Source organism: Polynucleobacter sp. AP-Sving-400A-A2, assembly GCF_018688155.1.
Lineage (GTDB): Bacteria > Pseudomonadota > Gammaproteobacteria > Burkholderiales > Burkholderiaceae > Polynucleobacter.
This window is the reverse complement of sequence record NZ_CP061312.1, coordinates 1,370,128-1,426,313: the sequence shown is the minus strand read 5'-3', so window position 1 is coordinate 1,426,313 and position 56,186 is coordinate 1,370,128. Positions and strand designations below refer to the sequence as shown.

Below are 56,186 nucleotides of genomic sequence, written 5' to 3'. Positions count from 1 at the left end.
TTTCGTTTCTTTGGCTTAGAGCAACAATTCAACCTGGATTTGTCTGCATTAGATCAAGCCTATTTGGCGATCCAAAAAGAAGTACATCCTGATCGCCATGCTCGCGGTAGCGATACCGAGCAAAGATTGGCTATGCAAATGGCTACCTTAGCAAACACTGCGTTTCATACTTTGAAAAATCCAATTCAGCGTGGGCTTTACCTTTGCCAGCTCCACAAAGTGGATGCACGTCTCGAGACTAATACGGCTATGCCAGCCGCTTTTCTGATGAAGCAGATGGAATGGCGTGAAAGTCTCGAAGATCAAGATGAGGATCTCAGTGCTCTCGAAGCTCTAGCTGAAGAGGTTGATCAAGCTAAACGAGATATTTTGGTAGAAATTACACAGGCTATCGATGGAGCTCAGAACTATGAGCGCGCAGCTGAGTTACTCAGAGGCTTGCTTTTTATTGATAAGTTTGCGCTAGAGCTAGATGATGCCATCTCAGCTTTAGTATAGCTTTACACTCTAGACCCCATGGCCTTATTACAAATCTCCGAACCTGGTAAATCACTTGCTCCGCATCAGCGTCGGATTGCGGTAGGTATTGATTTAGGCACTACTAACTCTTTAGTCGCAATTGTGCGGGATGCCTTGCCTAAGGTTCTCCCTGATTCAGAAGGGCGCGAGTTACTTCCTTCGGTGGTGCGATATCTCCCAAATGGTAGAACTCAAGCGGGCTTCGAGGCTGCCGAAAGTATTGTCTCGGACCCCAAAAATACGATCGTGTCTGTTAAACGTTTCATGGGTCGGGGTATCGTTGATGTAGAGAATATCGAAAGCACTCCCTACGACTTTGTTGATGAGCCCGGGATGTTAAAGATCAAAACAGTGGCAGGTGACAAGAGTCCGATTGAAGTTTCTGCAGAAATTCTGGCACGCTTGCGCCAGTTAGCGGAAGACTCAGTAAATGACGACATCGTTGGTGCAGTGATCACTGTGCCTGCTTATTTTGATGATGCTCAGCGTCAGGCAACTAAAGATGCTGCGAAGCTAGCTGGCATTGAAGTTTTACGTCTGCTCAATGAGCCTACTGCTGCTGCCATTGCTTATGGTTTAGATAATGCCTCCGAGGGAATCTATGCGGTTTACGATTTGGGCGGCGGTACTTTTGATATCTCCATTTTGCGTATGAGCAGAGGGGTATTTGAAGTACTCTCCACAGGCGGCGACTCTGCATTGGGTGGCGATGATTTCGACCATCGTCTCTATTGTTGGGTAATCGAGCAAGCTAAGCTTTCACCGCTGTCGATTCAAGATCACCGTAAGCTCTTACTCTCTTGTAGACATGCTAAAGAGCAATTAAGTCATAACCCATTAGCTCGCGTTCATGAAACTCTTGCAGATGGAACTGTGATTAATGTGGGCATTAGCCAAGCCCAGTTTTTTGAAATCACGCAAAACTTAATCAATAAGACTTTGGTTGCTGTAAAGAAGGCTTTGCGCGATGCAGGCCTTAAGGCTGATGAAGTCAAAGGTGTTGTGATGGTTGGTGGTGCAACTCGCATGCCTCATGTACAACGTGCGGTTGGTGAACTCTTCGGCACTAAACCCTTAAACAATCTCAATCCAGACCAAGTTGTCGCTTTAGGCGCAGCAATGCAGGCTGACTTACTTGCTGGCAATCAAAGTAAGGATGATGAGTGGCTCCTATTGGATGTCATTCCACTGTCGCTTGGTATTGAAACTATGGGTGGCTTGGTGGAAAAAATTATTCCTCGCAACACACCTATACCGGTAGCGCGTGCTCAGGATTTCACGACCTTTAAAGATGGCCAAACTGCCTTAGCGATTCAGGTGGTTCAGGGCGAGAGAGAGTTGGCACAAGACTGTCGCTCTTTAGGCAAGTTTGAATTGCGTGGCATACCACCAATGGCTGCTGGAGCTGCTCGCATTCGGGTGACCTATCAAGTGGATGCAGATGGATTGCTTTCTGTAAGTGCCATGGAGCAAGGTTCAGGCGTACAAGCCTCAATTGATATCAAACCATCATATGGTTTGACTGATGCCGAAATTGCACGCATGCTGCAAGATGGTTTTGCCTCAGCCAAAATAGATCTCCTCTCAAGATCTTTACGTGAAGAGCAAGTGAATGCCCAACGTTTATTAGATGCTGTACAAACTGCTTTAGATTCTGATCGTGAATTATTGAATTCTCAAGAACAGGCTGAGGTTGATCAAGAAATGGGCGCCTTGCAAAAGATACTCGTGGAAGAAACTGATAGCGCCATTCTCAGAAAAGCAGTCGATCATGCCGCCAAGGCCACCGACGAGTTTGCCCAAAAGCGCATGAATGCCAGTATTAAGAGGGCATTGGCTGGTAAGAATGTTGCAGAAATTTAAGAAAAGAAAATTACCCAAATGACTCAGATCGTTGTTCTACCCCATAGCGAGTATTGCCCTGAAGGTGCCGTGCTTGAAGTGACTCCAGGCACCTCCGTTTGTGAAGCTTTGCTAGAAAATAATATTCCGATTGAACATGCCTGCGATATGGTCTGCGCTTGTACTACCTGTCACGTAATCGTGAAAGAGGGTTATCAGAGTCTGAATGAGCCTGATGAGAATGAAGAAGATTTGTTAGACCGTGCATGGGGCCTCAATCCCCAGTCTCGCTTATCTTGTCAGGCTATTGTGGCGCGCCAGGACCTAGTCATTGAGATCCCAAAATACTCCATTAACCACGCTAAAGAAAATCACTAATTTCTGGCTCGGTATTACACTCTAGAAATACAAGAGGATTAATGAGTGTATGAATATTCAGAATAAAGCAGGATATTTGATTGGGCTTACAGCGCTCTTGAGTGCTTGTTCAAATAATAGTGATCCCTATCAAAATATAGACTATCCACAATCCTATACCCAAAGTGGTGGCTATAACAGTTCACCGCAGTTGATTTCATCAGAGCAATTACAGTCTTTACTTTCTCCGATTGCTTTATATCCAGACCCCTTACTTTCTTTAATGCTATTGGCATCCACTTACCCACTAGAGGTGGCTGAAGCCTATAACTGGCGTAATAGTAATTCCAAGCTGAGTGGCACCGCATTAGAGGATGCTCTCAAAGCACAATCGTGGAACGATAGCGTGAAGTCACTAATCTCATTCCCGCAAGCATTCAATATGATGGGTAGTAAGTTACAGTGGACTCAAAATCTGGGAAATGCTTATAAGCTGCAACCAGCAGATACGATGAAGGCGGTACAGGTTTTACGCAAGCGTGCCGTTCAAGCTGGAACCCTGAAAACAAATCAGCAAATTACAGTGAGCACTGACGCTAATTCAAACGTATTAATTAGTCCCGCAAATACTCAAGTTGTCTATGTGCCGAGCTATAACCCCACCGTTGTTTATGGAGCGTGGCCTTATCCAGATTACCCACCATATCCTGCTTATAACCCCGCCTGGGGAATGATGTCATTTGGTCTCGGGATGGCAGTAGGTGGTGCATTTTGGTCCACGCCTAGCTGGTCTGATGGCACGATTAATGTGAACAATACAAATTCTCCCGGAAGAACGAATAGGGGGCTGATTGGCCCTAGTAGCATTCAGAACCAACAGCGCCTTCTAAATGACTGGAAAAATAATGCGACCCCGCAAGATCGACAAGCGGCAAGAACGGCGGGGCAGCGCGCAGATAGCGCCTTTCAGAAAAATGCCACGCCACAAGAGCGCGCTCAAGCTGACCGTCTAAATCAAGAGGCAAAAAATGATTACCAGCAGGATCGTAGCAATCCAAATACCTATCGTGAGGCTGCCCAAGAAAATGCGATGCGAGAGCAAGCGCGTGCTGATCGAATGAATGATGATCGATTCGGTGGGCGTGGCGGTTTTGGTGCTGGCCGCATGGGTGGATTTAGGCGCTAATTTATAAAGAAGATACTATGAAACTATTTTGGAAAATCTTACTCGTCATTAGTGCAGTTTTACTGTTGCAGGTCAATACTTTTGCTCAGTCTGAACTTCCAAAGAATGATGCCTCTACTGCTGCATTGGTTGAGCTATGCAAAAACCTCAACGACGCGGATGCGCAGAACTTTTGCTTTGGCTTTGGTGAGGGTGTTTATCAGACCTATCTTGCTAAGCGCAATTCAAAACAAAAGCCGAGTATTTGTTTCTCATCGGAAGCTGGTACAAGAGAAGTCATTCTCCAGGAGTTCTTGGCTTGGAATCAAAACAATCCCCAATTCAATCAAGAGCGTGCAGCTAAGACGCTGATCCGATTCTTTGAGGCAAAGTACTCCTGTAAATAGCGGGCGCTAAGCTACCTACGCCCATTGCACCAATATGAGGCATTACGCACATTAATTAAGCAATGCCTGATTAGATGAGGTTTTCAATTGAATACGATGAGGTTGTTGTTCATTCTTAGGTAGTACCTCCATGAATTTTTTTCAACCACCCTACGGGGTGGTTTTTCTTTGACTTATTTTTTTATATTTTGGAGCAGTGGCTGTCGATCCGCGTATTACTAGATGGACTCCCGTCCTAATCTTTTTTGGTAAATTTTCGACACCATTTATTTGTGAAATTAAATGATTAGCTGCCTGAGCCCACATACTAATTGCATCAATGTGTATAGTTGTTAAGCTTGGTAGTATGTGCCTGGATATTTCTAGATCATCAAAGCCGATAATCGATAGGTCCTTGGGAACTTTAATATTTTGGTTTTGAGCCTCCAGCAGTGCGCCCAGGGCAAGTACGTCCTGTCCGCATATGATAGCGGTAATTTTGGGATCGGATAGTAGCAGCTTTTTCAATCCCAACCTTGCTTCCTGAAGTTCGTAGTGACATTCCACGATCACCTCAGATTTAAGGCGAATTTTTTTCTGAGCTAGTAATTCTAGGGCTCCCAAAACGCGATCTTTTGCACGATCGTTATCTGCGGTGATGCCAGTCAGGATGCCGAAATGTTTATGTCCCATCTCCAGAAGGTGTTGAACGCCTAGCTTGATAGCCTCTTTATTATCAAACCCTGATGCAAACCCATTAAAAGGAGTTGAGAGCGAGCCAACATGAATATAAGGAATATTCCGAGTTTTTAATAGCTTGAGGGCATCTCTTTCCTGGCTAGTCCCAAAAAGAACCACTCCTTCGACTCCTCGCGCTAGGAGGTTTTTTATCTGGGTTGATTCAATGACGGGGTCGTAATTAGTGCTGGAAACCAAAAGCTGATAACCGGCTTGATTTAATTGTTTCTGAAACTCTGCAAGGCCTTGAGAAAAAATAGCATTATCAAGAGTAGGCACTATCGCGCCGATTGTCCCTGAGCGCTTCAGCATCAGTGCGCGCGCTCCAGCATTGGGGATGTAACCCAATCTTTTAATAACGCCGTTAATTTTTTCCTTAAGCGCGGTACTGACCGTTTCTGGACGATTTAAGGCTCGCGATACAGTTGCAGTGGAAACTTTTGCTGCGGCTGCAACATCATGGATTGTGACCGTGCTCATAGATTTTTTATCATTAGTTCGGGTAAATACTTAAACAAGTATGTAGACGGATTTTATATTGCTGGTAAATTAAAGGAAGTTGTGAAAGCGCTTACATTTTAAAGATTCTATAAGGAATTAGAAATTTTTAGCAGAATTTTTTCCCTCTTTTTATTTTTTGGTCTTTTGCTTTTCGTTTGGTTTGGGCTGACCGAATGGACGGGTGCTATATCGAGCGCGAGATTTCCTACGCCAACCGAGACCTGGAATTCATTCAAGATTATTGCGTTACATGGATACGGCAACGGCAACTTGTATCAGCATGTTTTACAAAGCATGCTCTTAGTTACCACGGGATTTCTGGTGTCCTCTTCTTTGGGAATCCTGCTGGGAATTTTGATGGGGGCCAATAAAAAAGTTGAAGCTTTTGTAAACCCTATCTTTTTAACCTTAAGACCTATTCCTCCTCTGGCATGGATACCATTGGCAATTGTTTGGCTGGGATTGGGTAATTCAGCTAAGGTCATGGTGATCTTTGTGGCTGCTTTTGTGCCGGCTGTTATTAATAGTTTTACCGGGGTGAGGTCGATTGAAGTTCCGCAACGTGAAGCAGCGGCTATGCTGGGGATTAGCCGCTTTGCTTATTACCGTGAGGTTTTGATTCCTGGGGCTTTGCCACTTATTTTTACGGGATTAAGACTCTCACTACAAGCCTCATGGACTACCTTAGTTGCTGCAGAATTAGTGGGGGCGACACTAGGGTTGGGATCAATCTTAAATCAGGCAGCACAAGACATTAATCCCGCCATGATTTTAGTTGGCATGATTAGCGTCGCCATTTCTGGATGGTTGATGACGCAGATTTTGGCTAAGGCTGAGCGCACTGCAATGCCATGGAGAGCATGATGGCGCACCAAGAGCGTTTAAGCCGAGGCGCATTTATATTTTGGACTGGACTGGGTGTGGCTAGTTTTATTGGGTTTTGGTATCTCTCAGCAATGCTAGGTCTTGTACCTAAACAATTTCTGCCAATGCCACACGAGGTTCTTTTTAAATTTATTCAGCTAACGAAAGAGCCATTTTCTGGATACACGCTATTTACGCACATCACCTCTAGTTTTCAACGATTCCTGTATGGCTTTGTATTGGCGGTTGTCATTGGTGTACCACTTGGTCCATTGATGGCTTTATCTAGATTTGCGAATCAATTAATTACCCCGTTTTTTGAAAGTATTCGTTTTGTGGCGCCAATTGCCTGGGTTCCATTTGCAGCACTTTGGTTTGGAACTGGTATTGGTGGCCCTGTCTTAGTTATTTTTATGGGGGCATTTCCACCAGTATTAATTAATACCTACCGAGGCGCTATCCACGTCGATAAAAAATATCTTGAAGCTGCAAAAATGCTTGGAGCAGGCAAATTACGCCTTATGACCGAGGTTTTATTTCCCGCTGCCATTCCATCCATTATTGCTGGGCTGAGGATTTCCGCGGGGCTGGGCTGGCAATCCTTGGTGGGTGCTGAATTGATCGTGGCATCTAGCGGGGTTGGCTACATGATGGTTAAGGGTCAGGCAAGTATCCAGACAGATATTGTGATGAGCGGCATGATCGCAATTGGCCTGATCGGTTTATTCATTGATGTACTTTTAAGGCAAGCCGAAAAGTTTGCTGTTCACTATAAAGAAATTTAATTTATGGCAGATATTGTTTTTGATTCCGTAGAGAGAAGCTTCAAGCAGGGCGGTAAAGAGTTTTTAGCCGTGGGCGGTATTGACTTGGTAGTGAAAGACAAGGAGTTCGTGGCGATTGTTGGACCATCTGGTTGCGGTAAAACTACTTGCATGCGTATGGTGGCTGGCTTAGAGATGCCGACTAAGGGGCGTGTTCTGGTTGGCGGCAAAGAAGTAAAAGGTCCAGGTCCCGATCGCGCGGTTGTTTTTCAGCAATTTGCCTTATTTCCCTGGAAGACAGTTCAAGAGAATATTGAGTTTGGCTTGAAGTCGATGAGTATGGGTGCTGAAGAAAAGCGCGATAAGACAGCCCGATTAATTTCCTTAATGGGTTTAGAGGGTTATGAGAAGGCTTATCCCCATCAATTATCTGGTGGCATGCAACAACGCGTCGCCATTGCACGCGCTTATGTGCTCGAGCCAGAGGTGCTTTTGATGGATGAACCGTTCGGTGCATTGGATGCGCAAACACGAGTAGTGATGCAGGAAGAGCTCGTAAGACTTGCTCGTAAAAATCCTAAGACGGTTTTATTTATTACGCATGCAGTTGAAGAGGCGGTATATCTCGCGGATCGTGTAGTGGTGATGTCGCGAAGGCCTGGTCTGATTCGGGATGTAATTGAAATTAAGCCTATTCGTGAACAAGAGGGCTGGGATACCCATACACGCATTGAAGATGTGATGGATTTAAGTTCGTTTGTGCAGTTACGTAGTCAGATTTGGAAGTTGTTACGGGAGCAAAACCTAGGCGTTGATCATTAATTTATTTTGGTAAATAACGAGGGAGACAAAAATGCAATTTAAAAAAACATTAGCAAGTATCTTGGGGGCAACTGTCCTAACGGCAGTCAGCATTAGTCATGTGCAGGCGCAAGCAAAGCCTGCCTTAACGGAAATTAAGGTGAGTTATCAGCCTGCGCTTTATTGGGCGCTGCCATTTTATGTTGCTACTGAGAAAAATTGGTGGGCTGAACTAGGTCTCAAGCCTGAATTCAGTACATTTCCAGCCGGAGTGCCTCAAATTGCTGCTTCCGCCTCAAAGTCTTGGGATGTAGGGGGTACTGGATCAGTGCCGGCGGTATTGGGCTATGTGCGCTTCGGAATTAAGACTATTGGACTTTCTAATGACGAGTCCATGGGTAATGCTTTATTAGCAACTCCAAAAGCTGCTGAAGCCTTTGCTGCGAATCCGCAGTCACTCAAAGGACAGACGATTGTTCTTACAGGCAACTCGACTGGTGATTATGCTGTCCAATCTTGCTTGAAGAAGTATGGTTTATCTAAAACCGATGTCACCATTAAAAATATGGGCCAGGGCGAGATTATTTCTGCGATGTCATCAGGTAACGCAGATTTTGGTGGCGTATGGGCACCTAATATCTATACCTTAGAAGAAAAGGCTGGTGCTAAGGTAATTTGTAGCGGCAAAGACGGCGGGGCAATCGTACCCGGAGCCTTGATTGTGCGTGGTGATTATGCAAAAGAAAATCCACAAAATGTGGCTAAATTCTTGGCAATTTATTTGCGTACCTGGAAGTGGATGAATGCTAATAAGCCACAAGCTATTGCCATGATGAAAAAGTTTTATGAGCAGGGTGGCGTAACGATTTCTGAAGCATCAATGAAGAAAGAGTTCGATACTCGTCCAACTTTTGATCTTGCTGGTGAATTGAAGATTATGGACAGCTCTAAAGGGCCCTCACAAGTTGACGGTTGGTTTAATTCCATAGCCGCATTTATGCAATCTACTGGAGCCATTCAAACTATTCCGCCAGCTAATGAATATATTACTGACGAGTTTATGAAAATGGTCAACGCAGACAAGAAACTCCGAGAGTTTGCAAATAACAGTAAGTAGTAGTTAGTTGGTAAATCTAAAAAATGGGGGAAACCTCATTTTTTAGAAAACAATCTGTAAGCGCTTACAAAATGAAGGTTAAAAAATGTCTACAAACTATTTAAAAAAAGCTGCGAAGACGCCAGAAACTGAAACATCCACTGCGCAGCAAGTAGTGACTGAAATGCTGGCGAATATTGAGAAGAGTGGTGAGATAGCCGTTAAAGAATATGCCTCCAAGCTCGATAAATGGTCTGGTGAAATAGTGATGTCTGATGAAGCTATCAATGCAGCTCTGTCACAAGTCCCTGATCACGTTAAGAAAGATATTGATTTTGCGGTGAAGCAGGTTTACGACTTCGCGATTGCTCAAAAAAATAGTATTCAAAATTTTTCAACAACCTTGCATCCTGGTGTGACAGCTGGTCAAGTGGTGTTGCCGGTAAATGTGGTTGGATGCTATGCGCCTTCTGGTCGATATGCCCATATCGCATCAGCCTATATGACGGTTGCTACTGCAAAAGCTGCTGGTGTAAAAAATATTATTGCCTGCTCCAGTCCATTTCGTGGAGGGGGAATGCACCCCTATGTGCTTTATGCCTTTAAGGCCGCCGGTGCCGATGTGATTATGACTTTAGGGGGCGTTCAGGCAATTGCTACTATGGCTTACGGGCTATTCACTGGAAAGCCTGCTGACGTTGTTGTAGGCCCTGGGAATAAATTTGTTGCAGAGGCCAAGCGTACGCTTTTCGGAAAAGTGGGTATTGATGTTTTTGCTGGCCCATCTGAGATAGGCATTATTGCTGACGAAACAGCTGATCCTAAGATTGTTGCCAGCGATCTAGTGGGGCAAGCAGAGCATGGTCATGAATCCCCTGCTTGGCTATTTACAACTTCAGAAAAGCTAGCGCATGAAGTGATGCAATTGGTACCGAAAATGATTGATTTATTGCCGCCTACCGCAAAGGATGCGGCAGCTTGTGCTTGGCGTGACTATGGTGAGGTGATCGTCTGTAGTTCGCGCGAAGAGGTGGCTCTGGTGTCGGATAAATATGCCAGCGAGCATTTGGAGGTGCATGCAAAAGATTTGGATTGGTGGTTAAGTAATTTGACCTGCTATGGATCGCTATTTTTGGGTGAAGAGACCACGGTCGCATTTGGAGATAAGACTAGCGGACCAAATCATGTTCTACCTACTAAAGGTGCCGCTAGATACTCGGGTGGATTATCGGTCCATAAGTTTATGAAAACCCTCACCTGGCAGAAGATGACTCGTGAAGGTAGCAAGGAGATGGCTCTAGTGACCGCTAGGATCAGTCGTTTAGAGGGCATGGAGGCACATGCCCGGACTGCCGACGATCGTTTGGAAAAGTATTTCCCGAATGAAAAGTTTGATCTTGGGACTCCGGTGGAAGTATGAGTTTGAAGATTAATCAACTATTTAGTTTACAGGGAAAAACTGTCCTCATTACAGGTGGTAGTAGTGGATTGGGTGAGGGTATGGCTCTAGCGCTTGGCCTCGCTGGTGCCAAGATCGCCATCGCAGCTCGTAGAGAGGGGCAGTTGCTTGCAGCTGCCCAGCGTCTTGGTAAGCAAGGTGTTGAGGTGACTTGCTTTACAGCTGACCTCAGTGTGCTTGAGGAATCAACCGAGTTGTCCCGGAAGGCATTGGATAAGTTAGAAAAGATTGATATTTTGGTGAACGCTGCTGGTATGAATTTGCGCGAGCCATTTGCAGCGGTCTCTCCGAAAAGTTGGCAAGAGCAATTGAATGTCCACCTAGGTGCCCCGTTTTTTTTGACGCAGGCCTTAGCTCCTCAAATGAAGACCCAGCAGTGGGGGCGCATTATTAATATTGCCTCTCTCCAAAGCTTTAGAGCATTTGGAAACAGTGCTCCCTATGGCGCAGGCAAGGGTGGAATAGTGCAGTTGACTCGTGCGATTGCGCAGGAGTGGTCAAAATTTGGCATTACTTGTAATGCTATTGGCCCCGGTTTTTTCCCAACCGCATTGACTGCGCCAGTCTTTGGTGATCCTGAGTTAGTCAAAATGCACGCAAGTAAAACGGCTATTGGTCGCAATGGAGAGATTAAAGATGTCGATGGCTTGGCAATATTTTTAGCCAGCGACGCATCCTCATACATCACTGGTCAAACTATCATGCTGGATGGTGGTTACACCGCATCCTAAGGAGAGAGCTATGAAAGCCTTGGTTTATACGCAACCTAATGAGATGCAAATCTTAGATCGACCACATCCCATCTTGGTTGATGGAGAAGTTATTTTAAAAATTGAGTCGGTTGGAATTTGCGGTAGTGATATGCATGCTTTTCATGGGCATGACCCCAGAAGAAATCCAGGCCTTGTGTTGGGGCACGAATTTGCTGGAACAGTAGCAGAGGCTAGCACCCCATTATTTTCTACTGGTCAAAGAGTGACGGGAAATCCGCTAATTACCTGTGGATCTTGTGAGTATTGTTTGCAGGGTAGAAATAATTTATGCGCCAACCGCACGATGGTTGGGATGACTAGGCCTGGAGCATTTGCGGAGTATATGAGTATTCCCGCAAGTTCCTTGATTGCCATCCCAGAAAGTCTTTCTGTAGATGCAGCAGCCCTTACTGAGCCAGCTGCAACAGCGGTTCATGCGATTAATTTATCGATGCGCGCACTTGAGCGACCGATTCAGGAGTGTCGCGTCTTGATCATCGGTGGTGGAGCGATTGGAATGTTGGCAGCCTTGCTTCTGAGGCACTATGGGGTTGGTGATTTGACTGTTGCCGAAGTAAATCCATTGCGAAGAAAAGCGGTTGAACTCCACGCTGCTTGTAAAACCTACAATCCAGTTGAAGAGAAGGTAACTGAGAATGCCTATGAATTTGTAATGGATTGCGTTGGTGCTGCTGTGACTAGCAATACTGCCATGGCTGCTATCAAGCCTGGGGGCGTAATCATGCATGTCGGCCTACAGGATTGGTCAAGCGAAATTGATATGCGTAAATTAACTCTTGCAGAAATTACGCTACTAGGAACTTATACCTACTCAACAGTTGATTTGCAGGCCACGGTTAACTTATTGGCTCGTAATGCTTTTGGTGATTTGTCTTGGGTGGAAAAGCGATCTTTAGATGATGGTCCTCAAGCATTCATGGATTTACATGCCGGCAAGACTGCTGCTGCAAAGGTTCTATTGAAGCCCTTCTAATGGCATTGCTGATTGCTTTAAATCATTATCAAGGGATTGCCCATGCAATTTGATTTTCATTCCACTCGCTCCATATTGGTTCAGCGGGGAGGCTCCACCGAGCTGGCAAGAATCACTCGTGATCAGGGCGCTAGTAAAGTCTTGATTGTTACAGATCCCGGTGTTCTTGCTGCGGGATTACTTGAAAAAGCGCTGCCTCAGTTTGAGACACTGCATATTCCGGTGCATATTTTTTCAGAAGTTCAGGCTGATCCATCAGTTTCAATAATTGAGGCGGCAGTCAAGGCGGCGCAAGACTATCAGGTTGATTGCATTGTGGGCTTTGGCGGTGGAAGTTCGATGGATGTGGCAAAACTAGTTGCACTGCTATCACTGGGCCATGAGAAATTAGCTGATATCTACGGTATCGGCAATGCTAAGGGGCCAAGGCTACCTTTGATATTGGTACCTACCACCGCAGGCACCGGATCAGAGGTGACTAAAAGTTCGGTGGTGACAGTGAGTGAGAGTGAAAAGAAGGGCGTCCTGTCTCCGCATCTATTGCCGGACCTTGCGCTTTTAGATGCTGAATTAACATTGGGTCTTCCTGCGCATGTCACTGCAGCAACTGGAATTGATGCGATGGTGCATGCAATTGAGGCATTTACAACGAAGCATTTAAAAAATCCCATAGCCGATTGCCTCGCAAAAGAAGCGCTGCAATTGCTGTCGAAAAACCTGCATCGTGCAGTCTTCACTGGGGGAGATATTGAAGCTCGGGAAAATATGCTGCTCGGAGCATGTTTAGGTGGAATGGCATTTACCAATGCACCAGTCGCTGGAGTACATGCTTTGGCTTATCCAATAGGGGCAAGATTTCATGTGCCCCATGGACTCTCGAATTCTCTAGTGCTGTCCCCAGTGATGCGCTTCAATTTAAAGGTGGCGCATGCGATGTATGCCGAGCTTGGGCAGATTATCAAGCCTGGTTTGCAAGGCTCAACCATGCAACAAGCCGAGCAATTGGTAGATTACCTGGGCTCTCTGGCTGGAGAATTGGGGCTACCTACGCGCTTAAGAGATGTTGGGATTGCTGAAAAGGACATAGATCAATTGGCTAAAGATGCTATGTTGCAAACCCGTCTTTTGATGAATAGTCCGCGGGAAATTCAACTGGCAGATGCTGCTGCTCTGTATAAAGAAGCACTATAGATAAGCAAGTTCTCAATTAATGGATCGTAGAAAATCTCAGAAATATCTATTATTTTCTAGAGAATCTTTCCAGGATTCATAATTCCCTGTGGGTCAAGAGCTCTTTTTATACTTCTCATCAATTCCAGTTCTATAGAACTTTTTCTTGTTATTAGCTCATTTCGTTTTAATTGCCCAATTCCATGTTCAGCTGAAAATGAGCCAGAATATTTATATACTTCGTCATGAACTAATTGATTGATATCTTTTCGTCTTATTTCAAGATCTTTAGAAAGTTCGGGGGCAATGGGAGCAATGTTGTAGTGTAGATTGCCATCACCAATATGTCCAAAAATGACTGTTTGCAAATGAGGCCAAAATTTTCTCAATTTCACTTCTGTAGATGCAACAAATTTTGCTAGTTCTGATATTGGTAACGAAATATCATGCTTCACGATTGTCCCCAGGATAAACTGCGCCTCTGGTATGCCTTCCCTTATTCTCCAGAGATCTTTTGACTGCTGGAGAGATTTAGATAAAACAGCATCGTTAATTAGCCCTATACCAAAGGCTTTCTCAAGCAAAGTCTCAAGCTGGGCATACGATTTTTCTTCATCCTCCATACTAGATAATTCAATTAGTACCGTCCAATGGGATTGATCATTAATTAGTCTGGATAATTTTTCTATTCCAGTAGATACAAGAGTGAGCGCTGAAGATGAAATAATCTCAAATGCAGTTAAATCTACATTGCAATGCTGGTTGATTAATTCAATGAGCTTGATACTGGATTGGACATCTTTAAGTGCAACTAGGGCGGTAGCTTTTGAGCGAGGCAATGAAAATAGCTTTAGTGTTGCAGCGGTAATGATTCCAAGCGTCCCTTCAGAGCCAACATAGATATCTTTCAAAGAATACCCCGTATTATCTTTTCTCAGTCCGCGTAATCCATTGAATATTTCCCCGGATGGTGTAACTACCTCAAGACCCAGGGTAAGGTCGCGCATATTCCCATAACGAAGAACTTGAACTCCTCCTGCGTTAGTGGATAAGTTTCCGCCAATAGTGCAACTCCCCTCGGATGCTAGACTTAAAGGAAATAACTTTCCTGATTGTTTTGCAGCCTCCTGGGCACTAGCTAGCAGCACTCCAGAATCAAGAGTAATCGTAGAGTTTTCAAGATTAACTTCATGGATTTGATTGAGTCTAGTTGTGACAATCACAACTGATGGGTGCTCATCCATAGGAGTTGCGCCTCCACAAAGACCAGTGTTTCCACCTTGCGGCACAATTGGTATTCTATTTTGATTACATAATGAAACTAAGGAGGCGACCTCACCAACATTTTTTGGCTTCAATACAGCAATCGCATTCCCTGAGAACCGTTTGCTCCAGTCCGTTAAGTGGGATTGTTTATCGGCGTTTGAGTTGGATACAAAGTCTGATCCAATGATTCCACTGCATTGCTCCAGGAAATTATTGTACTTAGTCAGATCAGCTCCTTTTGATATTAGGTGCCGCTAGCCCTTCGATCATGATATTGAGGCAAGACGGTAACTTGCTCGCAATTGCTCGTTTTACCGCGGGCAGTATCGCATCCGAGTTTGTGACCAGCTCACCGTAACCACCAAAAGCTTGGCAAACTTTTTCATAACTAGATGGCAGTAGTTCGCACCCAATAGTCCTTTCTTTGCCGTAATCCTTTAGTTGGATCTGATATTCAGCATTCCACCGAGCATCATTACCAACCAAAAGGACAAAATCCAAGTTATAACGAACGGCCGTATCAATCTCAGCGCTATGAAAGCCAAAAGTACCATCCCCCATTACTGCAATGATGGGCACGTTTGGTTTTGCAACTCTTGCGGCTAATGCAAAAGGTAAGCCGGCTCCAATGGAGCCAGCGATACCATTAAGAACACGATTCGGCGCCCTCAAGCATGCCTGTGCCCATTGCCCAATCTCTCCCCCATCGCTAACCAGTATGGAATCGGGGTGACTATCCAATATTTCTTGGAGTGGTAAAAATATTTGTGCTGGATGAATTCCACCCTCGCGTGGTTCTAAATCTTTCCAGGCAGCAGGGCGATATGTAATGGCTGACCCTACTTCTTTTAACCAGTCATCCAGGCTTAAATTTTTTAAAGGCTTAGCAGCAATTAGTGCGCTAATGGCGATAGGGGTATCGCATATGAATGCGGACTTCAAGCGATCGCCCACTGCATTTTTTAGGCGCTCAATTTCTTTTTCTTCGGGGTCGATTTGTAAAAAGGTACATGCTTGATTAATGTCAGGACTATTACCAAACTTCAAAGTAAAGTCGAGCTTTTTGCCAAGCAAGAGAATGCAATCGGCCTGCGATAGAACCTCAGAAAAGGCGCCAAGACTTGGGTCACCTATACCTCTAGGACTTTCCATGCCAATAACAGGAATATTTAATACTTCCTGAAGGTGAAGTAATTTTTTTCTTCCAGATTTTGAAAGCATCATTGGCCCAACAAGTATGAGCGGCTTCTTTGCGGCCATTAAGAGCGATAAGGTCGATGAAATATCTGATAATTTAGCGGGCTTATGCTCTTCTAAAAAGTCCTCGCTTGAGGGCATCGAGATATTTGGCGCAGAAGTGGATTCTAGGATATCGCTAGGTAGGCTGAGATGAGTGGGGCCAGGCCTTCCTGATTTTGCTATTCGTATTGCTTTTGCCGTATCGAAAGCAATATCCTCAACGTTTTGACATGTCCAAGATGCTTTTGTTAGGGGTGCGGCAATATCTGCTTGAGCCATCTCTTGAAAAGCGCCCATACCCAGCTGATTTAAAGGTGCATGGCCGGAGATAAGGACGACCGGCGATTCGGCCATTGACGCAGTATAAAGGGCTGAGACTGCATTTGCATGTCCTGGACCGCCTGTAACCAAAGCAATACCAACTTCGCCAGTCAGTCTCGCCCATGCATCTGCCATATGGACAGCCGCAGCCTCATGCCGAGTATGTATCAGTTCAATTTTGGAATCAAATATTGCGTTATACGCTGGCATGATGTGATTTCCAGAAAGTGTGAACACTTTAGTGACACCAGCAAGCTCAAGTGCTTTGATAAAGTTATCGGCACCATTGGTAATTTTTGTAGCCATAAAATTAAATCCCTAAATTTTTTTCAGTGTAGATATTAGTCAGTGCAGGATACGATATTTTGTCAATTGCATTTCATCAAAAACAGTTTACGTTGTATTGCTTAAACTAATTCATTCCTGAATGTTTAGGTGACACAGAATGTGCATGGTCCTGGGTAAAAATGAGTGATAACCCTTAATCATTCAACATCATCTATAGAGTTTGGTTATATGAGGATTTTAAAAAGAAAATAAATTGATCTGAAAAGGTGAATTTAAGATTTATTTTCCATATCTTTTCGGATAGACTAGTTTTCATTCAAGCGCAATCAAGATCTAAATGAATGTATATAAATGAGGGAATGAATATGCATGCAGAACACATCGAAAATAAAGTAGACGGTACTCCGCGCATGATTGAGGGGGCTGGCGCATGGCTGGGTGGGGTTATTCAAAATGATCCCAGCTGGATTGTGCATTGGGACTCTGAACAAATTGCTGAGCTTGAGGCTGCCGCCGATCACTTTCTTAGCTCAGGTAATGCTTTGGAAGATATTAGCCCTGAGTCATTCCCATTGAAAAAGCTCGCTCCCTTTATTGCTGGAGCATTAAATGAACTTCTTGCTGGACGTGGATTTCTGATGTTACGAGGACTTCCAGTTAGTAGCTGGTCAATAGAAAAGGCTGCTGCTGTTTATATGGGGCTTGGCCGTCATATGGGTAGCTTAAGAAGTAGTAATGGCAAAGGTCATCTTTTGGGACATGTGCGCGATCAAGGTGTCAAGGTTGAAGCTGGCGTACGTTTTTATCAAACCAATAGAAAGCTTGATTACCATACCGACTCAGCTGATATTGTTGGCTTACTCTGCCTACAAAAAGCCAAGATCGGCGGTGAGTCTTTCATTGCAAGCTCAATGACGCTCTATAACAAGATGGTCGAACGCAGGCCTGATTTAATTTCTGCCATGTTTGCCTCATATCCAACTGATCGCAGAGGAGAGGTTCCTGAAGGCCGGGATCCCTGGTTTGAGATCCCCATCTTTAATTGGCATGAAGGACATTTGTCTTGCGTTTACTTGAGGCACTACATTGAAGAGGCGCAGCGACTCTATCCGCAAGCTCCAAGGCTAACTCCTGAGCAAATTGAAGTAATGGATGAAATTGACTCTATTTTGCAAGAGCCGGGATTTGCGCTGCAAATGGCTTTTGAGCCGGGTGATATTCAACTCTTACATAACCATCAAATTCTTCATTCGAGAAACGATTTTGAGAATTGGCCTGATCCTAAGCTCCAACGCCATCTGCTACGCCTTTGGATTGCGCCTCCATCAGGAAGACCATTGCCAGCCTATTTTTCTTCTCGCTGGGGGGGTGTCATGCCGGGGGATAGGGGTGGAATATTAGTTCCTGGAACCAAGCTTTCTGTTGAGTTAACTGTGTAGTGAATTAATGCACTTACTGGTTAAAACCCTTACTTTTGTTTTTTATCAATAGTCTTTAGCATTAAGTTATACGTCCATGGAATGCCATGTCTTAAATATCAGGGAGGTAGCATGTTGCGGTTAGTTAAAAAACGATTTGTTCCGGCATTATTTTTGATGGCGTTGGCGATTAAAATTGCAACAGCCCAAAATTATCCAAATAGACCTATTACGCTTGTCGCACCTTATGGGGTTGGTGGTGATAGCGACTTTTCCGCTAGAAATTTAGCTCCTATCGCTAGCAAGCTATTGGGTCAAAATGTGATTGTGCAAAACATTGCTGGCGCATCGGGTACGATTGGCTCGCAAAAGGTTCGTACATCCCCGCCCGATGGCTACACTTTATTAGTTTCTAGAGCGGGTTCTCAGGCGATTGTGCCGGCACTTGAGAGTAGCACTCCTTACAAATGGAATGACTTCACGTTCATTTCCTTGCTTGACTTCAATCCTTTGGTTTGCGTTGTGAAGCCTGACGCACCATATAAAAATATGAAGGAATTGATAGCGGTAATTAAGGCAAATCCAACGAAACTTAATTATTCCACCGCAGGTGCAGGTACAACACAACATTTGGCCGTCGAAGTGCTCTTGCGTGATGTTGGTTTGCCATCTACAGCTGCAACCATGATTCCCTATAAGAGTGCTGGACTTGCCACTACTGCATTATTAAGCGGAGAAGTAGATTTTTTATGCAATAACTTAACAACGATTACTGGGCAGTTGAAAGGAAATGCAATGCGGCCTCTAGTAACATCTTCATCCTCGCGCTTAAAGGATTTTCCAAATATCCCCACTGCAAAAGAGGAGGGTATGGGTAGTCTTGAAAAGGTGATGGGATGGAGCGGCCTATACGGACCTCCTGGGCTGGCCCCTGAAGTGGTTGAAAAGTGGCAGACTATCCTCAAAGAGGTAGCAAAAAATCCTACATGGATCAATGGCAATGATATGGTTGGCGCACTCTCAGCTATTCGCACGCAGGCAGAAACTGAAGCCTTTGCAAAAGAACAATATGATCTCTATAGCAAATTGGGTTCTGAGTTGAATCTTAAAAAATAGAGTTTTGATCTTACTTCATGGAAAAGTCCGGCAATGTCGGACTTTTTTCGTCTTCAATACATCCAATTGACTGCCTCAAATTAGGAGGTTATTTATTGATTAAGATGGATAAAAAATGTTGTTTAATAATTTGAGTGACATTTTGGCGGCTATGCTTTTTTCGTTCTAGCAAGCCAACCTTACGAAAAATAGTCTTTCCTGCTAATTCTGAAATATGCAATTTTTTGTCAGTCTCCCAGGCAATATTAGCTAGCCTCGGAACAATTGCGAAGCCCAGTCCTTGTCTGACTAGCTCAATGATCGCCTCCACTGAATTAAGTTCCATGCTTTCCTTAATCACCATTTTGTTTGCGCGAATGGTTTGATCTACAAGGTGGCCCGTCCAGGTGTTTCTCTCAAATCGAATGAATGGCAGATCGTTCGATGTGTTTTCGGCGACAAAGTTTTTTCTACTTTTGGTTATTGGATAAATCAGCACCATAGGTTCTGAATATAACTCCGTCCACTGCACATTTTGAGGTAAGGCATAGGGTGACTCAGTCACTATTGCTGCATCTAGACTGCCTTCAATCACTTGTTCTAAGAAGTTGTTTGAGAGACCTGCAATAAGCTTGATTTCTAGTCCTGGGTAGCTTTGCTTGAGCTCATTTAATGTATTTCCAAAGGCGCCCATTAAGGTTGAGACTAGCGCGCCTAGAACAATGGTGCCACTGAGTTCGGATTTAAAGTCCGATCCTAGGGCCTCGTAGCGTGCAATGATTTCTTGAATTGGCTCAACTAAGGATCTGCCATGGTGATTGAGGGTCATAGAGCGTTTGGTTCTATCAAATAGCTCCACTCCAATATCTGCCTCTAGTTGCTGCAATTGCTGTCCTGCGGCAGCAGCGGTAAGGCCTATTTCACGTGCAGCCGCCGCCACGCTCTTATGGCGAGAAATAGCTAAAAAATTCTTGAGTACTTTGATGCTAGACATGAAATTTAATATAAAGTATTTATTTATCTCAAAGAAAATTATATTCGATTTATTTTTTACTATCTATCGATATAATTAACCACATGTCTAATACAGATCTCAAAGTCAAAGTCTGGCGCGGCGCTCAAGAGGGTGAGTTTGTTGAGTATTTGGTGCCTCGAAATTCAAATCAAACGGTACTGGATGTCGTTACCTTTATTCAGCGTAAGCTAGATCCAACCCTGAGCTACCGATTCGCCTGTCGGGTGGGTATGTGTGGTTCTTGCGCTATGACAGTGAACGGTGTTGCTCGCTGGACCTGCCGTACTCACGTTTCCCAGATTGTTGAAGGGGACTCCCTGGAAATCGCCCCTCTGAACAATCTACCAGTTATTAAAGACCTTGCTACTGATATGCGAGAGTTCTTTGATAAGTGGAAGGGTGCTGTTGGTTTCTTCAAAGGCGATAAAACTCGTCACGATGACTTTGCAAGAGTGGAGCCGCAGTCACCTGAACGTCAATTAGCCAATGCTGGAATCGAATGCATTGGTTGTGCAGTGTGCTATTCCTCTTGTGAAGTTGTTCAGAACCGCCCCAACTACCTAGGCCCAGCCGCACTGAATCGCGCTTGGACCTTAACAAATGATGTTCGCGATGTGCAGCAATTAGATCGCCTACGTGCCGTTGCTGGTGATGAAGGTTGCCATGCATGCCATACGCAGGGATCCTGTACTGAGCGTTGTCCTAAGAAGCTAGAACCTACAGCCAGTATTTCTGGATTAAAAAAGTTAGTAGCAAGAGCTGCTGTACGAGGAAGTAAGTGGGGTAAGTTATGAGCGAAGCTGTATTTCAGGCAAAGCTCTGGTATGCCCAAAGAATCAGCGCCATGGTTTTGGGTCTTTGTGTCACCATTCACCTCATCATTATTTTCTACGCAATACGCGGCGGCTTAACTGCTGAGGAAATTCTGGGTCGCACCCAAGGCAATATTGCTTTCGCTATTTTTTATGAGATTTTTGTTTTAGCCTGCTTTGTGCATGCGCCGATTGGTTTGGCTAATATTCTCGAAGAAACGTTTTCTAAGGGATTCATCTCTAAGGCCTTATCTTCGCTCCTAGCAGTCCTCATACTCGTTTTAGGAAGCACAGCAGTGATTGGTGTCTACACCGGAGGTGCGTTATGAGCTCTAGGCCAAAGCTTGATTTACGCGCGAAGTCTCATCTCTCTTATTTTGCATACGCATGCCATCGATTCTCCGGTTTACTGCTGGCTTGCTTCATTCCCTTACATTTCTTAATGCTCTCTCAGTCATTGCGTGGCGCTAGCGAGTTTGAGCGCTATCTAGGCTTAACGGACTTTTGGGTTTTTAAATTCGGTGAATGGGCGCTGGTTATTTTGTTAGCGATCCATTTGGTGGGCGGAATTCGACTCATCATGATTGAGTTCGGTCCATGGCGCGGGCTACGTAAGGCTTGGACCCAGGTGGCTATCTTGTTTGGTATTGCTTGCGGCCTTCTATTTTTGTATTTGGCAAATTGATTGGGTAATTTATGCAGTTACAAATGAAAGTAGTTGAAGAGGCTTGCAAGGAGCTCTATATTCGTGCTTTAAAGGTGCTGCCAGATGATGTTAAAGCCGGTATTGAGCGCTTAAATCAGGGTGAATCAGATGCACGTGCACAGGTGGTTCTCAAAACCATGATCACCAATATTGCTGTTGCAGAGCGCGAAGACAATCTACTTTGCCAAGATACTGGTTTACCCATTTACAAGGTCAAGATTGGCCGTAATGTGCAGCTAGATGGCATGGAGCTCAAGGCGGCGATTCGCAAAGGTTGCGAGCGTGCAACTACGGAATACCCATTGAGATCTTCTGTAGTGCATCCAATCACGCGTAAGAATAATCACACATCCTGCGGTATTGATATGCCAGCAATCAGCATCGATTTTTGTGATGAGGACGAGACGCTTGAAATCGAGATGGTTCCAAAAGGCAGTGGTTCAGAAAATAATTCTTTTTTGAAGATGGCTATTCCTGCTGATGGAATTAATGGCGTTAAAGCTTTTGTTATCGAGAGCGTTGTTTCTGCTGGAGGCAAGACTTGTCCGCCAACCATTGTTGGTGTTGGTATCGGCGGCACCTCTGAGCAATGTGTTGCGATGGCTAAGCGTGCCGCTACAAGAGCATTAGGTAGCATCTGTAGTGATGAAGAGGGTGCCAAGTTAGAGCAAGAATTAACTACCGCTGTGAATAAATTAGGCATTGGCCCGCAAGGCCTGGGTGGTGACGGTACAGCATTTGCCGTTCATGTAGAGCTTGCTCACACTCACATCACCTTAAATCCAGTGGCCGTCAATATGCAGTGCCACTCAGCGCGTAGAGCGCGAGCAACCTTCACGCCTGATGGTGTGACTTACGGATTCTAGGAAAAAGATGGCCCATTACAACCTTCCCACTCCTGTTAGCGAATCAGATATTCGAAAACTGCGCATTAATGACACAGTGACTTTGCAAAATACTTTATTCGGTATTCGGGATGCTACGCAAATTCATATGTTTGATAAGGGCCGAAAAACTCGCTTTGATCTGCATGGTCATGCGGTGATTCATACGGCTCCTAATGTGCGCAAGGTAGCGGTGAGTGAAGAATTCCCGGCCGGGTATCAAGCAATCTGTATTGGTACAACCACATCAGATCGGATGGAGCGCTTTACTCGTCCATTAATGACTGAGAATGGTGTACGAATGATTGTAGGCAAGGGCGGTATGCGCGAAGAATCTGCAGCAGCTTTTCAGGAAATTGGCGGCGTGTACCTAGCAATTATTGGGGGTACAGCAGCGCTAGAGACAACGTGGATTGAGCAAATTGAAGACGTGGATATGGATGATCTCAATCCGGAGTCTCTCTGGCGTTTCAAGATTAAAGACTTTGGCCCTTTGTTAGTGGCTATGGATAGTCATGGTGGCAGTATTTATCAAGAAGTGAAAAGTGATGTTGCGCGCAATAAAGAGGCCGTATTAAAGAGCTTAGGAATTTCCTCATGAATATCGCCACACTTGAGACAGACATTCTCATTCTAGGTTCTGGCGGCGCAGGACTGTTTGCAGCCTTGCATGCACACCAAACTAACCCAGATCTGCATATCACTATTGCCGTAAAGGGGCTGCTGGGTAAATGCGGTTGTACTCGCATGGTGCAAGGTGGTTATAACGTAGCACTGGCAGAGGGCGACTCTGTTGAACGTCATTTTATGGACACAATCGAAGGTGGCAAGTGGTTGTCGGACCAAGAGTTGGCATGGACACTTGTAAATAAGGCGGTTGAACGTATTCGTGAACTTGAGAATGAGCTCGGCTGTTTCTTTGATCGCAATCCGGATGGCACAGTTCATCAAAAAGCATTCGCTGGACAAACTTTTGACCGCACAGTCCACAAGGGCGATTTAACTGGAATTGAAATTATCAGTCGACTGGCTGAGCAGGTATGGGCTAGGGGAATTCATCGTCTTGAGGAGCATAGGGCGGTCGAGTTAATTCATAGTGCTGATGGAAAGTCACTTGCTGGCGTATTAATGCTTAATATGACGACTGGTCAGTTCACACTGGTACGAGCTAAAGCGGTTCTGTTAGCTACAGGTGGCGGACCCACCATGTACAAGTACCACACACCTTCGGGTGATAAGAGTTGTGACGGCCTGGCTATGGCACTGCGTGCGGGTCTTACTTTGCGCGACATGGAGATGGTGCAATTTCACCCAACTGGACTTCTTGCTGGCTCAGACACTCGCATGACAGGCACGGTTTTAGAGGAGGGTTTACGTGGCGCTGGTGGCTACCTCTTGAATGGCAATCAAGAGCGCTTTATGGGTAACTATGATCCGCGCAATGAACGCGCCACTCGAGACATTGTTTCTAGATCGATTAATTCTGAAATAAGAGCCGGTAGAGCAACTCCTAATGGCGGTGTCTATATTCAAATGAGTCACCTTGGCCCCGAAAATGTGCGTAAGCAATTTAAAGGTATGGTCGAGCGATGTGCAGATAGTGGCTTTGACTTGGCAGGAGATCTAGTAGAGGTAGTTCCAACTGCACATTACATGATGGGGGGATTAATCTTCAAGGCGGACTGCAGTACCGAGTTACCAGGTTTATTTGCAGCAGGTGAAGATACTGGAGGGGTGCATGGAGCCAATCGACTAGGTGGTAATGGTGTTGCAAACTCAACGGTCTATGGTGGTATAGCTGGCGAGGAAATGGCACATTGGGTGATGTCCCAAACTTTACAAGAGTGCAATATGGATGAGGTGCGCACGAGTATTGCAGCGCACGAGGCTCCCTTAGAGCGACCAGCAGGTGATATCGAATCGATTCGAGATGCTCTTGCAGAGTGCATGTGGGATGACGTAGGTATATCCAGAACTAAGGACAGCTTATTACGTGCCCGTACTAAGTTAGATCAGTTAGGTCAGCAGTTAGACCAAATGGGAGTGGGTGATATCCAAAGGCAGTACAGTGTTACATGGCAGGATTGGATGAACCTGAATAATCTCATTTTGGTGAGCAAGTCTGTCACAGAGGCCGCTCTTTCTCGTGAAAACTCAAGAGGGGCACACTATCGCGAGGATTTTCCCGATGCAGGATCTTTGGAAGAGTCTTATTTCACGGCAGTCCATCTGCAGTCTCGATGTTTAAAAATTGAAAATAGACCCGTTCAATTTACGATGATTAAGCCTGGCGAGACTATTTTGGTAGAGGCCTAATATTTTTGAATTGATTGAGCCGGCCTCACTTGCGCTAGCAGCTGTAATAGTTCTTTGCGGATTCTTCATCTTTGGAATTTCTGGATTCGGCTCGTCAATAGTATCTGTACCTTTATTGGTTCAGATGTATCCACTAAAGGTTGTAGTACCAATGATGGTCATCATTGATATCTGTGCCTCACTTTATGTCGGCAGGAAGTCATCTAGCGATGCAAATATTCAAGAATTGAAATGGCTATTCCCCTTTAGCTTAATTGGAATGGTATTGGGTATCTTTTTATTGATAAGAGCGCCAAGCGAACCCTTGCTCTTAATCCTTGGGCTATTTGCAGCTATTAACGGTTTTCGTGTTTTGGTTCAGAGAAATGTCGAGTCTCGAGATCCAATTAACAGGTGGTGGGCAGTACCATTTGGATTCTTTGGCGGTGTATTTACAGCCCTTTTTGCTACAGGCGGACCGGTGTACGTTTCTTACCTCGGTTTAAGAATTAATAATCCCAAGGTACTTCGTGCGACTATGGCATTCGCTATTTTTATGCTGACATTTTTGCGGCTGACCTTAATGCTAGTTACGGGACTCATCCTGAGCTGGGAGGTCATCGGCCTTGCTATTTGTTTAATGCCTGTGACTTTCTTGGGAATTTGGGCGGGGTCCCATGTTCACACCAAGCTTAGCAACGCTTCTATGCGTATTGCCTATGGGTCAATATTGGTGTTTGCTGGCTCGATGTTATTAATTAGGCAGATTACATAAAAATAATTTATTGGAAAAGAAAAAAGCGAGGATAAATCTTCGCTTTTTACATTCAGCTTGCAATCATTACTGGGCACTAATATTGCGACCCTTAATCACCTTTTCCCAGTTAGCTAACTCAGCTTTAATCTGAGCATCAAAGTCTTTCTGAGAATTCACCACCGGGGATAAGCCGTTTAGCTCTAAACTTTTTTGCATGGCTTCTGACTTCACGGCCTTAACAGTAGCGTCATAGATTTTGTCCGTAATGACTTTTGGAGTATTGGCCGGTGCCACTAAGCCAAACCAACCAGTACTTTCAAAGCCAGGGATGCCACTTTCGGCAACCGTTGGAACATCGGGAAGTTGCTTTACGCGTTTAGCGCTAGTTACAGCAATCGGCTTAATCTGCCCAGCTTTTGCAAAACCCGTTGCAGCAGTGAGGTTGCCAACCATAAAGTCTATTTGTCCTGACACTAAATCATTGATAGCAGCAGATTCACCCTTATAAGGCACATGGGTCGCCGGGATATTGGCGGAATAGGTTAAGTTTTCAGCTGCCATATGAACCTGGCTACCAATACCTGCCGATCCAAAATTCAGATCCTTAGTTTTTGCATAGGTAATAAATTCATTTAAATTCTTGACTGGGATTTTGGTACTCACAGATAGCAACATTGGGCCACTAGCCACATTGGTGATGTTCACAAAATCTTTACTGTAATTAACTGGCAATTTTTTATACAAACTAGGATTTACGGTCAGCATACTTCCAGAGGCAAGCATGATGGTGTAGCCATCTGCGGGCGATTGCGCTACAAATTCAGCGGCGATATTTCCACCAGCACCGCCCTTATTTTCGACAATGACGTTTTGTCCTAAATCTTTTGTTAACTGCTGAGCTAGCAGTCGACCAAGAATATCGGTGGTACCGCCGGCTGCAAAAGGAATAATTAATTTAATCGGCTTTGTTGGCCAGGATTGCGCTGTTGCTAATTGAGGTAATGCAAGGGTAAGCGCTCCTGCAAGTAAAACTAAACGTCTACTGAACTTATATTTTTTATTCTCAAACATCGATGACCTCCAGTGGTAATTTGATCTTTATATCTTAGCTACTTCGCTATGTAAAAAATATACTCAACTGCTATTTAATAGTTATATGCTTATTCATTGTTGTTGTCTCCCCCATAGTTCCTGCAGCACTTCAAGGCATTCCCTGCTCTGCATTACAAATTGGGCATTGCAAGATATCTAAATCATCTATATGATTCAGATATGTCAGTTATTTTGTTCCCTAAAGCTAGATCTAGTCAAGCCCTGAAAACCCTGCTTTTGAGCGACCTTATTCGTGGAGAGTATTCATGAATCTGAGCTATCCAGAGATTCTTGCCTTGGCAAGCTCAGGCCTTCAGGCTGCTGGGATCAATTCAAAAGCGGCTTATGAGACTGCACAGTTTCTGGCGCTGGCGGAATTGGATGGGCTAGCCTCGCATGGTTTGGCGAGAGTTCCGCAATATGCTGCGCATGCGAAAAATGGCCGAATTGAGCTTGATCCCAAGTTAAGGGTCCGTCCATTTAAATTAGCAGCCGCTTTGGTCGATGCACGTGATGGCCTTGCATTTCCTGCACTTCGTTTTGCAACTGACCTATCAGTGAACCTAGCCTCCAAAAATGGCCTTGGTTTAGTAGCTATAACTAATAGCCATCATTTTGGTGTTGCAGGGCATTATGTTGAGGCTGCAGCCCGAGCAGGTTATGTCTCTCTTCTGTTTGGAAATACGCCAGCTGCTATGCCTATGGTTGGTGGTACAAAAGCAATCTTTGGAACCAACCCATTGGCTGCAGCTTTTCCTACCCCCAGCGGCGACCCTTTAGTTATAGACATGTCACTTTCTGCAGTAGCCCGCGGAAAACTCTTGGTTGCAGCAAAAAATGGTCAAGCGATTCCAGAAGGATGGGCATTGACTGCAGATGGCAAGCCAACTACTGATCCACAAGAAGGCTTAAAGGGTTTAATGCTTCCTTTGGGTGGCGATAAAGGGGCCTTACTAGCCCTCATCGTTGAATTGCTAGTAGTCGGACTTTCAGGCAGCCGCTTTTCTTATGAAGCGGATTCCTTTTTTGACCCTAAAGGCAATCGTCCGCGTATTGGTCAACTGATATTGACTATTGATACAGGTTTGGCAGGTAAGTCTGTTTTTGCCAGTCGCATCCAAGACTTTATCGATGTCTTAAGTGCCGATGCAGGAACTCGTCTTCCTGGACAACGTCGTTTTCAGCAGCGTGCTACAGGATTTAGTAATGGCGTCACAGTTTCAGATGTGGTTGTGGAAGAAATTCAGACTGGTATCCGCCAGTCATGGACTGAGTAGTTTTTTATAAACGAGATTATTGAGGAGATAGTAATGATCCACTTTGTCGTGCATGAGCCAGCAGATGGCGTAGGTGTAGTAGTAGTTGAGGGCGTCAAGGCCGGAACCGACTTAATTGGTTGGGTAATGGATGGCGACCTTACTTTGAATATCAAGTCTGAAAGTGATATTCCTATTGGTCACAAAATTTCATTGAACGATTTCAAGCCAGGTGACACGGTAATGAAATACGGCGTTGATATTGGCAAGGTAGTAGCCCCAATCAAAAAGGGCGAACACCTTCACGTCCAAAACGTAAAAACTAAGCGCTGGTAATCCGGCACCTTACCTACCTATTCATTGAGAGAGATAAAAAAATGACTAATTTGAAAGACGCGACCTTTTTAGGTTATCGCCGTGAAAACGGCCGCATGGGTATTCGTAATCACGTATTGATTTTGCCTTTGGACGACCTATCCAATGCAGCCTGTGAAGCAGTGGCAAACAATATCAAAGGAACGATGGCGATTCCTCACTCCTATGGTCGTTTACAGTTCGGAGCTGACTTGGATTTACACTTTCGCACCTTAATTGGTACAGGTTCTAATCCAAACGTAGCTGCTGTAGTGGTGATTGGTATTGAGCCACAGTGGACAAAAATTATCGTTGATGGCATCAAGGCATCTGGCAAGCCAGTTGAAGGCTTCTGGATTGAAGGCAATGGCGATACAGCAACTATTGCTTCCGCTAGTAAGGCTGCCTACAGCATGATGAAACATGCATCAAAGCAAAAACGTGTTTCCGCTCCATTGTCTGAGCTATGGGTTTCTACAAAATGCGGTGAATCCGATACGACTTCTGGTTGTGGTGCAAATCCAACCGTAGGTGATGCTTTTGATAAGTTGTATGCAATTGGTTCCACCATGGTTTTTGGTGAAACTACTGAATTGACTGGTGGCGAGCATTTAGTTGAAGCGCGTTGCCGTACTCCTGAGGTTAAGAAAAAGTTCCGCGAGATGTTTGATCGCTACCAGGATGTGATTGAGCGTCATAAGACAAGCGATCTATCTGACTCTCAGCCAACCAAGGGCAACATTGCAGGTGGTTTAACAACTATCGAAGAGAAGGCTTTGGGCAATATCCAAAAAATTGGTAAAAAATGTATTGTGGATAGCGTGCTGGATAAGGGTGAAGAGCCAAAGATTCCTGGACTGCATTTCATGGACTCATCATCAGCTGCCGCTGAAATGGTTACCTTGTGCGCAGCTGCAGGTTTTACAGCCCACTTCTTCCCAACAGGTCAGGGTAATGTGATCGGTAATGCAATTCTTCCAGTCATTAAGATTTGCGCTAATCCAAAGACTGTTCGTACTATGGGTGAGCATATCGATGTTGATGTGTCTGGCTTATTGCGTCGCGAAGAGAACATGGATCAGGCGGGAGATAAGCTATTGGATTGCTTGAAGCGTACAGCTGATGGTGAATTGACTGCTTCTGAAATTCTTGGTCACCGTGAGTTTGTATTGACTCGTTTATACGAATCAGCATAAGACTGCAGCATGAGAAACCTGACCGCTTACGAGGAAGTCAAGCAAAAGATCACCGAAGATCTGGTCAGGGGTCGATATCCTATGGGGCAGGCGTTGCCTGCCGAAAAGGATTTATCAAAAGAGTTAGATGTATCTATAGGTACCCTGCGCAAAGCGGTGGACGAGTTGGTTGCTGAAGGTATCGTAGTCCGACGCCAGGGCAGGGGCACCTATGTTGTTGAGCATGATCTCAAAAGACTTCTATATTATTTTTTCCACATTGTTAAACACGATGCTGAGAAAAAGGTTTACCCCAAAGTTGAGCTAGTCTCCTTAAATAGCGCTACTGCCAATAAGGAAGAGGCGAGTAAGCTGGCAATAAAAGAGGGTGCACCCGTTTGGAGAATTACCAATCGCCTGTCATTGGAAGGGCAGTGCGTGATGATTGATCAGATTACGCTAGATAAACAGCGGTTTAAGGAATTAACCCGTGCCGACTTTATTGAGCGCGAGGGCAGCATTTATCAAATGTATCAAATGGAATACGGCCAGACCGTTGTGCGAAGTAGTGAGCGTTTACGTGCCGGCTTAGCGGGGAAGCAACATGCTGAGTGGCTTGGATTAAGTCCAGAGTCTCCCGTACTAGTGATCAGAAGAGTGGCGCTGGGCATTCAGGATGAGCCTCTAGAGTGGCGTGTTTCCACGTTAAATACTACTCAACATGAGTATTTCAGTGAGTTGGTAGCTTAGTTTGATGTTGACCACCATTCGGAAAAATACTCCAGGACTGTTGGTTTGCTTGCTCATTGCCATGTCCACCAGTTTTCTTTCTGAGAATTATGGTGGCCCACAGTTGTTGTACGCATTACTGATTGGCTTGTCGCTCCATTTTCTCTATCTCAATGAGGCAGTAAAGCCGGGAATTGATTTTTGCGCCAAAACGGTTTTGCGTTTGGGTGTCGCATTTCTGGGTATTCGGATTACATTTGCTGATATTGGCGCAATTGGTTTGAATACCGGATTAATGGTGATGTTTGCAGTTGCTGCTACGGTAGCCCTGGGATTCTTTTTAGCTAAGCTCTTAAAGCTATCCCCAGACTTTGGATTGATTGCGGGTGGATCCGTTGGTATTTGCGGAGCTTCAGCAGCCTTAGCGGTAGCTTCAGTTCTGCCAAAAACAAAAGAGAATGAGCGTTTTACTCTGCTTGTAGTGGTAGGGGTAACCGTCCTCTCCACCATTGCCATGGTGGTGTATCCCTTCGCATTGCAGTTGATCAATATCACCGCCTTACCTGCAGGCATCTTTCTAGGGGCTACTATTCATGATGTTGCGCAGGTAGTGGCTGCGGGTATGTTGTTTGGCCCTGAGGCAGGTGATGTAGCTACTGTAGTTAAGCTTTTCCGTGTCGCTCTTTTATTACCTGTCGTTTTATTTATCTCTATTTTCTTTGGTGCTGAAAAATCATCTCAACGCTTAGGATGGGGCAGCTTACGCCTGATACCAACATTCCTATTGGGATTTGTGGCTTTATCGGTTGTTGCATCCATGCAGATCTTGCCAAGCTCGATAACTCATTCGATAGGTGGTATTTCCCGGTGGATGCTAGTGATTGCTATTGCTGCTGCTGGGTTAAAAACCAATTTTCAAGATCTGGCCAAATTGGGTTGGCAGCCTGTTGTGATGTTAGTTGTTGAGACAATATTTATTGCTGCAATCGGATTAATCTTCATTAGTAGCTCTCTGTAAGGAAGATTTTTAAGCGTAAGAGTCCTCAAACTCTTCCATCTTGATAGTAGTCATCAAGAACAGAATCCTGCGTTGGAAGTTTTTTCGTTCAGTCACATTCTCATGTGGCAAGCGATCATGCTCACGTAGTAACTGCGTAATGATAGGGTTGTAGTGCACTTGGACGGGGGACATCTCAATTCCTTGGTAAATATCTTCTGAGATCTAATTTACCAAGGTGTCTATATATCCACAAGAAACATATAGCGATAACTAAATTACTTTTGGATATATAGGCTTTTTACTTTTCTACGAATGCGCGCTCAAATACGTAGTCACCTAATTGACCAAGGCTAGGAGATACCTTAAAGCCTTTGGAATCGAGCATCTCCGCAGTTTCTTTTAGCATGGATGGGCTACCACAGATCATGGCGCGATCTACTGCTGGGTCTAATGGAGGCAAACCAATATCTTTAAAGAGTTGGCCTGATTCAATCGCGGTAGTTAAACGACCCGTGTGCTTAAAAGCTTCGCGCGTCACGGTTGGGTAATAAATTAACTTCTCGCGAATGATTTCACCAATATATTCGTTTTGAGTGAGTTCATCTTTAATGTACTCACCATAGGCCAGCTCACTTACCAAACGAACACCATGAATCAACACTACTTTTTCAAACTTCTCATAGGTATCCGGATCACGAATAATGCTCATGAAGGGTGCCAGTCCTGTGCCGGTACTAAATAAGTAGAGGTGCTTACCTGGATTTAAGTCGTCGATGACTAGGGTACCTACGGATTTCTCGCTGACCAAAATCGGGTCGCCCACCTGAATCTTCTGAAGACGGGAGGTGAGGGGGCCATCTTGAACCTTGATACTTAAAAACTCTAAATGCTCTTCATAGTTAGGGCTCGCCACACTGTAGGCGCGAACCAATGGCTTCCCTTCAACTTCTAGGCCAATCATCAAAAAATGACCGCTACGAAAGCGTAGACCTTTGTTTCTGGTGGTCGTGAAACTAAATAGGGTGTCATTCCAGTGATGAACAGTGAGGACGGTTTCAGTGTTGTAGGCAGCCATAAATACGAATTATTTGGGTGTAAATCCTAATTATCCTCATTCTGAGGATAGTTCCATAGATAAAAAAGTATTTAGCATATAAATAGGGAGTCTTTTACTTATATCGGCTGGCCCCCTATGATCCTTTTATGCCCAATCGAGAGAATCCTATGTCCGCCAAGCCTGCAGTTCAAAAGCCCTTATTTGTAACCATCATCCAGATATTTTTGGGTTTGGCTCTACTGAGCTTGTCCACCCACTTGGCCCTAGAAAGCGCCCTATATCTTGATGCCCTTAATCAGAACGGCCTGAATCAATATCATGCTTTTGGAGTGCTGGTTTGCCTGAGTTTCATTTCGGGCGTTTTCTTGATTGCACAACATGTATTGACCCAAGACGAGGGCAGCGTTGATGAGCACTTTAATCAGGCCTTACTGTACTAAATCAAGCTAGACTGTGATCTTATCTTATTAAGGCCATACCATGAGTTCACTGCCACACAAATCGATCTTTGAAAGAGGTGCATGGTATGTGGTGGTTCAAGGAATTCTGATTGGCCTCATCTTGTTTGGTCCCCAAGGCCCTCTTTTAATTAGCTCAGAACCAACTGCTTCCATTCTGCAATCCTGTGGCATTGCCATCGGCTTGCTAGCTTGCTTGATCATGGCCATTGCCGTCATTAATCTGGGTAAAAATCTTACCCCCTTGCCTTGCCCAAAAGACAATGCTGTTCTGATTAAAAATGGCTTATATCAATTTGTAAGGCACCCGATCTACTTTGGAGTACTCTTGGCAGCACTGGCTTGGCTACTCATTTCCCCCGGGATTTATATATTGCTCTATGCCATTGGCCTATTTTTCTTATTTGATATCAAAGCAAGGCGAGAAGAAGTGTGGCTGGTAGAACGTTTTCCAGATTATCAAGACTATCAGCGTAGAGTCAAAAAGTTAATTCCTACTATCTATTAATATGGTGTTTTAAGTTATTGGAGTTTTTATGAGTAGCGAGCCTTCCGTAAGACTAGTTCAGCAAGCTGATTACCAGTTTGCTATTTATTACAACGAAGAGCGTGACCCCATTTATGGAGATGAGCCGCCACCCCTGGGAAAATCACAAGGTGCTACACCATCCCAGTTCTTGCTGGCGGGTGTCGCTAATTGTTTATCTGACTCGCTACTCTTCGCGCTCAGAAAGTTTAAGCAAAATCCTGAGCCAATCGAAACAAAGGCCAGTTGCGAAATCGGTAGAAATGCAGAAAACCGTTTACGTATCTTGGCTATCAATGTGGAGATTCGGATTGGCGTTCCAGGTAATACCCTTGAGAATCTTGAGCGTGTATTGGCTCAGTTTCAAGATTTCTGTACCGTATCTTCTAGCGTGAGCTTGGGTATTCCAGTGAATGTAACCGTAGTTGATAGTGAGAGCACGAAGCTATATCCAGCGACTTAACTGCCTAGATATGGTCAAGAAAAAAGCCGCAGAAGTTCAATTCTGCGGCTTTTGATTTCTGGAGAAAGATATTCGAGCTACTTACTCTTCTTCGCGACGTAGATGCGGGAACAGGATCACATCACGAATATTGGGTACGTCAGTTAGTAGCATCACCAAGCGATCAATACCGATACCGCAACCGCCAGTTGGGGGCATGCCATATTCCAGAGCGCGAATGAAGTCATGGTCAAAGTACATGGCTTCCTCATCACCCGCTTCTTTTTGTTCTACTTGCTTGCGGAAGCGATTAGCTTGATCTTCGGCATCGTTTAACTCTGAAAAGCCGTTGGCGATTTCGCGACCAGTAATGAATAATTCAAAGCGCTCGGTAATGCCAGGGCGGGTATCCGATTCGCGGGCAAGAGGGCTTACTTCGATTGGGTAATCGATGATGTAAGTTGGCTCCCAAAGGTGTGACTCAGCCACCAATTCAAACAGAGCGAGTTGAAGAGCGCCAATACCAGCGTTCTTCAAGGAAGGGGAATCTGGGTTCTCACCACCTTTTTTCAATTCAGAGCGAATAAATGCAGCATCTTCTAATTGAGCCGCTTCATAACTCTTGTTTGACTGGCCACAATATTTCAGGATGGCTTCAGTAATTGTTAAGCGCTGGAAGGGCTTGCTGAGATCTAGTTCACGACCTTGGTGGGTTAGAACAGCGGTGCCTTGTGCATCCATTGCAGCAGCACGAATTAAGCTCTCCGTAAAATCCATCAGCCAACGGTAATCGGTATAAGCCGCATAGAATTCCATCATCGTGAATTCTGGATTGTGCCGTGGACTTACGCCTTCATTGCGGAAGTTGCGGTTTATCTCAAACACGCGCTCAAAACCACCGACAACTAAGCGCTTGAGATAAAGCTCTGGCGCAATCCGCAAAAACATTTGCATATCTAAAGCATTGTGGTGCGTAATGAAGGGCTTAGCCGTTGCACCACCAGGAATGGGATGGAGCATCGGCGTTTCAACTTCCATAAAATCTGCATCGAGCATATGGCGACGTAAGGAGGCAATCGTATTACTACGCGCTCTGAAGGCATTACGGCTCTCTGGATTGACGATCAAATCAACATAGCGTTGACGATATTTAGTCTCCAAATCAGAGAGGCCATGAAACTTATCTGGCAAAGGGCGCAAGGATTTACTCAATAAGCGCAGATTGCTGCACTCAACAGAAAGCTCGCCTTTATTGGTCTTAAATAAATGGCCTTCAGCAGAGATAAAGTCACCCATATCCCAGTGCTTAAAAGCTCCGTGGGTATCAGCTCCACTGATTTCATCATTAATGTAGAACTGAATCTGACCACTGCGGTCTTGAACTGTGGCAAAACTCGCTTTGCCCATGACGCGCTTAAGCACCATGCGACCTGCAACTTTCACATGAACCTTTTTGGCAGCCAATTCTTCTTTGGTGAGGCTGTCATAGTGGGTATGCAAATTGCTGGCTAAATGTGTAGGCACAAAATCATTCGGGAACGCTATGCCACTTTCACGAAGTTTTGCTAATTTTTCGCGGCGCTCTGCAATGATGTGATTTTCATCAACCAGCTCGGTTGCAGGGGCTTGGCTAGGATTGGAATTCACTGGATCGTTCATATGGAGTATTAATAACTGGAATAAGGGTATTAAATCAGACGCCTTGCTTCAGGCTGGCTTCAATAAAGGCATCGAGATCACCATCTAATACCTTTTGTGTGTTCGAGATCTCAACGTTAGTGCGCAAGTCTTTAATCCGACTTTGGTCCAGCACGTAGGAGCGGATTTGATGACCCCAGCCCACATCGGTTTTACTGGCTTCAAGCTTATCCTGTTCAGCACGACGCTTTTGCATCTCGTGCTCATACAAGCGAGATTTGAGCATCGTCATCGCTTCAGCCCTATTGCGGTGTTGGCTTCGATCATTCTGACACTGCACCACAATTCCGGTGGGAAGGTGAGTTAAGCGAACAGCAGAGTCGGTTTTATTAATGTGCTGACCACCCGCACCAGAGGCGCGATAGGTGTCGGTACGAATATCTGCTGGATTAACGTCAATCTCAATCGAGTCGTCAATCTCTGGGTATACATAGATACTGGCAAACGAAGTGTGGCGACCATTGGAGGAATCAAAAGGTGACTTGCGCACTAAGCGGTGCACACCAGTTTCTGAGCGCAAGTGTCCGTATGCATATTCACCGTCCACCTTGATAGTGGCACTCTTGATGCCGGCAACATCGCCATCGGATTCTTCTAGGATTTCTGTCTTGTAACCTTTGCGCTCGCAATATTTAAGATATTGGCGTAGTAGTATGCTGGCCCAGTCACACGCTTCTGTTCCGCCGGCGCCCGCCTGAACATCGATAAAGCAATTGCAGGAATCCATTTCGTTATGGAACATGCGGCGGAACTCGAGATCATGAATGATCTTGCTATAGCCCACAACGTCTTGTTCTATAGCAGTAATAGTTTCAAAATCACTTTCTTCTTTAGCCATGTCGAATAATTCGAGGGCACCAGTGATATTGCTATTTAAATCGGTGAGGGTGGCAACAACACCATCGAGCAATTTCTTCTCTTTGCCGAGGGCTTGAGCTTTCTTTTGATCGTCCCAGATGGTGGGATCTTCCAGAATAGAGTTAACTTCAGTAAGGCGTCGTGACTTTACTTCGAAGTCAAAGATACCCCCGAAGTGCTTGCTCACGGGTGAGTAGATCGGACAGGGTATTTGAAATAATGTTGAGTTGTTCGGCTTCCATCCCCTGATTATAAGGGGGTTATTACAGCCTAAGCCTCGTCGTGGGCCTCAATCATGAGTTGTACGCGTGCCTGCCCTTGAAAACGGTCGGTGACTAGGCGATAGGCCAGCTTGGCCTTGGCCGGCAAGGATTGGGTGTGGTTAAACCAGACTCCAGTAAATGGCTTGCTAGCCAGTTGACCATCTCCAATCGGACGAAGCTGTAGGCGCAGATGTTTATCTTTCATGAGGCTTTGCTGCTCAATCTCAAATTCCCCATAAAAAATGGGTTGAGGAAAGCCCTGACCCCAGATTTCTTCAGCCAGGAGATCGCCGGTTTCGGGCGTGAATTCAGATAGATCTAGTGGCCCATCATGAATATGGCGACGCTCTAACAATTCATCATTGAGTAAACCATTGGCAACCTGCTGAAACACGGTGTCAAACTTTTCAAAATCAGATTTTCTAATACTGAGCCCTGCCGCCATGGCGTGGCCACCAAATTTGAGAATCAGACCCGGCTCACGTTTGGAGACAATATCTAAGGCATCACGCAGATGAAAGCCTGTCAATGATCTACCGGAGCCACGCAACTCCTCACCGTTGGCGCCATCAGCTGGAGCAAAGACAATCGCAGGTCGGTTAAAGCGTTCTTTTAGCCGAGAGGCCACGATGCCAACTACTCCCTGGTGCCACTCTGCATTCCAAAGACAGATGCTAGAGCGCTCTGCCATCGTGCCTGCCAATTGATCCTCAGCAAGGTGAGCGAGGGCAGCTTCTTGCATGCCGCCTTCAATGACACGCCGCTCACGATTGATGCGATCGAGTTCATAAGCTAGCTCAATGGCCTCTTCGGGCTTGTCGCAAATTAATAGGCGAATACCTAGAGTCATATCCGCTAGACGTCCTGCTGCATTTAAGCGCGGCCCTATAGCAAAACCCAAGTCAAAAGTATTGGCCTTACGGGGATCGCGTACAGCCGCCTGGAATAGTGCCTGAATACCTGCTTGTGATGCGCCTGTACGAATGCGCTTCAGGCCATTAGAAACCAAGATGCGGTTATTGCGATCCAGCTGTGCCACATCCGCTACGGTGCCTAAGGCCACGAGATCCAATAGGCTTTCGATCTTAGGTTGAGTCTCAGCAGTAAATTTTCCACGCTGTCGAAGTTCTGCTCGCAAAGCAACTAATAAATAGAACATCACACCTACACCGGCAAGCGCTTTGCTTGGGAAACTGCAACCCGGTTGATTGGGATTGACGATTGCAGTGGCTTTAGGGAGTCGATCGCCTGGAAGGTGATGGTCGGTCACGATGACTTCCATTCCTAGCTCGCGAGCTCGGTCTACTCCAGCTTCGCTGGCAATGCCGTTATCGACTGTGATGAGGTATTTTGGTTTAGGGTCTTGCTGAGCGGCAAGATCAACAACCTCGGGAGTTAGTCCATAGCCCATCGTAAAGCGATTGGGCACTAAGAACTGAATGGGAGTATCTGGTCCACCCAACATTTTTAATCCACGCAGAGCAACAGCACAGGCAGTAGCGCCATCGCAGTCATAGTCTGCTACTACCAGCATAGACTCTTTGCGCTCCAAAATATCGGCTAGCAGGGTGGCAGTACTGATGCAGTTTTTGAGTTCGACTGGTGAGAGTAGTTGCTTTAGATCTAAAGAGAGCTCATCTGGCTTATCAATGCCGCGAGCTGCATAAAGCCTTGCTAGTAATGGGTGTAGACCACTTTGCTGTAACCAGCTAGCCGTGCGATCAGAGAAGGGGCGCTGAGAGAATAGGCTCATGCTGAAATGATTTCTTGCCAAGTTAAGGGCTCTGATTTTTTCCAAAAAGCCCATGACTTTTTATTGAAGTCTTTGGGTGTGAAGATTCTATGGCGAGTTTGACCCTTGGGAAAATCGATTACTTCGATTTCATCTAACTCATTACCCAAGAGTGCTACTCTTAAGTTATCCCAAATACTCTCAGGGTGATCAATCCATGCAAAGGTATTTTGCAGATTTGAGAAATCAATTTCATGCTGTTGAGGGATTGCAAGGTATTTAGCTAGCCCAGCTAAAAGGGGGTGATTTCCGTATATCTGATTTACATTTTCAAGTAATGGAGGGGTCTGAATATCAGCCAGTTTGCCAATACCGCTAATCCATAAGGAGTTGATGCTGGGGTATCCGCGTTGTTCTCGCTCCTGATTGACCGGGTCAATATGCCAGAGCATCTGAATTTCATTTTGGAGTTTGCGCCAGAGCTTAGCAACCCCAGTCACGTTTGTATCGCGCGGCATCCACCAATCAATATTGCGACCATGCGCTTGATCAATGGAGTGCGTTGCAAGACTAGTAAATGGACCGGCTGAAATAAACCAATCACGCTGCCCTTGGAATAACACCTTGTTTCTAAAGTCTTCTTCAATGAAGGGGAGGGCAGCTTGTAGCAAGTTGGCAGATTCATGTGCTGTCAGATCAATCTGACTTTGGGCCATCAGGATTAAATGATCTCGGGTGGCATGAAGGTGGACTGGCTGTAGACAGGCAATCACTTCGTTTGGGTTAACTCCTAGGTCGCTTTGGCCCAATAGCAAGATTGGGGCAATCGGCAGTCGATCGCCCACTAGAAAGCGCTCTTGCGGCAGTCCGCTGGGCGGGGTATCCCGCTCTAATCCAGTGTCAACAGTATCTTCCCCTGAAACCATCAAGGTAAAGCGTTGCGATGAGCTTGTATGGGGAGCTAATTTGGCAGTCATTCCCTTGATTTTAGGTGGCATTTACAGAATCCATCGGTTTACTCGTTTAATTCACTAAACTGTAAGCATGTTGAGACTTCCTATCGAGCTAGAAATTGGCCTACGCTACACCCGATCTAAGCGTCGTAAGACGGTGGGTAAGCGTGATGGCTTCCTGTCTTTTATTTCTGGAATCTCCACTGCAGGTATCGCTTTGGGTGTTGCCGCCTTGATTGTGGTGCTCTCAGTTATGAATGGCTTTCAGAAAGAAGTGCGCGATCGCATGTTATCCGTCCTTTCTCACGTTGAAATTACTGCCCCAGATGGCTTAGCCAATTGGGAGCCGATTGCACTCAAGGTAGCCGCCCAGCCCCACGTAGTCGGTGTCGCTCCGATGGTTAGCTCGCAAGGCTTACTCAGTCGCGAGAATGTCATGCGTGGCGTGTCTATTCGGGGAGTGCTGCCAAGCGAAGAAGGTAAGGTCTCTGATTTGCCTAAGCAGTTTGTTACCGGCAGCATCGATGATTTAAAACCAGGCGCCTTTGGAGTTGCCTTAGGTGCACAGCTTGCCAATATGGTCGGAGCTCGCCTTGGTGATCGTATTAATTTGATCGTGCCAGAGAGTGATCTGACTCCAGCAGGCGCTATGCCTAGAATGCGAACACTACAAGTAGTGGGCATTGTTGATAGTGGTCATTATGAATACGACAGCTCTTTAGCCATCATGCATTGGAAAGATGCCGCTGCTTTACTGCGCTTGCAAGATCCATCCGGCTTGCGCGTGAAAGTGGACGATATGCAGCGTGCTCCAGAGATTGCTGCTGAGTTAGCTCAAGTTGTGCCACAAGCTTTGTGGGTGAGCGACTGGTCACGTTCCAATCGAAATTGGTTTGCGGCTGTTCAAACTGAACGTAAGATGATGTTCATCATTCTGACCTTGATTATTGCGGTTGCTGCTTTTAATTTAGTATCCACCCTGGTGATGACGGTAAATGAGAAGCAGGCTGATATTGCAATTTTGAGAACGATGGGCGCAAGTCCTGGACTCATTCAGAGAATCTTCTTGGTACAAGGTTTAGCAATCGGCTTACTAGGCTCTCTAGCCGGTGTTGGCTTGGGCCTCCTAATTGCTTTAAACATTGATGTGATCGTTCCTGCAATTGAAGCCATCTTTCGCGTGCGCTTCTTGCCACGCGATGTGTACTTTATTAGCGAGTTGCCATCGGATGTTCGTTTATCCGACGTGCTTACGGTAGGTCTAATGGCTTTTGGCCTCTCTGTACTGGCTACCCTGTATCCAAGTCGACGAGCCGCCCAAGTTCAGCCTGCGGAGGCATTGCGCTATGAGTAATTCCAATCCAATTATTCTGAGTGCATCAGGTCTAGCAAAGACTTATGGCAAAGGGCCGACGGCTGTCGACGTCCTGAAGGAAATTGATTTACAGGTAAGCGCTTCTGAGAAGGTCGCCATCGTAGGATCTTCTGGCTCAGGTAAAAGTACCTTATTGCATCTATTAGGTGGTCTAGACACTCCCAGTGCTGGTACTGTGATTCTGGCTGGCGAGAATCTTCATCAGCTGCCCGTAAGAAAACTAGATCAACTACGTAATCACAATCTAGGTTTTATTTACCAGTTCCATCATCTCCTAGATGAATTCAGCGCTGTTGAAAATGTAGCATTACCTTTACGTATTCGCGGCCTAAGTAATGAAGAGTCCATGGAGCGAGCAAGCGCAATGTTGCATGCAGTTGGTCTAGCAAAGCGTGTTCAACATACGCCAGGTGAACTGTCTGGTGGTGAGCGTCAGCGTGTTGCAGTCGCCCGTGCACTAGTCGGCAATCCCTCTTGTGTGCTGGCAGATGAGCCGACGGGTAATCTGGATACCGAAACTGCTGATGGCGTATTTGATTTGATGTTAGATATTGCTCGTGAGCAGGGCACAGCTTTTGTGATCGTCACTCATGATCCCATTCGCGCAAAACGTTGTGACCGGATTTTACATTTAGAGCGCGGAGTATTAAAGACTTTCGCACAATGAGCGAAGTGAATAAAGAACTTACATGGGTGGATACCCATTGCCATGTAGATGCTCCGGAGTTTAAAGATACTCTTCCAGAGATCATTTCAGGTGCGGCAGATAAAGGTGTTAAAGCTATTTTGATACCTACTGTTCAGGCTTCTGATTGGGGCCCAGCCAAAAATTTAGCAAAGCAGTATGGCAATCAAATCCCAGGGTTGGTCTATACCTTAGGTATTCATCCGCTGTATATCAATCGCGCTCAAGAGAGCGATATCGATACTCTTAAAAATCAAATTGAACAATCTTTAAGTGATCCTCGATTTGTGGGTATTGGAGAGATTGGACTTGATTACTTTGTCGAAGGGCTTGATCCCCAACGTCAAGAGTTTTTCTTTCATAAGCAATTGGATTTGGCGCAGCAATTTCAGTTGCCAGTGATTTTGCATGTGCGTCGTTCACAGGATGCCATTCTGAAAGCACTACGTAAAAGAACTATTCCTAGCGGTATCGCACATGCCTTTAATGGTAGTCATCAGCAAGCTGAGCAATTTATTGAGCTTGGATTTAAGTTGGGATTTGGTGGGGCGGCAACCTACGATCGCGCTTTGCAAATTCGACGACTTCTGCAGGAGATGCCATTAGATTGCATCGTTACCGAAACCGATGCTCCTGACATTCCGCCAGCCTGGTTGAAAGAGGAGGGCGGCAAGTTCAATCAACCTGCTTTGCTCCCCAGAATCGCTACCCAATTAGCGAGGATTCGTGGAATGAGTGAGGATGTATTTTCAAAAGCAGTTTGGCAAAACGCCATGCAAGTATTACCCCGTTGGTCATCCCTCATGACTGACAACCCAAACCTACTATCCGCCTCTTAAAAACTTGCGCACCAATATTGCGGCGTTTATCGCCGGGGGATCGCTACTTCTATTTTTACCTGCTGTGCCAGAGTATTGGGGCTGGATTTGTATAGCATCGATCACGATCTCCTTGTTGGGTATTTATATCAATTACGCATCGATCCAATATCCTCGTACAAATATTGTATTGATAGCAGTTTGTAGTTTCACCTTAGGGTTTTCTTGGAATGCAAATTACGCACAAAGTCGACTGGCTAATGTCCTTTCAATCGAGCATGAAGGCAAAGACCTTGTGCTTGAGGGAAGAGTCAATTCTTTGCCACAGAGCTCTTCCAGTGGTGCAAAGTTTTCTTTTGAGGTAGATCAGGCATTCTCAGGTAAAGATTCGATTGAATCATTTCCTCCGCAGATCTATTTGAGTTGGCAGCCCGCATGGCGTAATCCTCAGGATGTGCCCGAAGTCATTCCAGGTCAGCGTTGGGAATTGAAGGTCAAAATCAAAAGACCTTATGGATCCCTCAATCCCCATACTTTTGATTTTGAGCGTTGGTCCTTCCATCAAGACTTTGGCGCCAGTGGATCAGTTAGGTCAGGAAAGTTAATCCTTGAGAAAGATATTGCCTTTACAGAATTTGCTCTAGCTATGGAGTATCAACGTTGGAAGTTAAGGCAAAAGATTCAGCGCCTATTACCCAGAGATGCGCGCTATGGTGGAGTAATTGCAGCTTTGGTGATGGGTGATCAAAATGCAATCGACCAAGATGATTGGCGGGTATTTAATGCAACCGGAATTGGACACCTCATATCAATTGTATGTAAGATATACCCATCATAAGGGAAACATTTATGCCAATTGCTTATTCGTACATTAGATTTAGCTCTGAGAAGCAGGCTAAGGGTGACAGTATTCGCAGGCAGAAAGACTTAGCTTCTGAGTACATAGAGCGTAATCCTCAGCTAGGTTTAGAACTGGACACAAGCCTACAGCTTACTGATGAAGGGTTGAGTGCCTACAAAGGGGTTGCTCAGACCAAAGGCTCATTGGGAGTGTTTAACCGCTTAGTTGAGGATGGGAAGATTGAGAGAGGTTCATATCTCTTGGTTGAGTCCTTAGACCGATTAAGCAGACAGACACCCAGAAAAGCTTTGGCTCAACTTAGTGCCTTGATTGATGAAGGTATTGTTGTCGTGACACTTAATGACAATAAGGTCTATACCAGCGTGTCGATGGATGAAGATAGCGGTATGAGTTTGATGTTTGCAATCATGCTGATGTCTAGAGCTCATGAGGAATCTGCAACGAAAGCAGACAGAGTAAGTAGAGCTTGGCGACAAAAGATGCTTAGGGTTGCTGATGGTGTACAGCTTACAAAGAGAGTGCCTTTCTGGATTGTTAAGGAAGACAGGACTAAATCTATCGCTGATAAGGTTGCAATAGTAAAGAAAATCTTTAAGTTATCAGCTGATGGTTTGGGTGGACAAAGGATTGCTACGCTGCTTAATAATGAAAGTGTTGAGCCTCCGACAACCAAGGCTGCTAAGTGGGGAATATCCAGCGTTAAGAAGGTGTTGAATTCTGAAGCCGTACTAGGGGTGCTGAATACTGCTGATGGTGTAAGGCATGAGAATTATTACCCTAGAGTTATCTCTGAGAAACTCTGGATTAAGACTAGGTTTCAAGGTGTAACTTCAAAGAGCACCAGAGACAGTCACAGCGTTCATCCATTGAGTGGACTGTGCGTTTGTGCGGTTTGTGGGGCTACAGCGACACGAAGTGGTAAGAGTGGACGAGTTAGGCAAGATGGCACTAAGAATATCTGGAGAACTCTAGTTTGTGCGAACAGCATGGGTGCTAGAAGTGCTTGTTCCTATCAGTCGATTAGTTACGACAAGATTGTTAAGGCGGTCTTAATGGCTCTGATGGGTTACCAATATGTTCCCCCAAAGGATGATATTGGTGGTGAGCTTTGGCAAGTTGGTGAAGCGATTAGCTTCTTGAGTGACGACATCATAGAACTACAAGACAGCATTAAGGTAAATAAGGGCAGCCCTACATTAAGGCAGGAGCTAACAGCAAAGATGCTTGAATACGATGAGTTGAAGGCTGAAGAAGCTAGGTTAAAGATGCTATCGCGACCGTTCATTGCTAGAGAGGTTGAAGGTGGTTTAAAGGCTTTGCTTAATGAAGGGCTGCTTAACAATAAGTGCTTCAAGCAGGTGGTCAGGAAGATAGCGATTAACTTTAACGAGAGAAGTCTTATCGTTACTGGGCATGACGGCACTATGTTGGAGGAAAAGATTGATTTAAGCAACGTGTATGCCTGAAAAGCACCCTAAACTGTGTTTGAATTAATGGTATTTATTCACTACTTATTAAGATATAAATGACCACTCAATCCCTGCAAGAAGCTAGCGATAAAACAGGTATTCCTGTTAAGGAACTTAAAAAGCTCATGGCTCTGACCTATGCAAAAGGTGAGTTACCTAGACCCATAGCAATGAAGAATATAGGCTTTGCTAAAAGCACCATTCAAGCACTTAGGAATGAATTAGACCCACTACTTAAACAAGCTAGGAAAGATGCTCAAATTATGGTAAATCATGCCTTTAGATTAATAATCTGTAATCTAGTGGTGAGTGTTCTGAGTAGACATAGATTGTCTCTGTCAGGTAGGGACAAGGACTATACCAAAGAAGCAACGTATAAGAAACTTCGGTTTACATTAAGAGCAGTAAATACTGTAACTAATGCCTTAATACAGAATAGGTATCTGGTCTTTAAGAAAGGTAGCAAGATAAAACAAGAAGTAAACAGCTATGAGCCTACGAAGAAGTTAGAGCTACTATTGCTGCCTTTAATTTATGAAATACAAGAAGAGTATTTGGGTGATGATGAACACTTAATTATCTATAAACCAAAGCTAGAGAAGAAGGCTAAGAAGAAAGATAAACTGGGTCTAGTTGCAGTAAACAATCCTCAAAACCCAGTTCACAGTCCTTCCCAGAACCATACTATGGGAAGACGTTCTTACTCGCCAGAGCTACTACCAGACCACCCAGACAGAGCTGGATTAAAGCGTATTAATGAGTATTTAAAAGATGTCACCTACGCCCTTAAATCACCTGTTAAACGCATATTTAGCTATGAAGACCCCATGCAAGGCGGACGTGTTTATGTGCGTCTACAGGGTCTTCCTGACCGTCGTGCAAGGGTCAGAATTAATACCCTCTTGAATGGAAAACCAGTAGTAGAAGTAGACTTATCAGCCAATCATCCAAGAATGCTAATGGCATTGGAAAACAAGAAACTACCAGCGAACTTCTACGATGATATTGCTGCCAAATCCAATACATCTAGGGAGCAAGTGAAGTTTTTAGTTACTAGGTCGATTGGTGCTAGTGATAGAAGAATCTCATTAAAGCCTGATGTCGATGAGAAAGATTGGTATGTGACAGACTTTATTTTGACCTACCCAGAAAGAGATGCTATTTGGAGTGCAATTGAATCTGACTACCCAATCCTTTACAGCAAGTTCTTTAAAGGAAATGGAATTTATCTACAAGGATTAGAAGGGGATATTCTGATGAAGGCTATGCTCAGCCTAATTGAACAAGACATCCCTTCACTACCAATACATGATGCTATTTATGTTCAGCGTAGACATAAGAGCAAAGCCAAAAAAGCATTAGAAAAGGCTTGGATGGCAGTGCTAGATGTGAAATTTAAGCCAGCTATTAAAATAGATTCATGTAAATGATATTTGACCTGAACAGGGAATTTCGCAGCAAAAAACTACTTTTCGCAACTAGTTATTGCTTATGTGCTGCAAATTTCATAATATAAAATATAAGCATTCCTGAAAGTAGGCTAAATTAGGCTATTGTTAATATCTGAACTTATTCCTATGCCCGTAAGAGAGCTACCGAGCAGTGTGATTTTAGAAATTCAAAATTTACTTAAATTGGTTAATCAAAAAGACCAAACAGAGTCTGAGATGCTTTGGCATAAGAAAATGTTTGATACGGCAATTCGCCATCTGGAATATTTTATAGAGCCCAGAGTATCGGTAAATGCTCAAAAAATTGCAGATGCTAACAATCTGGGTGACTTAACGAAACAAAGATATAGGACACCTAAGGCATGGGTTGGGGGTGGAGATTTATATTGGGAGCATGCTAAACCTGTGGTCGATATCAGAAGAGCCTTACTTAAACTAAAGCCTGTGCCAACTGCCGAGGAAATACTGCGAGTCGTAAGTCAGGCTGAGATAGCTTGGATTACCAGGGATGAGGAAAAATTGTTACCCAAGACTGATAGAGCAGATTGGCAGGCAGTCTATCGAGCCAATAGCATTGAATTACTGCCGATAGCTAAGATTAATTAATTGTTGTTTCATGAGAAGTTTTAATTAAAAACCAACGAAGAAAGTGAGCACTAAATGACTCCATTTGAAGCCTTAGAAGAGAAATATGGTTTGCAGGACGTTGCAGATTCAGCTAGAGAAGACCTTGAAGGGAACTACTTTCCATCAAAGATGGGCAAGGTTTCTGAAGCTTATATTCGCTTGATACCGCATGAAGATAATGAATATTTTTCAATAGCAGCAGATTTCTCAACAAAAAAGAAAGTTTCCGAATCTGATGGCGAAGAGATAGCAGATGAAATTTCCGATAAGTTTTTTGAGTTACTACAGAGTGCCAATTCAGAAGATGAGGTCGACTTAGTACGTGGTTTTCATGACGGAACTACAGTTTTCGTCAATGGTGAACAAGTTTATTAATATTTCATCTTAATGTTTGAGCCTATAAATAGAATTGCATACCTCTCACTAGGCAGAGTTGATGATGGGGTCGGTGAAACTTTTGAGAGGTCTTTGCTTAAAGACTGGAGTTTAGCTGTCGCCGTATTTGGACGTAATAGCGAATTCCTAGTCCTTGAAAGCCATCTTGATGAAGAAAAAATCTTTGAAAAGAAGTTTTTTGAAGAGGTGATAGATGATTTTTTCTGGGAGCATCCTTATGGTGAAGTTAATACATTGAAAATAAGAAGTCTTCTGATTGGTGCATATAAGAACCTCAGTGATAGTGAGTTTTGCTCTGGTAATACCAATTATTTTTGTACGGACTATGACGCAAGTATTTCTGAATTCTATCCTTCTTTATTTGTAACGTGTAAGTCTATTGATACGTTTGAAGGTGCTTTTTTCAGTTCTGATTATGGCGAAATAAAATATGATGCTGAAAAGTTTTTTTCACTCTTTTCGCTAAGAGATAGGTTAAGTCTCGGCACCAATCATGTTTATGGAGTAATGGTCTAATGATTAAGTTTTTTACTATGGCATCCTTGGCAAGCACAAATAAGTATTAAATAGCTCACTTATCCTTACTCTTGAAGTATCCTGTGCATATATTGCGAATAGCACCTAAAGCTTTTCTTTATCTATTGCAAATCTTCTTCATATAAAACTCATCATCCGAGCCTGGTGCTATATGTTTAAATTCAGGATTTGGAAACTTTTGCTCCCCAATGTATTTAGTTGCTTCAGCATCTGCAAACTCATTTGTTGCGAGCAGTGCAATCTGCTCATTTTTACAGTCTATACGATACTTTTGCATGCTAGAGATAAGCATCTTGCCTTCAATGGATGCCCATGGCTTGAGCCATACAACCTTAATCCAAAAATCAATACTTTTTAAGTTTTTTACTACTCTAGTATTTTCAAAATAGACTTCTTTTTGGTCATTCCCTCCCCAAATTACCCAGCTAGCATTAGCTTGAATAGGAAGCAAGGTTGCAAAGATTGCAATTAGTATGATTTTTTTCATTATCTTTATGCTTTTAACTGTTTTTACTCAGTTTAATTCCATTTTTAATTTTTATAAGCAATTTTCTAATTTCTCCTTTTTGTGCATGGAGGAAGGTTCTGTTACTTTGCTTTAGTGGCTCTGCCCACTCCCCCGTGTTGCTTTAGGTTGAGTCTCTGTTTAGATACTAATCACAGGTATTTGTTGCATGTAATCTCGATTTCCGGTTTGCATGTAACGATGCTAGCTGGTTTTGGTGCCATGCTGGCTACTTTTCTCTGGCGTCGCAACACTCTGCCACTTTGGGTTCCGGTTGGCAAGGTCGCGGCTGCAGTAGGTTTTTTGACAGCCTTCTTGTATGCGTGGTTGGCAGGCTTTCAGATTCCAGCGCAGCGAACGATGTATATGGTTGGGGTAGTTGCCTTTGCTTTATGGTCCGGCAGAAATCCTCGCTCATTTGATATCTGGTGGTGGGCTCTATTTTTTGTACTAGTCATCGATCCGATGGCACCTTATACGCCGGGTTTCTGGCTTTCGTTTGGAGCGGTAGCTGCGATTTTGTATGCCATGCAGGATTCTGATGGTTTGCTCGGACTGCCTACCGGTAGAGAGCTGGAGGTGTATTGGAGAGATAGAGTGATTCAAGCGCTCCGTGAAGCATGCCGAGTTCAAGCGGTTGTCACCATTGCACTTCTACCCTTAACCTTGTTCTGGTTTTATCAAGTCTCAATTGTTTCACCCCTGGCAAATGCTATTGCTATTCCTGTAGTGAGTTATATCGTGACACCACTAGCTATTGCTGGCGCCTTATTGCCTGATTTCATTGGTAAGTGCTTATTGATACCAGCACATGCCACGATGGACTACTTGGCAATCATGCTTGCATGGATGGCTAATTGGAAATGGTCAATCGCTTGGTCTAGCCAGCCTGACTCGTGGGCGCTAGCCTTATCTACTATCGGAATCCTCGTAGCGATTCGTCCTGGTGCTATTCAGGAGAGCTGGTTCTCAAGAGTAGCAGGTCTCTTATTGTGCACAACCCTATTTATTCAGCCGCTGACTAATCACCATTTGGCAAAAGGCGAGTTTCGCGCAACGGTGCTTGATATCGGCCAAGGCACGGCAGTTCTGATCGAAACCAAAACAAAAAAACTGCTATACGACACCGGACCTATTCAGGGAAAAGATAATGCTGGTCAAAGAATCATCCTGCCGTATTTGAGGGGCAGAGGAATTCATCATATTAATCGCATGGTAATTAGTCATAGTGATAGCGACCACATTGGAGGCGCCGCAACTCTGCTGAAAGAAATTAACCTCGACTCCATGATGGGATCTCTTCCAAGTACCAATCCATTGCTAGCCAATTTAGAAGAAAGGAAAATACCCGCTATTCCCTGTCGCTTTGGTCAGCACTGGTCATGGGATGGGGTGGAGTTTCATATATGGCATCCGCATGAAAACACAATTTTTGATGACCAACATCCCAGAAAGCCTAATGAAGTGAGTTGCGTTCTAGAAGTTCGCAATCAAACCACTTCATTCTGGTTAACAGGTGATGTAGAGAAGCAGGGTGAGGCCGAAATCACTGAGCGCTTAACCCAAACAGCTCTCAATCATTTAAAGAATCAGAATTTGATATTCATGGCACCGCACCACGGTAGCAAAACATCCTCATCTCAAGAACTCTTAGCAGCGCTCAGTCCTGATGAAGCATTTGCTCAAAACGGGTATCGCAACCGATACGGCCATCCGCATCCTACAGTCACCGCCCGATACCAAAGCATGAATATTCCGTTTTATCAAACACCAACTACTGGTGCACAGGTTTGGAGTTTTTATAAAGCAAACAAGTTAAATGAAGAACCCCTGCTTCAGAGAAGGTATGCGCAAAGGCTGTGGCATCGCCCTCCGATAGAAGTGGGTAAATGATTGCTGGTACTAGTGTGAAAAAATATCGGCCTAGAGGAGGGAAGATGAAATATCCAATTGCAATTGAGTTAGGTGGAGATGACAAAGCATGGGGAGTTATTGTTCCGGATTTACCGGGCTGCTTCTCTGCTGCTGACGGTGGTTTTGATGAGGCTATTGAAAAAGCAATAGACTATTTAAAAGATTGGAAACGTCGAGGATAATGATGGTCAAGCGAGATAAGAGCTACGAAGTTAATTTAATGGAATCATTGCTCGATCCTGAGGAGGCTGCAGCCTACATAGATGCGGTAATGGAGCTTGAAGACAGGGCTGCTTTATTGCTGGCTCTTAGGCAGGTTGCAAAAGCGCATGGCATGGCCGAGGTTGCACGTAATGCTGCCCTTGGCGAAAAAACGCTTTTTAAGTCTTTGAGTGATGATGGAAACCCAACTCTCGAAACTATGAATAGAATCCTCCATTCTGTTGGTCTTCGCTTAAGCGTCGTTGCAAGTGGACTTAAGTCAAACCCTGCATAAAAATTGCTTGGGAATCACATCACTTTTGAGCGTAAACTAAAAGTATGAAGAAATTCATCACATTTCTCCTCCTCAGTTTTTTCGTTAGCCAAATCAACGCTGCGATGATGCCTGTTGATTTAAATGTAGCCAGCAGTGTTGTTGTAGCCTCGAGTCATGATCATTGCCAAGAGGCTGCATCTACTAGCCTTACTGAGGATGGTAAGTCTAGTACCAATGCTAGCGCTACCCACTATTGCTATGCTGCAGTTGCCATTCTGAATGTTTCGTCTGAGTTTTTTGCATCACAGCAGGTCGATGTGCACTTACATAGCGATGCTTCAACGCCTGCATCCAATATTTCTGAATCCATTTACAAACCTCCCAGAAATTATCTGTAATCACTTTTGATTGTGGTATTGAGATGCCTTTTGATAATTTTCGTTTTGGAGAATCGTAATGAACATGACTCACTACATGGAGTTGTTAGCTGACAATCAGCCGTGGAATCTATTAATTTTTATGGCTATACCGATAGTGCTTGCTGAAACTTTAGCAATTACTGAGTTATATATCTTATTTACCCGAAAGTTCGATGGTTTTTTTTACCACCTTAATCGATTTGCGGGCACGACGGTTGGGTTGTATTTCATTGGCGTGATCGCATACTTGATGGTAACTGCGGTGCTACCTATTACTAAAAATAATGAATGGCGTACCGCTATTGATGTGATTGCGGTTGCTAGCTATCTCATTGGTGGCCTGCCTTTGATTTGGATTGCTCTGCAGGAGTTTGGTTTTGTGAACAAAGCCTTAGATCAAATGGGTAAGTTGAAAATTCATGCGATCTGCGTTGCATTGTTTTTGGTCTTTGGACACATTGCCATGATTGTTGGCATGCTGGATCCTGCTTTATTGGGTTACAAAGGTGCCAATACACATCATATGGGTGGCGGTACAAGTAGCGCTGACCATGAGTTCTGCCACCCAGAAATGCACCAAGAGATGAAGGGGGCGCATCAGCAGATGATGAATAGTGGGAATATGCCCAATAGCAATCCCAATAAGATGCCCATGAATCCAAAAAATCACACGCATTAGGTCTAAAGTTGCCATGCATCCGTTGCATGGCAACTACATGATTCCAAGAAAGCAAAAAGGCTTCTGAGTCAATTGACCTAGAAGCCTTCTACTGTTTGGTTGCGGGGGCAGGATTTGAACCTACGACCTTCGGGTTATGAGCCCGACGAGCTGCCAGACTGCTCCACCCCGCGTCTGAAGGTCAGATTCTACCATTTTTTCAACCTCTCTGTCGAGATATTCCTTAATTTGGTGCTTAAAAAAACGATTTTTAAACAAAGATATGACTTGAGAGTCAGTCTGCATAAGGTGTAACATACCGCAACGCAATATTACTCAAAGGTGATGAGATGTCCATTAGCAATCCTGAGTTTTCAAGTTCTGATTTATTAAAGCCCGTTGATCTGCATGGTGATCACGATAGTCATAAAAAAGGCTTGGCAACGATGATGTTAGCTGCCATTGGTGTGGTGTTTGGTGATATTGGTACCAGCCCTTTGTATGCCCTCAAAGAGTGCTTTGATCCGCAGCACGGCATCCCATTTTCTCCAGAAGCATTATTTGGTGTGATTGCGATGATGATCTGGTCTTTGATCTTGATCGTGACCTTTAAATACGTTTTATTTGTGATGCGGGCGGATAACAAAGGTGAAGGTGGTGTTTTATCTTTGATGGCCTTAGCGCTCAGATCATTTGATAGCAAATCAAAAGGCTATTTCTTCTTAATGATCCTGGGCATGCTCGGTGCTTGCATGCTTCTTGGTGAGTCTGTCATTACCCCGGCGATTTCTGTTTTATCTGCTGTTGAAGGTATTGAAATTGCAGCACCTGGCTTACATAAATTCATCATCCCTATTTCACTAGTGATTTTAGTAGCCTTATTTATGATTCAAAAATATGGCACGGCGGCTGTTGGCAATCTATTTGGTCCAGTGACCCTCACTTGGTTTATTACTCTTGCAGTATTAGGTGTTATTAATATTGGCGCAGCGCCTCAAATCATCGGCGCAATTAATCCAATGTATGCGGTGCAGTTTGTAATGGATCACCCAACCACAGCCTATATTGTGATGGGTGCTGTTGTCTTAGTTGTTACTGGTGTTGAAGCTCTGTACTTGGATATGGGGCACTTTGGAAGAAACCCTGTCCGATATGCTTGGCTCATTGTTGTTTTGCCTAGCCTTTTAATTAACTACCTTGGGCAAGGCGCACTATTGTTATCGAATCCAGAGGCTGCTTCTAACCCATTTTATTTAATGGTTCCAGATTGGGCTTTATGGCCTGTTGTTGGTCTTGCTACTGCAGCTACAGTCATTGCATCGCAAGCGGTGATTTCAGGTGCGTACTCTTTAGTGAGTCAAGCAATTTTACTGGGCTTCATGCCGCGCATGACCATCATGCACACCTCTGATTCTGAGCAAGGACAGATTTATATTCCAGTAGTGAATTGGGCCCTCTTATTTATGGTGGTTGTCACCATTATTGAATTTAGGGAATCAGTTAATTTAGCAGCTGCTTATGGAATTTCTGTGACATCTACCATGATGATTACTGCAATTTTATTGGGCGTGGTCATGTATCGTGAGTGGAAGATGAATCTCTTCTTAGTACTATCTTTGACGGCCATTTTCTTTACTTTAGATTTTGCTTTTTGGAGTGCTAACTTAATTAAAATTAAAGATGGTGGTTGGTACCCTTTATTTTTAGGCCTCATCATTTTTACTTGTTTGATTACTTGGTATCGAGGACGCAAACTCTTGCGCGATAAATTAGTTGAAGGATCGATCCATTTGAAAGAATTTGTGGCTAGTTTATTGGCCCACCCCCCACACCGTGTTGAGGGAACAGCCATCTTTTTAACTGCGCACATTGATTATGTGCCAATCGCGATGTTGCATAACTTAAAACATAACCGAGTAATGCATGAGCGCATCTTTTTTGTGAAGCTCAGCACTTGGGATGTGCCTTACGTCAATGATCAGGAGCGTCTGAGCATTAACGATTTGGGTGGCAATATATTTTTAGTTAGGGCGGTGTATGGCTTTAAGGAATCGCCTGACATTAATAAGGTATTGTCATTGCTCAGTGAGCAGAAAAATATTCAATTTAATTTAATGGATACCTCATTCTTTGTTGCACGTGACACTATTGTTCCGTCGGCAAACCCTGGGATGGCCTTATGGAGAGAGAAACTGTTTGGTTGGATGATGCAAAACGCAGCCAAACCATCGGACTTCTTTAAGATTCCTACCAATCGTCTGGTTGAGCTCGGTGCAAAGGTAGAGATTTGATAAAGCTGCTTTCTTTGCGCTCCCTATGCTCATTCGGGGTTTTCCTGTTGGCTTGCTCCTTCAACTCTCTGTCGCTGGCAACTCCTGCTGAAGAAGCGCAGTTGGAGCAGTTGGATAAGATTGAACGTGATCTGGAGTTGCAACGGGATTGGGCTAAGTATCGCTGGGATAAAACCAATTCAGAGTGTTATCAAAAGTATTGGGTTAATGACTGCCTAAAAGATTCACGTGCGCTATATCGTAAAGAAATCGATCCCATTCGTGTGCAAGAGGTTGAGTTACATGAAGTGCAGCGCAAGTTACGCGCCAGTATTAAAGATCAACGCGATGCCACTAAGATTGCTGAACGTGCTTCTGCTGAAAAAGCAGCTGAGCGCTCAGCCAATCAAAAAGAATTTGAAGAGAAGCAAAAAGCAGCTGCTGCTCGTGCAGCAGATGTAGAGCAACGCCGCAAAGATGCACCTAAGCGTGCTCAAGAAAACAAAGCGGGCACTCAGCTCGATTAATCTCTTGGCCAAAATAAAAACAATCTATATCTGTCAGTCGTGTGGTGGCAGCTCTGCTAAATGGCAGGGACAGTGCCCCTCATGTCAGGCATGGAATACCTTGGAAGAGGGTGTTCCCGAGGCCAGCTCAAATTCCCGCTTTCAGGGGCTGGCACAGTCACTTCCCCGTCAAAAACTATCCGCTATTTCGGCTGAAGATCTCCCACGCTTTAGTACTGGCGTAGAAGAGTTTGACCGCGTATTGGGTGGCGGATTAGTTCCTGGTGGCGTTGTTCTTTTAGGCGGCGATCCTGGGATTGGTAAATCTACCCTCTTACTCCAAGCCCTTGCTGAGATGAGTGCTGCTGGCATGAACGTGCTCTACAGCAGTGGCGAAGAGTCTGCCGCTCAGATTGCATTACGCGCAAAACGTATTGCACTCGATGCACCTCAATTAGAAGTGCTGGCTGAGATTCAGTTGGAAAAGCTCTTATCTATTATGGATACAGTGAAGCCACAGGTCTTGGTGGTCGATTCCATTCAGACTTTGTATTCAGAGGTGCTCAGCTCAGCTCCAGGCTCGGTTGCCCAAGTGCGAGAGTGCGCTGCGCAATTAACCAGAGCCGCTAAATCTAGCGGCATTTGCGTGTTAATGGTGGGGCACGTGACTAAAGATGGCCATTTAGCTGGCCCTCGTGTGCTCGAGCATATTGTAGATACCGTCTTATATTTCGAGGGTGATACCCACTCCTCATTTAGATTAGTACGCTCGATTAAAAACCGCTTTGGCGCAGTCAACGAGTTAGGTGTATTTGCGATGACCGAAAAAGGTCTGCGTGGCGTCGCCAATCCTTCAGCCATTTTCTTATCGCAGCATGCGGAGATGGTGCCAGGTGCCTGCGTATTGGTTACGCAAGAGGGTAGTCGACCGCTCTTAGTCGAAATTCAGGCGCTGGTAGATACGGCGCACATTCCTAATCCACGTCGCCTGGCAGTTGGTTTAGAGCAAGCGCGTTTAGCGATGCTCTTAGCGGTACTACATCGTCATGCTGGTGTTGCCTGCTTTGATCAAGACGTCTTCTTAAATGCAGTAGGTGGTGTAAAGATCTCAGAGCCGGCTGCTGACTTAGCGGTATTACTAGCAATTCAGTCTTCTATTCGCAATAAGGCCTTGCCTAAAGAGTTGATCGTATTTGGTGAGGTTGGTTTAGCTGGAGAGATTCGCCCATGCCCACGTGGTCAGGAGCGCCTGAAAGAGGCGGCTAAGCTGGGCTTTACTGTAGCCATTATTCCGAAGGCCAATATGCCTAGGACCAAGATCCCAGGGTTAAGAGTGATACCAGTAGAACGTATTGATCAGGCCATCTCTGCAGCAGCAGAGCTCAGTTAAGGCGCTAATAATTTAGCGCAAATCTTCCGCTTGAATCAGTAGTACCTGCTCATTTCCTGCAGACACTTCCATCCAGATGACAGGAATTTGAGGGAAAGCTTTTTTAAAGTATTCATACTCATTGCCAATCTCAATCAGAATGGCGCCACGCTCAGATAGATAGTCTGGTGCGCCAGCAACAATCTTCCGAATCAGATCCATGCCATCATCGCCACCGGCTAATGCAAGAGCAGGTTCTGCATGGTACTCAGCGGGCAGGGCGTTCATCGAGTTGGTATTGACGTAAGGCGGATTGCAAATGATGAGATCAAAGAGATTATCTTCATGGGGTTCTGGCAGCGCATCCCAGAGATCACCCTCAAAAAGCTCTACTTGAGAAGTAAGGCCATGACGATCGAGATTGCGAGATGCTATTGCTAATGCAGGCATGCTGATGTCACAAGCACTTACACGAATGTCGGGACAAGTTAAAGCTAACAAAATTGCTAAAGAGCCATTACCAGTACAAAGATCGAGTGCTTTGCCGTCAGCCGGTAACCAAGGCTCCAGGGAACCATCTACGATGAGCTCAGCTATCCAGGAGCGAGGAACAATACTCTGCTCGCTAGAGAAAAAAGGTACACCCATTAACCAGGCTTCACCCAGGATATAAGCCAGTGGCTTGCGTGTGGAGATGCGAGTTTGTGTCACCTCAAGCGCCTGCGCAATTTGCTCGGCACTCATCACTTG

The 56,186-nt window shown here is 44.7% G+C and carries 60 protein-coding genes and 1 tRNA gene (2 of these 61 only partly in view); 47 read left to right on the top strand and 14 right to left on the bottom strand.

Annotated features, from left to right (window positions below; all coding sequences use genetic code 11):
- The 5 genes in view from hscB to C2758_RS07475 are tightly spaced (at most 49 nt apart) and all read left to right on the top strand, a layout consistent with a single transcriptional unit that may run on beyond the window.
- Positions 1-498, top strand: the 3' portion of a protein-coding gene (gene hscB / locus C2758_RS07495) for a Fe-S protein assembly co-chaperone HscB (RefSeq protein WP_215327628.1). The gene continues 42 nt to the left of window position 1, outside the view; only the last 498 of its 540 coding nucleotides appear in the window; its start codon lies beyond the left edge, outside the window; it ends in the stop codon at positions 496-498.
- Between the two features lie 18 nt (positions 499-516).
- Entirely contained in the window at positions 517-2,382 is a 1,866-nt protein-coding gene (gene hscA, locus C2758_RS07490; protein ID WP_215327627.1) for a Fe-S protein assembly chaperone HscA, read from the top strand.
- Between the two features lie 18 nt (positions 2,383-2,400).
- Positions 2,401-2,739: an ISC system 2Fe-2S type ferredoxin gene (gene fdx, locus C2758_RS07485; RefSeq protein ID WP_215327626.1), complete on the top strand. Its 339-nt coding sequence runs from the start codon at positions 2,401-2,403 to the stop codon at positions 2,737-2,739.
- A 49-nt stretch (positions 2,740-2,788) separates the two neighbouring features.
- The gene (locus C2758_RS07480; RefSeq protein WP_215327625.1) at positions 2,789-3,904 is read left to right on the top strand and encodes a DUF3300 domain-containing protein; all 1,116 of its coding nucleotides are present in this window, start codon (positions 2,789-2,791) and stop codon (positions 3,902-3,904) included.
- A 17-nt stretch (positions 3,905-3,921) separates the two neighbouring features.
- Positions 3,922-4,290: a Rap1a/Tai family immunity protein gene (locus C2758_RS07475; protein ID WP_215327624.1), complete on the top strand. Its 369-nt coding sequence runs from the start codon at positions 3,922-3,924 to the stop codon at positions 4,288-4,290.
- A 150-nt stretch (positions 4,291-4,440) separates the two neighbouring features.
- On the opposite strand, the gene C2758_RS07470 is transcribed toward C2758_RS07475, so the two are convergent.
- Positions 4,441-5,487: a LacI family DNA-binding transcriptional regulator gene (locus C2758_RS07470; protein ID WP_215327623.1), complete on the bottom strand. Its 1,047-nt coding sequence runs from the start codon at positions 5,485-5,487 to the stop codon at positions 4,441-4,443.
- A 342-nt stretch (positions 5,488-5,829) separates the two neighbouring features.
- Here C2758_RS07470 and C2758_RS07465 point away from each other — a divergent pair, with 342 nt between their 5' ends.
- The 8 genes from C2758_RS07465 to C2758_RS07430 all read left to right on the top strand — a co-directional run bounded on the left by C2758_RS07465 (position 5,830) and on the right by C2758_RS07430 (position 13,429).
- Positions 5,830-6,372: an ABC transporter permease gene (locus C2758_RS07465; protein WP_251369172.1), complete on the top strand. Its 543-nt coding sequence runs from the start codon at positions 5,830-5,832 to the stop codon at positions 6,370-6,372.
- Positions 6,369-7,157, top strand: coding sequence for an ABC transporter permease (locus C2758_RS07460; protein ID WP_251369171.1), 789 nt, complete (start codon positions 6,369-6,371; stop codon positions 7,155-7,157). Before C2758_RS07465 ends, C2758_RS07460 begins: the two co-directional genes overlap by 4 nt.
- A 3-nt stretch (positions 7,158-7,160) precedes the next feature.
- Entirely contained in the window at positions 7,161-7,958 is a 798-nt protein-coding gene (locus C2758_RS07455) for an ABC transporter ATP-binding protein (protein ID WP_215327622.1), read from the top strand.
- A gap of 31 nt (positions 7,959-7,989) precedes the next feature.
- Complete coding sequence (locus tag C2758_RS07450; RefSeq protein ID WP_215327621.1) at positions 7,990-9,054, top strand: ABC transporter substrate-binding protein; 1,065 nt, start codon at positions 7,990-7,992, stop codon at positions 9,052-9,054.
- Positions 9,055-9,139: 85 nt separating this feature from the next.
- Positions 9,140-10,453 (top strand): histidinol dehydrogenase, encoded by a 1,314-nt coding sequence (gene hisD, locus C2758_RS07445; protein WP_215327620.1) that lies wholly within the window; start codon positions 9,140-9,142, stop codon positions 10,451-10,453.
- Positions 10,450-11,223: an SDR family NAD(P)-dependent oxidoreductase gene (locus tag C2758_RS07440; RefSeq protein ID WP_215327619.1), complete on the top strand. Its 774-nt coding sequence runs from the start codon at positions 10,450-10,452 to the stop codon at positions 11,221-11,223. The genes hisD and C2758_RS07440 overlap by 4 nt, the downstream gene beginning before the upstream one ends.
- 10 nt (positions 11,224-11,233) lie before the next feature.
- A complete protein-coding gene (locus tag C2758_RS07435) occupies positions 11,234-12,238 on the top strand; it encodes a galactitol-1-phosphate 5-dehydrogenase (protein ID WP_215327618.1) in 1,005 nt (334 codons plus the stop codon).
- A 42-nt stretch (positions 12,239-12,280) separates the two neighbouring features.
- Positions 12,281-13,429, top strand: a complete 1,149-nt coding sequence (locus tag C2758_RS07430; protein ID WP_215327617.1) for an iron-containing alcohol dehydrogenase — start codon at positions 12,281-12,283, stop codon at positions 13,427-13,429.
- Positions 13,430-13,485: 56 nt separating this feature from the next.
- Here C2758_RS07430 and C2758_RS07425 read toward each other — a convergent pair whose 3' ends face one another.
- Positions 13,486-14,859 (bottom strand): FAD-binding oxidoreductase, encoded by a 1,374-nt coding sequence (locus tag C2758_RS07425; protein WP_251369289.1) that lies wholly within the window; start codon positions 14,857-14,859, stop codon positions 13,486-13,488.
- Positions 14,860-14,902: 43 nt separating this feature from the next.
- Positions 14,903-16,540, bottom strand: a complete 1,638-nt coding sequence (locus C2758_RS07420; protein ID WP_215327616.1) for a thiamine pyrophosphate-binding protein — start codon at positions 16,538-16,540, stop codon at positions 14,903-14,905.
- Between the two features lie 347 nt (positions 16,541-16,887).
- On the opposite strand from C2758_RS07420, the gene C2758_RS07415 reads away from it, so the two are divergent.
- Positions 16,888-17,961 (top strand): TauD/TfdA family dioxygenase, encoded by a 1,074-nt coding sequence (locus C2758_RS07415; RefSeq protein WP_215327615.1) that lies wholly within the window; start codon positions 16,888-16,890, stop codon positions 17,959-17,961.
- A 111-nt stretch (positions 17,962-18,072) separates the two neighbouring features.
- A complete protein-coding gene (locus C2758_RS07410) occupies positions 18,073-19,056 on the top strand; it encodes a tripartite tricarboxylate transporter substrate binding protein (protein WP_215327614.1) in 984 nt (327 codons plus the stop codon).
- 88 nt (positions 19,057-19,144) lie between these two features.
- Here the strand turns inward: C2758_RS07410 and C2758_RS07405 are convergent, their stop codons facing one another.
- Positions 19,145-20,029, bottom strand: coding sequence for a LysR substrate-binding domain-containing protein (locus tag C2758_RS07405; protein WP_215327613.1), 885 nt, complete (start codon positions 20,027-20,029; stop codon positions 19,145-19,147).
- Between the two features lie 83 nt (positions 20,030-20,112).
- On the opposite strand from C2758_RS07405, the gene C2758_RS07400 reads away from it, so the two are divergent.
- From C2758_RS07400 to C2758_RS07370, 7 genes are read left to right on the top strand one after another with little or no spacing between them, the layout of a single operon-like run.
- Positions 20,113-20,844 (top strand): succinate dehydrogenase/fumarate reductase iron-sulfur subunit, encoded by a 732-nt coding sequence (locus C2758_RS07400; protein WP_215327612.1) that lies wholly within the window; start codon positions 20,113-20,115, stop codon positions 20,842-20,844.
- Positions 20,841-21,191 (top strand): succinate dehydrogenase, encoded by a 351-nt coding sequence (locus C2758_RS07395; protein ID WP_215327611.1) that lies wholly within the window; start codon positions 20,841-20,843, stop codon positions 21,189-21,191. The genes C2758_RS07400 and C2758_RS07395 overlap by 4 nt, the downstream gene beginning before the upstream one ends.
- Positions 21,188-21,547, top strand: a complete 360-nt coding sequence (gene sdhC, locus C2758_RS07390) for a succinate dehydrogenase, cytochrome b556 subunit (RefSeq protein WP_215327610.1) — start codon at positions 21,188-21,190, stop codon at positions 21,545-21,547. Before C2758_RS07395 ends, sdhC begins: the two co-directional genes overlap by 4 nt.
- Before the next feature lie 11 nt (positions 21,548-21,558).
- Entirely contained in the window at positions 21,559-22,434 is an 876-nt protein-coding gene (locus C2758_RS07385; RefSeq protein WP_215327609.1) for a fumarate hydratase, read from the top strand.
- Between the two features lie 7 nt (positions 22,435-22,441).
- Positions 22,442-23,053: a fumarate hydratase C-terminal domain-containing protein gene (locus tag C2758_RS07380; protein ID WP_215327608.1), complete on the top strand. Its 612-nt coding sequence runs from the start codon at positions 22,442-22,444 to the stop codon at positions 23,051-23,053.
- On the top strand, positions 23,050-24,768 hold the full coding sequence (locus tag C2758_RS07375; RefSeq protein ID WP_215327607.1) for an L-aspartate oxidase: 1,719 nt from the start codon (positions 23,050-23,052) through the stop codon (positions 24,766-24,768). Before C2758_RS07380 ends, C2758_RS07375 begins: the two co-directional genes overlap by 4 nt.
- Positions 24,769-24,778: 10 nt before the next feature.
- Complete coding sequence (locus tag C2758_RS07370) at positions 24,779-25,522, top strand: sulfite exporter TauE/SafE family protein (RefSeq protein WP_215327606.1); 744 nt, start codon at positions 24,779-24,781, stop codon at positions 25,520-25,522.
- 66 nt (positions 25,523-25,588) lie between these two features.
- Here C2758_RS07370 and C2758_RS07365 read toward each other — a convergent pair whose 3' ends face one another.
- Complete coding sequence (locus C2758_RS07365) at positions 25,589-26,575, bottom strand: tripartite tricarboxylate transporter substrate binding protein (RefSeq protein ID WP_215327605.1); 987 nt, start codon at positions 26,573-26,575, stop codon at positions 25,589-25,591.
- 287 nt (positions 26,576-26,862) lie between these two features.
- Here C2758_RS07365 and C2758_RS07360 point away from each other — a divergent pair, with 287 nt between their 5' ends.
- Genes C2758_RS07360 through C2758_RS07340 form a run of 5 tightly spaced genes read left to right on the top strand, consistent with a single transcriptional unit; the run spans position 26,863 to position 31,128 of the window.
- Entirely contained in the window at positions 26,863-27,873 is a 1,011-nt protein-coding gene (locus tag C2758_RS07360; RefSeq protein WP_215327604.1) for an Ldh family oxidoreductase, read from the top strand.
- Between the two features lie 33 nt (positions 27,874-27,906).
- On the top strand, positions 27,907-28,188 hold the full coding sequence (locus tag C2758_RS07355; RefSeq protein WP_015421504.1) for an SAF domain-containing protein: 282 nt from the start codon (positions 27,907-27,909) through the stop codon (positions 28,186-28,188).
- 41 nt (positions 28,189-28,229) lie between these two features.
- On the top strand, positions 28,230-29,402 hold the full coding sequence (locus C2758_RS07350) for a UxaA family hydrolase (RefSeq protein WP_215327603.1): 1,173 nt from the start codon (positions 28,230-28,232) through the stop codon (positions 29,400-29,402).
- A gap of 9 nt (positions 29,403-29,411) precedes the next feature.
- The gene (locus C2758_RS07345) at positions 29,412-30,131 is read left to right on the top strand and encodes a GntR family transcriptional regulator (protein ID WP_215327602.1); all 720 of its coding nucleotides are present in this window, start codon (positions 29,412-29,414) and stop codon (positions 30,129-30,131) included.
- A 4-nt stretch (positions 30,132-30,135) separates the two neighbouring features.
- Positions 30,136-31,128, top strand: coding sequence for a YeiH family protein (locus C2758_RS07340; RefSeq protein ID WP_215327601.1), 993 nt, complete (start codon positions 30,136-30,138; stop codon positions 31,126-31,128).
- A gap of 9 nt (positions 31,129-31,137) precedes the next feature.
- On the opposite strand, the gene C2758_RS07335 is transcribed toward C2758_RS07340, so the two are convergent.
- Together C2758_RS07335 and C2758_RS07330 are read right to left on the bottom strand one after the other, a co-directional pair.
- The gene (locus tag C2758_RS07335) at positions 31,138-31,302 is read right to left on the bottom strand and encodes a hypothetical protein (protein WP_215327600.1); all 165 of its coding nucleotides are present in this window, start codon (positions 31,300-31,302) and stop codon (positions 31,138-31,140) included.
- A 106-nt stretch (positions 31,303-31,408) separates the two neighbouring features.
- Positions 31,409-32,185, bottom strand: a complete 777-nt coding sequence (locus C2758_RS07330; RefSeq protein WP_215327599.1) for a ferredoxin--NADP reductase — start codon at positions 32,183-32,185, stop codon at positions 31,409-31,411.
- 149 nt (positions 32,186-32,334) lie between these two features.
- Here C2758_RS07330 and C2758_RS07325 point away from each other — a divergent pair, with 149 nt between their 5' ends.
- The 3 genes from C2758_RS07325 to C2758_RS07315 are packed head-to-tail and all read left to right on the top strand — an operon-like array spanning position 32,335 to position 33,614.
- Positions 32,335-32,607 (top strand): hypothetical protein, encoded by a 273-nt coding sequence (locus C2758_RS07325; protein WP_215327598.1) that lies wholly within the window; start codon positions 32,335-32,337, stop codon positions 32,605-32,607.
- A gap of 40 nt (positions 32,608-32,647) precedes the next feature.
- Positions 32,648-33,133 (top strand): isoprenylcysteine carboxylmethyltransferase family protein, encoded by a 486-nt coding sequence (locus tag C2758_RS07320; protein WP_215327597.1) that lies wholly within the window; start codon positions 32,648-32,650, stop codon positions 33,131-33,133.
- A gap of 28 nt (positions 33,134-33,161) precedes the next feature.
- Entirely contained in the window at positions 33,162-33,614 is a 453-nt protein-coding gene (locus C2758_RS07315) for an OsmC family protein (protein ID WP_215327596.1), read from the top strand.
- 81 nt (positions 33,615-33,695) lie between these two features.
- On the opposite strand, the gene lysS is transcribed toward C2758_RS07315, so the two are convergent.
- From lysS to C2758_RS07295, 4 genes are all read right to left on the bottom strand, one after another.
- Entirely contained in the window at positions 33,696-35,252 is a 1,557-nt protein-coding gene (gene lysS / locus C2758_RS07310) for a lysine--tRNA ligase (protein ID WP_215327595.1), read from the bottom strand.
- Positions 35,253-35,286: 34 nt separating this feature from the next.
- Positions 35,287-36,391 (bottom strand): peptide chain release factor 2 gene (prfB, locus tag C2758_RS07305; RefSeq protein WP_215327594.1). Its coding sequence is split into 2 segments (ribosomal slippage): positions 35,287-36,309 and positions 36,311-36,391, totalling 1,104 coding nucleotides; the frame shifts between segments, so codons are not numbered across the junction.
- Between the two features lie 28 nt (positions 36,392-36,419).
- The gene (gene recJ / locus C2758_RS07300; RefSeq protein ID WP_215327593.1) at positions 36,420-38,165 is read right to left on the bottom strand and encodes a single-stranded-DNA-specific exonuclease RecJ; all 1,746 of its coding nucleotides are present in this window, start codon (positions 38,163-38,165) and stop codon (positions 36,420-36,422) included.
- Entirely contained in the window at positions 38,162-39,142 is a 981-nt protein-coding gene (locus C2758_RS07295; protein WP_215327592.1) for a hypothetical protein, read from the bottom strand. The genes recJ and C2758_RS07295 overlap by 4 nt, the downstream gene beginning before the upstream one ends.
- 46 nt (positions 39,143-39,188) lie before the next feature.
- Here C2758_RS07295 and C2758_RS07290 point away from each other — a divergent pair, with 46 nt between their 5' ends.
- The 9 genes from C2758_RS07290 to C2758_RS07250 all read left to right on the top strand — a co-directional run bounded on the left by C2758_RS07290 (position 39,189) and on the right by C2758_RS07250 (position 47,296).
- Positions 39,189-40,451 (top strand): lipoprotein-releasing ABC transporter permease subunit, encoded by a 1,263-nt coding sequence (locus C2758_RS07290; RefSeq protein ID WP_251369170.1) that lies wholly within the window; start codon positions 39,189-39,191, stop codon positions 40,449-40,451.
- Complete coding sequence (locus C2758_RS07285; protein WP_215327591.1) at positions 40,444-41,139, top strand: ABC transporter ATP-binding protein; 696 nt, start codon at positions 40,444-40,446, stop codon at positions 41,137-41,139. Before C2758_RS07290 ends, C2758_RS07285 begins: the two co-directional genes overlap by 8 nt.
- Entirely contained in the window at positions 41,136-41,996 is an 861-nt protein-coding gene (locus tag C2758_RS07280; protein ID WP_215327590.1) for a TatD family hydrolase, read from the top strand. The genes C2758_RS07285 and C2758_RS07280 overlap by 4 nt, the downstream gene beginning before the upstream one ends.
- Before the next feature lie 4 nt (positions 41,997-42,000).
- Positions 42,001-42,813 carry a ComEC/Rec2 family competence protein gene (locus C2758_RS07275; RefSeq protein ID WP_251369169.1) on the top strand — a complete coding sequence of 271 codons (813 nt, stop codon included), beginning with the start codon at positions 42,001-42,003 and terminating at the stop codon, positions 42,811-42,813.
- An 11-nt stretch (positions 42,814-42,824) separates the two neighbouring features.
- Positions 42,825-44,303: a recombinase family protein gene (locus C2758_RS07270; RefSeq protein ID WP_215327589.1), complete on the top strand. Its 1,479-nt coding sequence runs from the start codon at positions 42,825-42,827 to the stop codon at positions 44,301-44,303.
- A 59-nt stretch (positions 44,304-44,362) separates the two neighbouring features.
- Entirely contained in the window at positions 44,363-45,736 is a 1,374-nt protein-coding gene (locus C2758_RS07265) for a hypothetical protein (RefSeq protein WP_215327588.1), read from the top strand.
- Positions 45,737-45,910: 174 nt separating this feature from the next.
- On the top strand, positions 45,911-46,363 hold the full coding sequence (locus tag C2758_RS07260; protein ID WP_215327587.1) for a hypothetical protein: 453 nt from the start codon (positions 45,911-45,913) through the stop codon (positions 46,361-46,363).
- A gap of 54 nt (positions 46,364-46,417) precedes the next feature.
- The gene (locus C2758_RS07255) at positions 46,418-46,759 is read left to right on the top strand and encodes a hypothetical protein (protein ID WP_215327586.1); all 342 of its coding nucleotides are present in this window, start codon (positions 46,418-46,420) and stop codon (positions 46,757-46,759) included.
- A 12-nt stretch (positions 46,760-46,771) separates the two neighbouring features.
- Positions 46,772-47,296, top strand: coding sequence for a hypothetical protein (locus tag C2758_RS07250; protein ID WP_215327585.1), 525 nt, complete (start codon positions 46,772-46,774; stop codon positions 47,294-47,296).
- 118 nt (positions 47,297-47,414) lie between these two features.
- Here the strand turns inward: C2758_RS07250 and C2758_RS07245 are convergent, their stop codons facing one another.
- On the bottom strand, positions 47,415-47,804 hold the full coding sequence (locus C2758_RS07245; protein ID WP_215327584.1) for a surface-adhesin E family protein: 390 nt from the start codon (positions 47,802-47,804) through the stop codon (positions 47,415-47,417).
- A 180-nt stretch (positions 47,805-47,984) separates the two neighbouring features.
- Between C2758_RS07245 and C2758_RS07240 the strand changes: the two genes are divergently transcribed.
- Genes C2758_RS07240 through C2758_RS07220 form a run of 5 tightly spaced genes read left to right on the top strand, consistent with a single transcriptional unit; the run spans position 47,985 to position 51,312 of the window.
- The gene (locus C2758_RS07240) at positions 47,985-49,715 is read left to right on the top strand and encodes a DNA internalization-related competence protein ComEC/Rec2 (RefSeq protein ID WP_251369168.1); all 1,731 of its coding nucleotides are present in this window, start codon (positions 47,985-47,987) and stop codon (positions 49,713-49,715) included.
- A complete protein-coding gene (locus tag C2758_RS07235; protein WP_371817691.1) occupies positions 49,712-49,918 on the top strand; it encodes a type II toxin-antitoxin system HicB family antitoxin in 207 nt (68 codons plus the stop codon). The genes C2758_RS07240 and C2758_RS07235 overlap by 4 nt, the downstream gene beginning before the upstream one ends.
- Before the next feature lie 38 nt (positions 49,919-49,956).
- The gene (locus tag C2758_RS07230) at positions 49,957-50,232 is read left to right on the top strand and encodes an addiction module antidote protein (protein WP_251369167.1); all 276 of its coding nucleotides are present in this window, start codon (positions 49,957-49,959) and stop codon (positions 50,230-50,232) included.
- 44 nt (positions 50,233-50,276) lie between these two features.
- Positions 50,277-50,612, top strand: coding sequence for a hypothetical protein (locus C2758_RS07225; protein WP_215327582.1), 336 nt, complete (start codon positions 50,277-50,279; stop codon positions 50,610-50,612).
- Between the two features lie 58 nt (positions 50,613-50,670).
- On the top strand, positions 50,671-51,312 hold the full coding sequence (locus tag C2758_RS07220; RefSeq protein ID WP_215327581.1) for a DUF6803 family protein: 642 nt from the start codon (positions 50,671-50,673) through the stop codon (positions 51,310-51,312).
- A 96-nt stretch (positions 51,313-51,408) separates the two neighbouring features.
- Here C2758_RS07220 and C2758_RS07215 read toward each other — a convergent pair.
- Positions 51,409-51,485 (bottom strand) — tRNA-Met (locus C2758_RS07215).
- Between the two features lie 156 nt (positions 51,486-51,641).
- Here C2758_RS07215 and C2758_RS07210 point away from each other — a divergent pair.
- From C2758_RS07210 to radA, 3 genes are read left to right on the top strand one after another with little or no spacing between them, the layout of a single operon-like run.
- A complete protein-coding gene (locus tag C2758_RS07210; protein WP_215327580.1) occupies positions 51,642-53,582 on the top strand; it encodes a potassium transporter Kup in 1,941 nt (646 codons plus the stop codon).
- On the top strand, positions 53,579-54,088 hold the full coding sequence (locus tag C2758_RS07205; protein WP_215327579.1) for a hypothetical protein: 510 nt from the start codon (positions 53,579-53,581) through the stop codon (positions 54,086-54,088). Before C2758_RS07210 ends, C2758_RS07205 begins: the two co-directional genes overlap by 4 nt.
- A gap of 4 nt (positions 54,089-54,092) precedes the next feature.
- Positions 54,093-55,457: a DNA repair protein RadA gene (gene radA, locus C2758_RS07200; protein ID WP_215330177.1), complete on the top strand. Its 1,365-nt coding sequence runs from the start codon at positions 54,093-54,095 to the stop codon at positions 55,455-55,457.
- 12 nt (positions 55,458-55,469) lie between these two features.
- Here radA and prmB read toward each other — a convergent pair whose 3' ends face one another.
- Positions 55,470-56,186 carry the 3' portion of a 50S ribosomal protein L3 N(5)-glutamine methyltransferase gene (gene prmB, locus C2758_RS07195; RefSeq protein ID WP_215327578.1) on the bottom strand. 180 nt of this gene lie beyond the right edge of the window, so the window shows 717 of its 897 coding nt (coding positions 181-897); its start codon lies beyond the right edge, outside the window; the stop codon is at positions 55,470-55,472.

What these genes read in the sequence shown, in the direction of transcription:
- C2758_RS07330 (WP_215327599.1), bottom strand. Translation starts at nt 32,185, where the DNA reads ATGGCTGCCTACAACACTGAAACCGTCCTCACTGTTCATCACTGGAAT.
- C2758_RS07450 (WP_215327621.1), top strand. Translation starts at nt 7,990, where the DNA reads ATGCAATTTAAAAAAACATTAGCAAGTATCTTGGGGGCAACTGTCCTA.
- C2758_RS07470 (WP_215327623.1), bottom strand. Translation starts at nt 5,487, where the DNA reads ATGAGCACGGTCACAATCCATGATGTTGCAGCCGCAGCAAAAGTTTCC.
- C2758_RS07475 (WP_215327624.1), top strand. Translation starts at nt 3,922, where the DNA reads ATGAAACTATTTTGGAAAATCTTACTCGTCATTAGTGCAGTTTTACTG.
- C2758_RS07380 (WP_215327608.1), top strand. Translation starts at nt 22,442, where the DNA reads ATGGCCCATTACAACCTTCCCACTCCTGTTAGCGAATCAGATATTCGA.
- fdx (WP_215327626.1), top strand. Translation starts at nt 2,401, where the DNA reads ATGACTCAGATCGTTGTTCTACCCCATAGCGAGTATTGCCCTGAAGGT.
- C2758_RS07285 (WP_215327591.1), top strand. Translation starts at nt 40,444, where the DNA reads ATGAGTAATTCCAATCCAATTATTCTGAGTGCATCAGGTCTAGCAAAG.
- C2758_RS07440 (WP_215327619.1), top strand. Translation starts at nt 10,450, where the DNA reads ATGAGTTTGAAGATTAATCAACTATTTAGTTTACAGGGAAAAACTGTC.
- C2758_RS07335 (WP_215327600.1), bottom strand. Translation starts at nt 31,302, where the DNA reads ATGTCCCCCGTCCAAGTGCACTACAACCCTATCATTACGCAGTTACTA.
- C2758_RS07235 (WP_371817691.1), top strand. Translation starts at nt 49,712, where the DNA reads ATGATTGCTGGTACTAGTGTGAAAAAATATCGGCCTAGAGGAGGGAAG.
- C2758_RS07480 (WP_215327625.1), top strand. Translation starts at nt 2,789, where the DNA reads ATGAATATTCAGAATAAAGCAGGATATTTGATTGGGCTTACAGCGCTC.
- C2758_RS07350 (WP_215327603.1), top strand. Translation starts at nt 28,230, where the DNA reads ATGACTAATTTGAAAGACGCGACCTTTTTAGGTTATCGCCGTGAAAAC.
- C2758_RS07255 (WP_215327586.1), top strand. Translation starts at nt 46,418, where the DNA reads ATGACTCCATTTGAAGCCTTAGAAGAGAAATATGGTTTGCAGGACGTT.
- C2758_RS07385 (WP_215327609.1), top strand. Translation starts at nt 21,559, where the DNA reads ATGCAGTTACAAATGAAAGTAGTTGAAGAGGCTTGCAAGGAGCTCTAT.
- C2758_RS07460 (WP_251369171.1), top strand. Translation starts at nt 6,369, where the DNA reads ATGATGGCGCACCAAGAGCGTTTAAGCCGAGGCGCATTTATATTTTGG.
- C2758_RS07270 (WP_215327589.1), top strand. Translation starts at nt 42,825, where the DNA reads ATGCCAATTGCTTATTCGTACATTAGATTTAGCTCTGAGAAGCAGGCT.
- hisD (WP_215327620.1), top strand. Translation starts at nt 9,140, where the DNA reads ATGTCTACAAACTATTTAAAAAAAGCTGCGAAGACGCCAGAAACTGAA.
- C2758_RS07290 (WP_251369170.1), top strand. Translation starts at nt 39,189, where the DNA reads ATGTTGAGACTTCCTATCGAGCTAGAAATTGGCCTACGCTACACCCGA.
- C2758_RS07340 (WP_215327601.1), top strand. Translation starts at nt 30,136, where the DNA reads ATGTTGACCACCATTCGGAAAAATACTCCAGGACTGTTGGTTTGCTTG.
- C2758_RS07420 (WP_215327616.1), bottom strand. Translation starts at nt 16,540, where the DNA reads ATGGCTACAAAAATTACCAATGGTGCCGATAACTTTATCAAAGCACTT.
- C2758_RS07265 (WP_215327588.1), top strand. Translation starts at nt 44,363, where the DNA reads ATGACCACTCAATCCCTGCAAGAAGCTAGCGATAAAACAGGTATTCCT.
- C2758_RS07210 (WP_215327580.1), top strand. Translation starts at nt 51,642, where the DNA reads ATGTCCATTAGCAATCCTGAGTTTTCAAGTTCTGATTTATTAAAGCCC.
- C2758_RS07230 (WP_251369167.1), top strand. Translation starts at nt 49,957, where the DNA reads ATGGAATCATTGCTCGATCCTGAGGAGGCTGCAGCCTACATAGATGCG.
- C2758_RS07360 (WP_215327604.1), top strand. Translation starts at nt 26,863, where the DNA reads ATGAATCTGAGCTATCCAGAGATTCTTGCCTTGGCAAGCTCAGGCCTT.
- C2758_RS07225 (WP_215327582.1), top strand. Translation starts at nt 50,277, where the DNA reads ATGAAGAAATTCATCACATTTCTCCTCCTCAGTTTTTTCGTTAGCCAA.
- C2758_RS07395 (WP_215327611.1), top strand. Translation starts at nt 20,841, where the DNA reads ATGAGCGAAGCTGTATTTCAGGCAAAGCTCTGGTATGCCCAAAGAATC.
- C2758_RS07245 (WP_215327584.1), bottom strand. Translation starts at nt 47,804, where the DNA reads ATGAAAAAAATCATACTAATTGCAATCTTTGCAACCTTGCTTCCTATT.
- C2758_RS07435 (WP_215327618.1), top strand. Translation starts at nt 11,234, where the DNA reads ATGAAAGCCTTGGTTTATACGCAACCTAATGAGATGCAAATCTTAGAT.
- hscA (WP_215327627.1), top strand. Translation starts at nt 517, where the DNA reads ATGGCCTTATTACAAATCTCCGAACCTGGTAAATCACTTGCTCCGCAT.
- C2758_RS07400 (WP_215327612.1), top strand. Translation starts at nt 20,113, where the DNA reads ATGTCTAATACAGATCTCAAAGTCAAAGTCTGGCGCGGCGCTCAAGAG.
- C2758_RS07220 (WP_215327581.1), top strand. Translation starts at nt 50,671, where the DNA reads ATGAACATGACTCACTACATGGAGTTGTTAGCTGACAATCAGCCGTGG.
- C2758_RS07295 (WP_215327592.1), bottom strand. Translation starts at nt 39,142, where the DNA reads ATGCCACCTAAAATCAAGGGAATGACTGCCAAATTAGCTCCCCATACA.
- C2758_RS07430 (WP_215327617.1), top strand. Translation starts at nt 12,281, where the DNA reads ATGCAATTTGATTTTCATTCCACTCGCTCCATATTGGTTCAGCGGGGA.
- C2758_RS07325 (WP_215327598.1), top strand. Translation starts at nt 32,335, where the DNA reads ATGTCCGCCAAGCCTGCAGTTCAAAAGCCCTTATTTGTAACCATCATC.
- C2758_RS07405 (WP_215327613.1), bottom strand. Translation starts at nt 20,029, where the DNA reads ATGTCTAGCATCAAAGTACTCAAGAATTTTTTAGCTATTTCTCGCCAT.
- C2758_RS07355 (WP_015421504.1), top strand. Translation starts at nt 27,907, where the DNA reads ATGATCCACTTTGTCGTGCATGAGCCAGCAGATGGCGTAGGTGTAGTA.
- C2758_RS07375 (WP_215327607.1), top strand. Translation starts at nt 23,050, where the DNA reads ATGAATATCGCCACACTTGAGACAGACATTCTCATTCTAGGTTCTGGC.
- lysS (WP_215327595.1), bottom strand. Translation starts at nt 35,252, where the DNA reads ATGAACGATCCAGTGAATTCCAATCCTAGCCAAGCCCCTGCAACCGAG.
- C2758_RS07345 (WP_215327602.1), top strand. Translation starts at nt 29,412, where the DNA reads ATGAGAAACCTGACCGCTTACGAGGAAGTCAAGCAAAAGATCACCGAA.
- C2758_RS07410 (WP_215327614.1), top strand. Translation starts at nt 18,073, where the DNA reads ATGTTGCGGTTAGTTAAAAAACGATTTGTTCCGGCATTATTTTTGATG.
- C2758_RS07250 (WP_215327585.1), top strand. Translation starts at nt 46,772, where the DNA reads ATGTTTGAGCCTATAAATAGAATTGCATACCTCTCACTAGGCAGAGTT.
- C2758_RS07320 (WP_215327597.1), top strand. Translation starts at nt 32,648, where the DNA reads ATGAGTTCACTGCCACACAAATCGATCTTTGAAAGAGGTGCATGGTAT.
- C2758_RS07280 (WP_215327590.1), top strand. Translation starts at nt 41,136, where the DNA reads ATGAGCGAAGTGAATAAAGAACTTACATGGGTGGATACCCATTGCCAT.
- recJ (WP_215327593.1), bottom strand. Translation starts at nt 38,165, where the DNA reads ATGAGCCTATTCTCTCAGCGCCCCTTCTCTGATCGCACGGCTAGCTGG.
- sdhC (WP_215327610.1), top strand. Translation starts at nt 21,188, where the DNA reads ATGAGCTCTAGGCCAAAGCTTGATTTACGCGCGAAGTCTCATCTCTCT.
- C2758_RS07455 (WP_215327622.1), top strand. Translation starts at nt 7,161, where the DNA reads ATGGCAGATATTGTTTTTGATTCCGTAGAGAGAAGCTTCAAGCAGGGC.
- C2758_RS07315 (WP_215327596.1), top strand. Translation starts at nt 33,162, where the DNA reads ATGAGTAGCGAGCCTTCCGTAAGACTAGTTCAGCAAGCTGATTACCAG.
- C2758_RS07365 (WP_215327605.1), bottom strand. Translation starts at nt 26,575, where the DNA reads ATGTTTGAGAATAAAAAATATAAGTTCAGTAGACGTTTAGTTTTACTT.
- C2758_RS07415 (WP_215327615.1), top strand. Translation starts at nt 16,888, where the DNA reads ATGCATGCAGAACACATCGAAAATAAAGTAGACGGTACTCCGCGCATG.